At 67.4% G+C, this 42,227-nt stretch carries 33 protein-coding genes and 3 pseudogenes; 14 read left to right on the forward strand and 22 right to left on the reverse strand.

Annotation, left to right across the window (positions count from 1 at the left end; translation table 11 throughout):
* Positions 1 to 86: 86 nt before the first annotated feature.
* The 3 genes from IG65_RS0130930 to IG65_RS0130940 all read right to left on the reverse strand — a co-directional run bounded on the left by IG65_RS0130930 (position 87) and on the right by IG65_RS0130940 (position 9,604).
* Positions 87 to 6,203 (reverse strand): type I polyketide synthase, encoded by a 6,117-nt coding sequence (locus IG65_RS0130930; protein ID WP_051757247.1) that lies wholly within the window; start codon positions 6,201 to 6,203, stop codon positions 87 to 89.
* A 187-nt stretch (positions 6,204 to 6,390) separates the two neighbouring features.
* Positions 6,391 to 8,634 carry an MMPL family transporter gene (locus IG65_RS0130935; RefSeq protein WP_030518491.1) on the reverse strand — a complete coding sequence of 748 codons (2,244 nt, stop codon included), beginning with the start codon at positions 8,632 to 8,634 and terminating at the stop codon, positions 6,391 to 6,393.
* A 43-nt stretch (positions 8,635 to 8,677) separates the two neighbouring features.
* Entirely contained in the window at positions 8,678 to 9,604 is a 927-nt protein-coding gene (locus IG65_RS0130940) for a ParB N-terminal domain-containing protein (RefSeq protein WP_063833835.1), read from the reverse strand.
* A 162-nt stretch (positions 9,605 to 9,766) separates the two neighbouring features.
* Between IG65_RS0130940 and IG65_RS0130945 the strand changes: the two genes are divergently transcribed.
* The gene (locus IG65_RS0130945; RefSeq protein WP_030518493.1) at positions 9,767 to 10,318 is read left to right on the forward strand and encodes a TetR/AcrR family transcriptional regulator; all 552 of its coding nucleotides are present in this window, start codon (positions 9,767 to 9,769) and stop codon (positions 10,316 to 10,318) included.
* A gap of 8 nt (positions 10,319 to 10,326) precedes the next feature.
* Here IG65_RS0130945 and IG65_RS0130950 read toward each other — a convergent pair whose 3' ends face one another.
* The 4 genes from IG65_RS0130950 to IG65_RS0130965 form a co-directional block, all read right to left on the reverse strand.
* Positions 10,327 to 11,382 (reverse strand): DUF4185 domain-containing protein, encoded by a 1,056-nt coding sequence (locus IG65_RS0130950; protein ID WP_030518494.1) that lies wholly within the window; start codon positions 11,380 to 11,382, stop codon positions 10,327 to 10,329.
* A gap of 7 nt (positions 11,383 to 11,389) precedes the next feature.
* Positions 11,390 to 11,725 (reverse strand): PQQ-binding-like beta-propeller repeat protein, encoded by a 336-nt coding sequence (locus IG65_RS0130955; protein WP_030518495.1) that lies wholly within the window; start codon positions 11,723 to 11,725, stop codon positions 11,390 to 11,392.
* 21 nt (positions 11,726 to 11,746) lie between these two features.
* The gene (locus IG65_RS39415) at positions 11,747 to 12,697 is read right to left on the reverse strand and encodes a hypothetical protein (protein WP_231509543.1); all 951 of its coding nucleotides are present in this window, start codon (positions 12,695 to 12,697) and stop codon (positions 11,747 to 11,749) included.
* A gap of 157 nt (positions 12,698 to 12,854) precedes the next feature.
* Positions 12,855 to 13,457, reverse strand: a complete 603-nt coding sequence (locus IG65_RS0130965) for a DUF4232 domain-containing protein (protein WP_051757249.1) — start codon at positions 13,455 to 13,457, stop codon at positions 12,855 to 12,857.
* A gap of 89 nt (positions 13,458 to 13,546) precedes the next feature.
* Here IG65_RS0130965 and IG65_RS0130970 point away from each other — a divergent pair, with 89 nt between their 5' ends.
* Positions 13,547 to 14,344: a hypothetical protein gene (locus tag IG65_RS0130970; RefSeq protein ID WP_030518498.1), complete on the forward strand. Its 798-nt coding sequence runs from the start codon at positions 13,547 to 13,549 to the stop codon at positions 14,342 to 14,344.
* On the opposite strand, the gene IG65_RS0130975 is transcribed toward IG65_RS0130970, so the two are convergent.
* Together IG65_RS0130975 and IG65_RS0130980 are read right to left on the reverse strand one after the other, a co-directional pair.
* On the reverse strand, positions 14,320 to 14,802 hold the full coding sequence (locus IG65_RS0130975) for a hypothetical protein (RefSeq protein WP_030518499.1): 483 nt from the start codon (positions 14,800 to 14,802) through the stop codon (positions 14,320 to 14,322). The two genes, IG65_RS0130970 and IG65_RS0130975, sit on opposite strands and share 25 nt — an antisense overlap.
* Before the next feature lie 131 nt (positions 14,803 to 14,933).
* On the reverse strand, positions 14,934 to 15,785 hold the full coding sequence (locus tag IG65_RS0130980) for a SigB/SigF/SigG family RNA polymerase sigma factor (RefSeq protein ID WP_030518500.1): 852 nt from the start codon (positions 15,783 to 15,785) through the stop codon (positions 14,934 to 14,936).
* A 134-nt stretch (positions 15,786 to 15,919) separates the two neighbouring features.
* Here IG65_RS0130980 and IG65_RS0130985 point away from each other — a divergent pair, with 134 nt between their 5' ends.
* Positions 15,920 to 16,897, forward strand: coding sequence for an adenylate/guanylate cyclase domain-containing protein (locus tag IG65_RS0130985; RefSeq protein WP_030518501.1), 978 nt, complete (start codon positions 15,920 to 15,922; stop codon positions 16,895 to 16,897).
* Positions 16,898 to 16,914: 17 nt separating this feature from the next.
* Here the strand turns inward: IG65_RS0130985 and IG65_RS0130990 are convergent, their stop codons facing one another.
* Positions 16,915 to 17,727 (reverse strand): alpha/beta hydrolase, encoded by an 813-nt coding sequence (locus IG65_RS0130990; RefSeq protein WP_030518502.1) that lies wholly within the window; start codon positions 17,725 to 17,727, stop codon positions 16,915 to 16,917.
* Between the two features lie 264 nt (positions 17,728 to 17,991).
* Between IG65_RS0130990 and IG65_RS0130995 the strand changes: the two genes are divergently transcribed.
* Together IG65_RS0130995 and IG65_RS0131000 are read left to right on the forward strand one after the other, a co-directional pair.
* Positions 17,992 to 18,306 carry a cold shock domain-containing protein gene (locus IG65_RS0130995; protein WP_231509544.1) on the forward strand — a complete coding sequence of 105 codons (315 nt, stop codon included), beginning with the start codon at positions 17,992 to 17,994 and terminating at the stop codon, positions 18,304 to 18,306.
* Between the two features lie 91 nt (positions 18,307 to 18,397).
* The gene (locus IG65_RS0131000) at positions 18,398 to 19,069 is read left to right on the forward strand and encodes a hypothetical protein (RefSeq protein ID WP_030518504.1); all 672 of its coding nucleotides are present in this window, start codon (positions 18,398 to 18,400) and stop codon (positions 19,067 to 19,069) included.
* Between the two features lie 74 nt (positions 19,070 to 19,143).
* Here IG65_RS0131000 and IG65_RS38135 read toward each other — a convergent pair whose 3' ends face one another.
* The 3 genes from IG65_RS38135 to IG65_RS0131020 all read right to left on the reverse strand — a co-directional run bounded on the left by IG65_RS38135 (position 19,144) and on the right by IG65_RS0131020 (position 21,273).
* The gene (locus tag IG65_RS38135) at positions 19,144 to 19,305 is read right to left on the reverse strand and encodes a hypothetical protein (RefSeq protein ID WP_156055864.1); all 162 of its coding nucleotides are present in this window, start codon (positions 19,303 to 19,305) and stop codon (positions 19,144 to 19,146) included.
* A gap of 353 nt (positions 19,306 to 19,658) precedes the next feature.
* The gene (locus tag IG65_RS0131015; RefSeq protein ID WP_030518505.1) at positions 19,659 to 20,858 is read right to left on the reverse strand and encodes a lipid-transfer protein; all 1,200 of its coding nucleotides are present in this window, start codon (positions 20,856 to 20,858) and stop codon (positions 19,659 to 19,661) included.
* Positions 20,851 to 21,273, reverse strand: a complete 423-nt coding sequence (locus IG65_RS0131020; protein WP_030518506.1) for a Zn-ribbon domain-containing OB-fold protein — start codon at positions 21,271 to 21,273, stop codon at positions 20,851 to 20,853. Before IG65_RS0131020 ends, IG65_RS0131015 begins: the two co-directional genes overlap by 8 nt.
* A gap of 154 nt (positions 21,274 to 21,427) precedes the next feature.
* Here IG65_RS0131020 and IG65_RS0131025 point away from each other — a divergent pair, with 154 nt between their 5' ends.
* The 4 genes and pseudogenes from IG65_RS0131025 (at position 21,428) to IG65_RS0131045 (ending at position 24,778) form a co-directional block, all read left to right on the forward strand.
* Positions 21,428 to 22,216, forward strand: a complete 789-nt coding sequence (locus IG65_RS0131025; RefSeq protein ID WP_030518507.1) for a GTP-binding protein — start codon at positions 21,428 to 21,430, stop codon at positions 22,214 to 22,216.
* Positions 22,217 to 22,656: 440 nt separating this feature from the next.
* Positions 22,657 to 23,163 carry an SRPBCC family protein gene (locus tag IG65_RS0131035; RefSeq protein ID WP_030518508.1) on the forward strand — a complete coding sequence of 169 codons (507 nt, stop codon included), beginning with the start codon at positions 22,657 to 22,659 and terminating at the stop codon, positions 23,161 to 23,163.
* A gap of 9 nt (positions 23,164 to 23,172) precedes the next feature.
* Positions 23,173 to 24,342, forward strand: a pseudogene (locus IG65_RS35315) (zinc-dependent alcohol dehydrogenase).
* A 97-nt stretch (positions 24,343 to 24,439) separates the two neighbouring features.
* Positions 24,440 to 24,778: an Lsr2 family protein gene (locus IG65_RS0131045; RefSeq protein ID WP_030518509.1), complete on the forward strand. Its 339-nt coding sequence runs from the start codon at positions 24,440 to 24,442 to the stop codon at positions 24,776 to 24,778.
* 16 nt (positions 24,779 to 24,794) lie between these two features.
* Here IG65_RS0131045 and IG65_RS0131050 read toward each other — a convergent pair whose 3' ends face one another.
* Positions 24,795 to 25,829: a hypothetical protein gene (locus IG65_RS0131050; protein ID WP_030518510.1), complete on the reverse strand. Its 1,035-nt coding sequence runs from the start codon at positions 25,827 to 25,829 to the stop codon at positions 24,795 to 24,797.
* A 346-nt stretch (positions 25,830 to 26,175) separates the two neighbouring features.
* Here IG65_RS0131050 and IG65_RS0131055 point away from each other — a divergent pair, with 346 nt between their 5' ends.
* From IG65_RS0131055 to IG65_RS0131065, 3 genes are all read left to right on the forward strand, one after another.
* Positions 26,176 to 27,699, forward strand: a complete 1,524-nt coding sequence (locus IG65_RS0131055) for a wax ester/triacylglycerol synthase family O-acyltransferase (protein WP_081879885.1) — start codon at positions 26,176 to 26,178, stop codon at positions 27,697 to 27,699.
* A gap of 67 nt (positions 27,700 to 27,766) precedes the next feature.
* Positions 27,767 to 28,675, forward strand: a complete 909-nt coding sequence (locus IG65_RS0131060) for an acyl-CoA thioesterase II (protein WP_081879886.1) — start codon at positions 27,767 to 27,769, stop codon at positions 28,673 to 28,675.
* Positions 28,676 to 28,712: 37 nt separating this feature from the next.
* Positions 28,713 to 29,144, forward strand: coding sequence for a DUF427 domain-containing protein (locus IG65_RS0131065; RefSeq protein WP_051757251.1), 432 nt, complete (start codon positions 28,713 to 28,715; stop codon positions 29,142 to 29,144).
* Positions 29,145 to 29,147: 3 nt separating this feature from the next.
* Here the strand turns inward: IG65_RS0131065 and IG65_RS0131070 are convergent, their stop codons facing one another.
* The 8 genes and pseudogenes from IG65_RS0131070 to IG65_RS0131105 form a co-directional block, all read right to left on the reverse strand.
* Positions 29,148 to 29,354 carry a hypothetical protein gene (locus IG65_RS0131070; RefSeq protein ID WP_030518514.1) on the reverse strand — a complete coding sequence of 69 codons (207 nt, stop codon included), beginning with the start codon at positions 29,352 to 29,354 and terminating at the stop codon, positions 29,148 to 29,150.
* Between the two features lie 36 nt (positions 29,355 to 29,390).
* Entirely contained in the window at positions 29,391 to 30,059 is a 669-nt protein-coding gene (locus tag IG65_RS0131075) for a hypothetical protein (protein WP_156055865.1), read from the reverse strand.
* 85 nt (positions 30,060 to 30,144) lie between these two features.
* On the reverse strand, positions 30,145 to 30,636 hold the full coding sequence (locus IG65_RS0131080) for a carbonic anhydrase (protein ID WP_030518516.1): 492 nt from the start codon (positions 30,634 to 30,636) through the stop codon (positions 30,145 to 30,147).
* Positions 30,637 to 30,786: 150 nt separating this feature from the next.
* Positions 30,787 to 32,118, reverse strand: a complete 1,332-nt coding sequence (locus tag IG65_RS0131085; RefSeq protein WP_051757253.1) for an APC family permease — start codon at positions 32,116 to 32,118, stop codon at positions 30,787 to 30,789.
* A 91-nt stretch (positions 32,119 to 32,209) separates the two neighbouring features.
* Positions 32,210 to 32,629, reverse strand: a complete 420-nt coding sequence (locus tag IG65_RS0131090) for a DUF4186 domain-containing protein (RefSeq protein ID WP_231509546.1) — start codon at positions 32,627 to 32,629, stop codon at positions 32,210 to 32,212.
* Positions 32,630 to 32,723: 94 nt separating this feature from the next.
* Positions 32,724 to 33,215: pseudogene (locus IG65_RS39925) on the reverse strand (glycoside hydrolase family 15 protein); the annotation flags it as partial.
* Positions 33,216 to 34,131: 916 nt separating this feature from the next.
* Positions 34,132 to 39,336, reverse strand: a pseudogene (locus IG65_RS0131100) (MFS transporter); the annotation flags it as partial.
* A gap of 5 nt (positions 39,337 to 39,341) precedes the next feature.
* Positions 39,342 to 41,468: a DEAD/DEAH box helicase gene (locus IG65_RS0131105; protein ID WP_156055866.1), complete on the reverse strand. Its 2,127-nt coding sequence runs from the start codon at positions 41,466 to 41,468 to the stop codon at positions 39,342 to 39,344.
* Between the two features lie 24 nt (positions 41,469 to 41,492).
* On the opposite strand from IG65_RS0131105, the gene IG65_RS38140 reads away from it, so the two are divergent.
* Together IG65_RS38140 and IG65_RS39420 are read left to right on the forward strand one after the other, a co-directional pair.
* Positions 41,493 to 41,726 carry a hypothetical protein gene (locus IG65_RS38140; RefSeq protein ID WP_156055867.1) on the forward strand — a complete coding sequence of 78 codons (234 nt, stop codon included), beginning with the start codon at positions 41,493 to 41,495 and terminating at the stop codon, positions 41,724 to 41,726.
* Between the two features lie 241 nt (positions 41,727 to 41,967).
* Positions 41,968 to 42,227, forward strand: a 260-nt coding sequence (locus IG65_RS39420) for a hypothetical protein (protein WP_231509547.1), incomplete at its 3' end; no start/stop codon positions are given.

The raw sequence follows: 42,227 nt of genomic DNA on the forward strand, positions 1-42,227 counted from the left end.
GTGGATGTCTTGTGGGCCTTGCTGCGCGACGGCCGCGAATTCAGTGCCATCCGCCCGACATCGGTGGCAGCTGCGGCTTGACACAGTCATTGAGAGTCCATTCCCACATTGGTGACCGGTTCGTCGATATCGACCGTCTCGACGGCGACGCCGAGCACCACCGCCAACTGCTCGGCGAGCTGGCGGGCCGCGAAATCGGCGCGATGCTCGGGCGGCAATGCCATCACCTCGCCGCGCAGACTGCCCTGCCCTTCACCGCCGACGCCGGCATCGGCCAGCAGCTGCCGGAAGCGCCGGGTCTCGACCGAGGGCCGGGCGCCGCTCGCCCACACACCCCAGTCGATATCGGCGACCGCGACCTGCGCGGTATCCAGCGCGAGGCATTCCGCGAGCAACGCCGTCGCGCGATCCATATCGATCGGACGAAAGCCCAGCATCTTGACGTACCCGACGAGCGCCTCACTGCCGTCGGCCATACCGCCACCGGCCATGAAGCCCCAGTTCACCGACAGCGCCGCGGCACCACGTCCACGTCGGCTCGCGGCCAGACCGTCGAGTGCGGCATTGGCCGCCGCGTAGCCGACCTGCGGTGTGATGCAGCCCAGCGCGCTGATCGAGGAGTAGAGCACGAACATGTCGGGTTCGATCCCGGTCGCGGTGAGTGCGCGGTCGAGGTTGTAGGCGCCGCGCACCTTGGTGAACAATCCGCTCAGCGAGTCGCGCGTGATCTGCGGAATCGGCAGATTGTCCACGACACCGGCGGCGTGGAAGATGCCCCGCAGCGGCGCGGTGCTCCGAATCCGTTGCAGCAGTGCGACGGTCGCGGCGTAGTCGGCGATGTCCAGGCGTTCCTCGACGATCTCGATGCCCGCCTCGGTGAACGCCGCCACCTGGGCGACGGCCTGCGGCGTGACGGCGCCGTGCCGGCCGACCAGCACCAGCCGCCGCGCTCCCGAGCGGGCCAGCCAGCGAGCGGTGGCCAGACCGAATCCGCCGAATCCACCGGTGACCAGATACACCCCGTCCGGGTCGATCACCGGATGCCCGAGTGGTGGCCGCACCGCGGGCTCCTGCTCCCGCATATCGATCACCACGCGACCCACATGCTGTGAGCGCGCGACACTTTCGAACGCGGCCGGCAACTCCGACGCCGGATACGCCGTATAGGGCAGGTATCGGTAGGTGCCGTCCTGCAGCCGCTGCTGCGCGATCCGCAGCGGCGCCCGCAGAATTTCCGGATCGTGGGCCAGCGCCCGGTCCATATCCACCGCGAAGAAGGTCAGGTTGCGGTCGAACGGGGCCAGGTCGATCACACCGCCGCCGTAGATGTCGGCCTTGCCGATATCGACGATCCGGCCGAATTCCGCTGCGACCCGGAAGTTCTGGCGCAGAATCTCACCCGGCGCGGAGCTGTAGACCACATCGACGCCACGGCCACCGGTCAAGGCCGCGATTTCGTCGGCGAACCCCGCGGACCGCGAGTTCAGGACATCGTCGACGCCCAGCTGCCGCACCTGATCGCGTCGCGATTCCGTACTGGCGGTGCCGATGACGCGGGCGCCGATGTGCTGGGCGACCTGCACCGCGGCCATTCCCATGCCGCCGGCCGCACCGTGCACGAGCACGGTCTCACCGGGTTGCAGCCGCGCCAGCGTCCGCAGACCGAATTCCGCTGTCAGATAAGGCAATCCGGAACCACAGGTAAGCGGATCGTAGCTCTCGCCGGGATCGAGCCGATGTGGGAGCGAGGCGCCCGCGTCGACCGGCATCGTCACATAGCGGCGCAGGATGTCGCCCGCGCACACCATCATCCGGTCACCCAGGGCGACCTCGTCGACATCCGCGCCGACCCGGGTCACCACACCCGAGCCCTCCATACCGACGGTCATGCCGAAGTACGTGTCGCCGAGTTCCTTCTCGGTCAGCACGCCCAGGACCTTCATCGCGTCCTTGTAGTTGAGACCGACGGCGTCCATCCGCAGTTCGACCTCGCGCGGTCCGGGCGCGCGCCGGGCGGATTCGCGCAACGCGAGATCCGACAGCAGCCGCGAACGCGGAATCTCGGCCTCGAATCCGGCTTCCGGATCGGTGAGCGGCCGGGCAGAATCACGCTGCCGCAGATAATCGTCCAGATTCTGCGCGATCCGCACGGCCCAGGCGGTGCCCGCGCGCACCGCGATCTCGTCACCGATGTCGTCGGCGACAACCAGTGTGCGGCAGTCGTCCCAGCCCGCCTCGTCCAGGTCCAGCAGACGCCATCCGGCCGCCGGCTGCTCGTTGAGCAGCGCCCGTCGCGCCCCGACCAGCGCCCCGTGTTCGGGATGAGTGGCCGTGTCGGACGGCGTGCACAGGGCGTGCTCGGTGATCACCACGCACCGCAGATCGGTGGAATCATCCTCGGCGAGCAGCGCTTCCACTACCGCCGCGATCCGCGCGAGGGCGTAGACGGTGCCGTCGGCGGGCGCATCACCGCAGGCCACCACGGCGACGTGCCGGGGACCGGTTGCCGAGGTGAGCGCCGCACGCAGCCGCTCCTCGTCGATCTCGTCCACATCGGCGAGCACCACACTCGTCGCCGCGTCCGCGCCGGCCAGGGCGGCGACCCGTTCGGCGGTATCGGCGCCGATGCCGATGACGACCAATCCGGTTGTCGCCGAAGGCAACTCGCCGTAGTCGACCTCTTCCCACACCTGCTGGTAGAACACCCCACCCAGTTGATGGACCACATCGGGCCGCACCGACACGGGGCGGAACTCCACCCCGGTCATCCGCATCGACACCGCGCCGTCCTCGTCGAGGACGGCGATATCGGCGCGCAAGGGATCGGTGCCGCGCCGGGTGACGACCACCCGGGGCCGCTGCGGCAGCGGGGCCAGCAGGCGGACGCTGCCGATGGCTGCGGGGACGGTCGCGCCCGCGTCGGGACCGCTGTCGGCGGCCAGCGCGGCGACGCACTGCAACGCCGCGTCCACCACCGCGGGATGGGCCAGGTGCGGGTGGTCCGGATTCGCGGGCGCATCGCCGGTGACGCTCGCCAGCACGGTATCGCCGCCGATGACCGCGGAGACGATGCGCTGGAACGCCGGGCCGTAGTCGAGGCCGCGGGCGGCCAGGCCCGTGTACAGGTCGGCGCCGGCCACCACGGCCGCCCCCTCGGGCGCGCCGAACGGTTCGACCGCCGTGTCGAAATCGGTTTCGACGAGCCGTCCGACCGCGTTGCGGGTCCAGACCTCGGCCGAAGCCGGGCGGGAGTGGACGGCGAAACGCCGCGTGCTCTCCTCCACCGTGACGCGCAGCACGGGGACGTCGTGTTCGTCGATCACCAGCGGCGCGACGAATTCGATGTCCTCGAGCCCGATCCGGCTGCGGCCCGTCCGCTCGGCCGCCACGCTGAGGGCCGCGTCGAGGTAGGCCGCGCCGGGCAGCACCACATGGCCGTCGACGACATGATCCGGAAGCCACGGCAGTCGCGACACCGACAGCTGCACTTCCCATTCCGATCCGGCGCCGGCCGTGGTCTCGCCCAGCAGCGCGGGGCTGTTCGCGGCGCCGAGTTTGTCGCGCGTCGTGATCGGCTCGTCGTGCCACAGCCGCTTGCGCTGCCACGGGTAGCTAGGCAGGGCGACATACGGCGACCGCGCCGCCTCCGGGTGTCCGGGGATCCTGGTGCCGTCGAGGGAACCGGCGACATACAGGTCCGTCACCGCCTGCAGGATGTGGCGGCGGTCGTCGCGGTCGCGCGAGAGCGTGCTCACCGCCGCGCCGACCACACCGCGGTGGATCAGCAGCTCGCGGATATTGCCGCTGAGCACCGGATGCGGCCCGACCTCGACGAAGACCCGATGTCCGGCGTCGAGCAGGCTCGATATCGCGTCGGCGAAGCGCACGGGTTCGCGTACGTTGCGGCACCAGTAGGCCCCGGTCCAGGCGGTGCCGTCGAGCGCGTCGGCGGTGACCGTCGAATAGCTGGGCACGGTGGCCGCTCCCGGCGTCAGCTCCGCCAGCGCGTCGGCCAGATCCGCCAGGATCGGATCCATCAGATGGCTGTGATAGGGCACCTCCACTCGCAGCATGCGCGCGAAAGTCCCTGTCGCCGAGAGCATATCGCGCAGCATCTCCAGGTCGGCGCTGTCGCCGGCGAGAGTGACCGCGCTGGGGCTGTTCACCGCCGCGATCGAGATGCCGGGGCTGTCGGCCAGCAAGGTCCGGACATCCGCCTCGGGCATGCCGACCGCGAGCATGCCCCCGGTTCCGGCCGTGGTGGCCTGCAACCGGGACCGGTGATAGCTGACCAGGACCGCGTCGCGCAGCGACAGCGCGCCCGACACGTACGCCGCGGCGACTTCGCCGACGCTGTGGCCGACGACCACGGCCGGGCGCACGCCGTACTCGGCGAGCTCGGCGGTCAACGCCACCTGCAGCAGGAAGTTCGCCGGTTGCGCGACGGCGGTCTGCGCGACCTTCGAATCCTGCTCCCCGGCAAGCATCTCCGACAGAATCGACCAGCCCGCCACCGCAGTGAATTCCGCGTCGACCTCGCGGGCCACGCGGGCGAAAGTGGTGTCGGCGGTGAGCAGTTCGCGGCCCATCCCCCACCACTGCGGGCCCATACCGCTGTAGACGAACACCGGCTCGACCGAACCGTCACCGACCGCGCGGGCGGGCGCCTTACCCGCACCGGATGCGAAGTCGCGCAACTGGGTACGCAGATCATCGGCATCGCGGTAGACGAATCCGGTGCGCAGCGAATGGTGCGCGCGCCGGGTCCACAGCGCCGCCGTCACCGAGTCGACGGTGTCGTCGCGCAGGGTTCGGGCCAGTTCCGCCGCGGTCTCGCGCACCGCGGCCTCGGAGCGGCCCGACAGCGGCGCGATCCGCGGCACGTCGAGTCGTTCGGGGCTTGCGACCGGGGCCGGCGCCTCGGTCAGAATCACGTGGGCGTTGGTGCCGCCGTAGCCGAATCCGTTGACCGCGACCGCACGCTGCCCGGGGATGCCCGGCAGCGGCTCGCTGTCGAGCGGCACCCGCAGGCGCCATTCGTCGAACGCGATCTCCGGGTTGGGATTCGACAGCGAGAAGTGCGGCGCGACCGTGCCGTGGTGAAGGGTCAGCGCGGCCTTGATCAGGCTCGCCACCCCCGCCGCCGCCTCGGTGTGGCCGAAGTTGCCCTTCACCGATCCGACCGGCACCGCCGCGGTCCGGCCGTCGACGGCGCCGTAGACCTGACCGAGCGCCTTCATCTCGATCGGGTCGCCGACCGCGGTGCCGGTGCCGTGTGCCTCCAGATAGCCGATGTCGCGGGCCGCGATGCCGGACTCCTCGCGGACCTGCGCGGCGAGTTGTTGCTGGGCAACGGGATTCGGCACCGGAATCGCCATCGTCCGGCCGTCCTGATTGACGCCGGTCGCGCGGATCACCGCGTAGATCCGGTCCTTGTCGCGTACGGCGGCATCGACCGTCTTGAGCACCACCGCGCCGGCCCCTTCGGCCCGGCCGTAGCCGTCGGCGCCGGCCTCGAACGTCTTGCAGCGGCCGTCGACGGACAGGAACCGGCCCTTGCACATGGAGATGAAGGTTTCCGGCTGCAGCATCGCGTTGGCGCCGCCGACGATCGCGGTCTCGCACTCTCCGGCGATAATCGCCCGCACCGCCAGATGAGTGGCCACCAGCGACGACGAGCACGCGGTGTCGACGGTCAGGCTCGGCCCGTGCAGATCCAGCAGATAGGAGATCCGGTTGGACAGCAGCGTGTGCGAGGCGCTCATCGCGGTGTGGTTGTTGATCGCCGACCGCACCAGCGGCCCGCTGCGCCCGAGCGCGTTGTCGAGGATGAAGCCGCCGACATACACGCCCACCCGGCCGCCGGGCACCCGCCCGGCCATGCCGGCGTCGTCGAGCGCCTCCCAGGCGACCTCCAGCAGCAGCCGCTGCTGCGGATCGAGAATCGCCGCTTCGCGCTGGGCGATGCCGAAGAAGTCGGCGTCGAAGTCCCACAGCGGCTGGGTGAGGAAGCCGCCTCGGCGGGTGTACATTCGGCCCGGTGCGTCCGGATCCGGGTCGTAGTACTTGTCGATGCTCCATCGGTCCGGCGGAATATCCACGATTCCGTCGCCGCGCCCGAGCAGGAAATCCCAATAACCTTTCGGATCGGAAATGCCACCGGGAAAACGGCAGCCGATACCTACTATCGCAATGTCGACCATTGTCACTCCTGGCTGTGAACAGTGCCCGAATTCGTCGGGACGAACCGCGGCGTTGTCCAAATTCCGGACACCTGTACCGGATACGTGCAGCCTATGGTGTGCGATTCGGAGCGGTCAACGAATTCCGAACGCACACAAATGCGCGAGGCGCCGGTGCGTACCGGCGCCTCGCGCATTTTTCTGTCGGTCAATTCTGTACGGGAACGGGATCCGGCCCCGGCCGGGCCCGGGAATCCGGATCCGGCCCGCCCTCGAGTCCGGCCGGCAATCGCCGCAGCCATGCCGGCCCCCACCAGTTGGCCGCGCCCAGCAGGCGCATCAGGGCCGGAACGAGAATGCCGCGGATCAGGGTGGCATCGCTGAGCACCGCGAGCGCCAGTCCCAGGCCGAACAGCTGAATGAATGAAACTCGCGAGGTCACCATCCCCGCGAAGGCGATCGTCATGAGCAGTGCGGCGGCGGTGAAAATGCGCGCCGTGCGGGCCACGCCGATCGCGACCGATCGGGTGTTGTCTCCGGTCACAATCCATTCCTCACGAATTCGGGAGAGCAGGAATACTTCGTAATCCATCGAAACGCCGAAGGCGAGACAGAACATGAGAATGGGCATGGTCGGAACCAGAAATCCGGTAGGCGTGAAACCGAATATTGCCGACAGATGACCTTCTTGAAAAATCCACACCATCGCGCCGAATGTCGCCGACAGCGACAGGGTATTCAGCAGCAACGCCTTGACCGGAAGCCACACGCTGCCGGTGAAAGCCAGGAGTACGAGCAGGGTCGACACGGCGATCAGGCCCAGCGCGAGCGGCAACCGAGAGGTCAACGCGTGCACCGAATCCGCGTTCTCGGCCGCGGCGCCGCCGTAGAGTGCCGGGCTCGGCGGGGGCACGTCACGAATCCGGTGCAACAGATCGTTGCCCGCCGGCGACGACGGGTCGGCCTCGGTGCCGACGCGCAGATAGGTACCGGCCGGCGTGCTCATACCGTCCGGCGCCGCCGCGACCCGGGTTCCTTCGGCGAACACTCCCGAGGCGGACAACACCGAGGTCACGCCCTCGACCCGGGAGAGATTGGCGGCATAGTGCTCCAGCTCGGGTGAGACGAGGCCGTAGCCGGGCAGCGCCACGGTCACCGCCGCCATCGCATTCTCACGGAAGTCGCCGCGCAACGCGTCACCGACCTCGTGACTGGACGCACCGTGCAGGACACGGTCGTCGGCGGAGCCGAATCGCATCGAGAGGGCCGGCGTGCCCAGGACCAGCAACAGCGCCACCACCGCGACCGCGGACAGCACCGGCCGGCGCATCACCGCCCGCACCACCCGATACCAGCGGGTGTCGGCCGGCTGCGCGGGCACTCCGCTCGGTGCCGGCCGGTGAGCCCAGCGCCGCAACGGAACTCGCAGATCGAACCGGTGCAGGTGCGGCGCCGTCACCGCCAGCGCGGCCGGTACCAGCAGCAGGGTCGTGACGACGGCGGCGGCCAGTACCGAGAGCCCCGCGAAGGCCAGCGACCGCAGGAAATACAGCGGGAACACCAGCAGCGTGCACAGCGAAAGTCCCACGACCGCACCGGAGAACAGCACCGTGCGCCCCGCGGTCCGCGCGGTGCGCACGACCGCCGCACCGGTGTCGAGACCGGCCGCGCGTTCCTCGCGGAATCTGCTCACCAGGAACAGGCTCGAATCGATCGCCACGGCGAAACCGAGAGCGCTCATCATGTTCAGCGCGAAGATCGACACGTCGCCGAACTCGGCGAGGATGCGCAGCAGCGGCAGCGTGACCGCGATGGTGAACAGACCCACCGCCAGGGGTATCGCGGCGGCGATCACACTGCCGAAGACGATGATCAGCGCCAGCCCGGTCAACGGGACCGCGATCGCCTCGGTGACGATCAGATCCTTCACCACCTGCTCACTCATCTGATTCAGCGCCACGGCCTGACCGCCCGCGAGTACGGTGACACCGTCGTAGTCACCGCCGATCCGGTCGACGAGCGCGCCCGCGCGCTGCGGTGCGGTGGTGTCGTCCCCCGCGACGTGCGCGAGCACCAGCGCCTCCCGGCCGTCGCCGCTGCGCAGCGCCGAGCGCAGATCCGGCGCCAGTTGCCAATAGGACTGCACGGCGTCGACATGGTGGTCGGCGTGCAACTGCGCGACCACGCGTTCGCCGGCCGTCCGTGCCGCTGCGGACTCGACTCCCCCGGGGGCGCGCACCAGCAGAACCACGTTCGGCGCGGCCGAGGGGAATTCGTCGCCCAGGAAGGACGACACGCGTGCCGATTCGGTATCGGGCGGCGAGAACCCACCCGTCTTCAGATGCGTCGGCGCGGTGGCGCCGAAGGCGATGCTGACGATGCCCACCAGCAGACATGCCGCGAGGACCGCGCGGGCGTGTCGGGTGGCGAAAGCGGCGACGGTGGACAGCATGTGCCGAACCTCTCGGGAGTGCGACGAAACGGATGCGCGGCGTTCAGATGGCGGTGTCGGAGGACTGGATCCGGTCCGCGAACGCACGCCACTCCCGCGCATTGCGGCTGGCCAGCTCCGCGACGGTCGCGGCCAGATGCGGCGGCACCGCTTCGGCCACCCGCGGCCACATCTTGCGGTTCATGGAATGGGAATGCAACCAGCGCAACAGATCTCGCCCCTGCTGACTCGCCCGCATGGCCGGGTCGCGGGTAAGTTTCTGCAGCAGTAGGGCATTCGTATCGGGCCCTTCGGCGGTATCGCCGTCCGAGCACAGACGCTCGCGCATCTTCTTCCGGATCGCGTGCGCGGTGCTGACCGATACATCGGCGGCCGCCGCCAGTGCGCGCAGCGGCATATCCGGTGAGGCCGTGAGCAATTCGATCACCTGCTGGCGCCGCCGGGAGGAATCCAGCGGCCGGGAACGGCCGTCGGCGCCGATCCGGATGTTCGACTGCGGAGTTTCCCCGGTCGAACGCAATCTGATGCGCGCCACCGTCTTCGACGACAATCCGGTACTGGTGGCGATTGTACGATCGGACAATTCGGGCATCGATTCCAGGATGCGCTCCGCGGCCGCCTTCCGGTCGGGCAGCGTCAGCGGAAGCCCGTGCACCACATTGGATTCGACGCCGCGCAGGAATGCCTCCGCGGCGCTGCCGTCGAAGAACAACACCTCGATATCGGTCATGCCCTTCATCCGCGCCGCATGCACGCGGTGCATCCCGTCGATCACCCGCATGGTCGCGCGGTGGACCAGGATCGGCGGCCACTGCGACTCGCTTTCGGCCAGCCGCACGATGTGGCGGCGATCCTCCCCGGTGGAACGCGGCGAATCCGCCGGCAGCAGCCGCTGCAGTTCGACTCGATAACACGCATCGGATGTCAGCGGCACCACTGCGCCGACGTTCGCTTTACGCTGAGCGGACATTCCAGCCCCCAAAAGAAGTTCGTCCGGAACGGGACCGGTCACCGATGACCGCAACCGGCCGTTCGAAACCCGGTGCCGGGCCGACCGATCGGTCACAGCGTAGGCGCGCCGGATGATCACGACTAGACTTTCCGAACAGAACGCTCCAGGAGTGCCCTCGCCATGACAGTCGTCGCCGAATCCGGCCGCGCCACCCTGCTCACCGCCGGCATGGTCGTAGCCGAACGCGAAGGACTACAGCGCCTTTCGATCAATGCCGTGGTCGAAGAGGCGGGCATGGCCAAGGGCACCTTCTATCGGCACTTCCCCAACCGCCACACCTACCTGGTGGCGCTGTATCGCCAGTTCTTCACACTCATCAGCGCGCGAGTGGCGGAGGCGATCCGGGGGATGGCGCCGGGTCCGGACCGGCTCGCGGTCAGCGTCGACGCCTTCCTCGACGCCTGCCTGCACAGCTGCGGCACCGAGGCCTTCATGCTCCAAGCCCAGTCGGATCCCGGCCTGCGCACCGAGATCGCCCAGCGGCGCGAGGGTTTCCTCGCCGCCAGCCGGCCCGATATGGTCGCGGTCGGCTGGTCCGATCCGGATGCCGCGTCGATGTTGAAGGTCGCGATGGTGCGCGAGATCTGCATCGCCGAACTCGACACCCGCGCCCCGCGCGCCGACCTGCGCGCCGCGGCGAAGGCGATGCTCGCCGGTCGCCCGCCGCGCTGACCCGGTGGCTACGGTGTGATGCCGTCGAACTGCATTACCCAATACGGATTGTTCGTGGTGGTGTTCCATTGCGAGACATACAGAGTGATGTCCGTGAGTGAGCTCGACCGCGGGTGGATGTAGCCGCCGTAGAGTTGCGGGAACGTACGAACCCAGAACTGCCACCACGGTGCGGAGGCGACGATCTGTCGTTTCGGCGAGGTCCAGACGCGATCGTTGGCCGGTGCGGTGCGGGTCGAGATGCAGGCGCCTGCGACGTCGAAGTAGGACATGACCCACGTCCCGGCGATGTTCTTCACACTCACCTCGCCGATCGGGCCCATACCGCCGAACAGCGGAGTGGGAGTGGGATTGTCCCACTGCCAGGACGAACCGTTGTAGCCCCAGTATTCGTAATCGGCGCGGACGGCGATCTGCTGCCACGGCACGCGCATCAGGATCGGGCCGTTGCGATTGTGGCTGCGGCCCCACTCCTTCGAGACGATGTACAGATAGCCGTCGCCGTTGTTGTTCCCGATGCCGGCGAACGACTGCATCATGAACGGACTCCAGCCGGCGTAGCCGTCACTGCCGTCGTTGGGCCAGACGGTCGCGTAATCGGTCCAGGTCGCGCCGTCGTCGTCGGAGTAGGCCAGGCCACAGAACAGCGCGCCGTATCGATCGTCGGCGATGCTCCAGTCGTGAACGCTGGTGTAGGTCAGCCACGTCCGCCCGTTCGGATCGACGAAGGCGTCGTTGGGAATGCGGCTGACCTCCACCCCGTAGCCGTTGTCGGCGTTGTGGGCGTAGGTGAGAGCCTGGCGCGCCTGCGCGCCACCGGGGGTCGCGGAAAAGGTGGTGGTGGCGTCCGGGAGGTCCGAGCTGAACAGCAACACCGGCGACCCGAGCCAGGTGCCGGACCCCTGACTGTCACCGGTGAACGTGTCGCCGAAGACGAATCCCGACGCGCGCGGCGCGAAATGATCTCGGTCGTACGGGATTCCGAGGTCGGTGCCACCTACACCGAATTGCCTGGCCGTGCTTCCGGCGTACCCGGTGAGCGGAGTCCCCCAGTGCGTCGCCATCGCCGGCTCATGCCGGGGCGGCGAGCACGAACCGCGTCCATGCCGCGGCTCGGTTGGCGTTCTCGGTACACACCTGCCCGGTGGTCAGGTCGATGGCATAGACACAGCCGTCGGGGACCCCGCCGTTGAAGGTGGCGAACCAGGCCGTCGGCCCGGCCTGCGGTCCGGCACAGGATGCGACGTCGGCGAAAGCCCCTTCCGGAAACGAGATCTCGGCGGCCGTGGCGGTGGTGAGGGCGGCGAGGGTGCCGCCCGCGGCGGCCGCTGTCGCCGCCGCCCGGACCTGGGGCACGCAGTCGGTGATCACGAAGAAGCGGCCGTTCGTACTGGCGATTGTCGGCATGCGAATACTCCGTCGGGGGCTTTACGGATGGGGAGGCTGGAAGCCGGGGATGTCGAGTTTCTGCCCGATGGCCGCGATGGCGTCGACCAGGGACCAGCCGCCCAGTTGCGGCCAGCCGGTGCCCTGCAGGCCGCGCATCTGGATCCACTCGTCGCGGATGCGTCCGTCGGAGTCACGCGGCAGCGGCACCTGGGTGGGACCCGGCGGCGCCGCGAAGCCCGGCAGGCCGAGGGTCTGGCCCACGCTGGCGACACCGTCGACCAGCGTATGGCCGGCCAGTTGCGGCCAGCCGTTGCCGCCGATCCCCATGAACTGAATCCACATGTCGGTCACCGGATCCGGCGCCACCGTGCCGACCCCGACCAGATTGGCGAAATCCTCCGGGGAGAAGCCGTCGGCGGAGTTCATATCGCAGTTGCCGAAGGGCGGGGCACCCTCGGGCAGGCCGCCGCCGTAGCCCTGACCGTCGGTGTACTGGTGCGCGATCTGGCCGGGCAGGTTCGGATTGCTGCCGTAACCCGCACCGATCATGTTGAGGCCGTCCGGGCGCACCGGCCACATGCTGTCGAAATCCGGGCGGTTGGCGTAGCCGATGACCCGGCGGGTCGAGCCCAGCCAATCGGCCAGCCGCCAATAGGCGCGGTTGATTCCGTCCGACTGATCCCCGCCGGGATTGCCGCCCGATTCCACATCGATCATCGCGATCATCTTCGGATGCGGGCCACCCGCCTGACCGACCATGCCCCGGTGGGTGTCGACGGTATCGAGCCAGTTCGGCCGCCAATAGAAGTAGACGATGAAGCAGGCGATGCGTCCGGAATCGGCGGCCCGGGCCGCCCAGGCATAGTTCTGATAGAAGTTGTGGTCCTGGTAGGTCCCGTCGTTGGAACGGAAGGAGAAGAGCTGATACGGGTAAGAGTCGTCGACCGGCACTTGGAACTCGGACACGTCGGCGAAAAGGGAATCGACCATATTCCCCTCCAAGAGTCGACCGGTCCTCGGCAGGACCGGGTTTCGAGTGGGTGGCTATCTCATTGTCCGAGGCTACGCCTGTCCCGTCATCGATAGTGCGGTTCTCGTGACCGCGTCGTAATCGACGGTCTCCCAACGAAACCCGTCGAAGATCGAATTACCGTCCCTCGGCGCCCGGTACGAGGGCGCGCACCCGCAGCTGGTGTGCAGTCATTTGTCCGTTACCGCACGCTGTCGCCGCATGGTCGAGATACAGCGATGCGGTGTTGTCGGGCGGGTAGATTCGCAGACCCGGCACGTCGACGGGCCCGCACTGCTCGGCCGGAATGTTGTGCACGTCGACCGCGAACACCAGCGCCGACGCCTGGCCGCCGGGCGCCAGCGAGACCGGACCGGACGCGGTTCCCTCGCGGGCCGCCGGAGTGCCGACGGGTGCGCTGTCGGGGCCGGTGGCGTAGGAGACGCCCGGGAAACCTTCGAGGACACACGGGCCGGACCCGTTGTTGGTGAACACGATCGGAAACGCGACAGTTCCGGCGGCGGCGTTCGCGGGACCGAGCGCGGCCGCGAGATCGGATGTCCGACATTGTGCCGCAACGGCATTCGCGGCGCGGGTGGGCGGGGTACCATCGTCGGAAGGTACCGAACCCATGTGTAAGGCCGGGGCCGCGCTCGTATTCGGAGTGTCCGGCGCCGACTGGTCCGACCCGCAGCCGGCAACGATCACAGCCACGGCCGCGGTGAGCGACCACCACGCCATCCGCCTTCTTTTCACAACACCCGACCGTACTCGGTTCGGGGCCTACCGTGGAAGATCCGTCGAAGTTCGTCGCGGGCAAGGAGAACCCGATGATCGACATCATCACGTTGCGAGGAACCGGAGAGCCCCGGAACGCGGACGGCAGCCCCGCGGGCATGCTGGCCGCGGTCACCGATCTGCTCTCGACCGACAGCTTCAGCTTCTTCGAACCCGACTGGCCCGCCTCGGTCGGGCCCGATCCGAATCTGTGGGGGCCGTCGCTGGACACCTCGGTCCGGCTGGGTATCGCCGCGGGGGTCGAGGCCATTCAGCAGTCGCCGAATGTCTGTGCGCTGCTGAGCTATTCGCTCGGCGGCATCTGCGCGAGCCGGATACTCGAAGGGGTGGCCTCGGGTGAGTACACCAACACCGACGGCAGCCCGCTCGAGATCGCCTTCGCCGTCTTCATCGCCAACCCCCTGCGTAAGGCCGGCGATTCGGTGAACAACCTGTGCCCGCCCACGACGTACGGCCTGCACGGTCAGCACGGCACCTGGCCCGCGGCGGTCGCCACCCGCGAGTACGCGAACCCGGGCGACATCATCACCGCGTCTCCGGCCGACTCGCCGCTTCGCGTCATCGACGTGGGCATCTCGCCGTTCTCGTTCGTCGAGGGCGCGCGCTTCGGCAACGCGAGTTATCTCATCTTCGCGCAGCTGCTGGAGTTCCTGATGTCGAATCCGGTGGCCAACCTGCAACGATTCGCCACCACCGTCAACGGCGTGATCGGTTATCTCACTCCGTATCCCGACGGCCAGCACGTGTTGTATCCGGCACACGACATGCCGGGCACCGATGTGACCTGGACGACCGCGGCGGCGAACTACATCACGGAGAACTTCGCGTAGGGCCGATCACCGCGCCGGCGTGCCGGACCGGCGGGCACACGTGCGTGGATGTCGGCCGGAGGCAGGGGAACCGACCAGACGAGGCGAGCACCCCGATCGACAGCGCAGTGCCCGCCCAGCAGCCGCGCCCGTGCGCTCGAGGCGAGCAGCGGAGGCAGGAGGATTCCGACCGGGCCGGTGGCTTCGACGACCACCGTCACCATCGTCGTGACCGATGCCGTGACGACGACGGTGTCGGCGCCGGGGTGGGCGACGATGTGCCGCACGGCCTCGTCGACCACCGCTTCGGCGTGCAGGGTCAGATAATCCGGGACCGCGTGCGCCGGGCCGGTGACCGCGGTGACGATGCGGAGCAGGGTGTGACCGGCGTGGCGGCGCATCACCTCATCGATGCGCATCAACAGTCCGGGAGCGCCGAATGCGCACGGGGCGGTGGTGACCGCTGGAGTCTCAGCCATCGATCGGCCCGACCTCTCTCGCCGAGAAAACGAACCGACCCTGCGGTCTAGAGTCGGCACGCCCTACCGATCATGGCCGCAGTTCCGGACATTCGGGTACGGAACCGGCAAATTCGATGCCGGCGCGCAGGTCACGCCACCGCGCGCAGGTGCCGGCGCCGCGTGGGTTCGGCGAGCGCCTGGTCGCGCAGACCGCTGAGAACCCGGCTGAGGATCCGCGAGACCTGCATCTGCGAGATACCGTGCAGCGCAGCGATCTCGGACTGGGTCTTGTTCTCGTAGAAACGCTGGATCAAGATCTTGCGCTCCTGCTCGGGCAGCGCCTCGATCAGCGGTTTCACCGTGATGGCGTCCTCGGTGAACTCGTAGCGCGGTTCGTCGACCGCCAGCCGGGCGCCCAGCGGCGTGGGGCTGTCGCTCTCGGCGGACTGGGTTTCGTCGAGCGAGTCGCACAGATAGCTGTTGGCCGCGACGGTGGCCTGCACGACCTCCTCGACCGGGACGTCGAGGGCGCGGGCGAGTTCATGGCTGCTGGGCTCGCGGCCGAGTTGCTGTGACAGCACCAGGCTGTGCTGAGAGATGCGGGCGCGCAGTTCCTTCATCCGGCGCGGCACCTTCACCGCCCACCCGCTGTCGCGGAAGTAACGCCGCACCTCCCCCATGATCGTCGGCACGGCGAAGCCCAGGAACGGTGCGCCCCGGGAAACGTCGTAACGGTCCACCGACAGCACCAGTGCGAGATTGGCGACCTGTTGCAGGTCCTCCCGCGACTGGCCGCGGCCCTCGTACCGGCGGGCGATATGCGCGGCCAGCGGCATGCAGTCCGCGATGATCTGCTCCCGCAGCCGGGCCCGGCGCGGGTCGGCGGCATCGAGTTCGGCCAGCGCACGGAAGGAATCTTCGATTCCGTCATAGGAATTGCGGCCACCGTCGTCGCGAGCGGTCGCGGAACGGGGCGAGGCAGCAGTGGTATCGGTGCTCATGATCGTCTCCGCAGCTTCCGTATGAACCATGCCGCCCTGGGTATCCGCGGCTCGGACGCTCAAACAAGATTTTTCGGTCGAATCCGTCCGAACGACGGCGGCGCCATCCCCGCCACGTGTGCTGTACTTGCCGGGTGAGCGAGTCTGGTGAGCCGGCCGACGTGGTCGACGCGGTGGTCGAAAAAACTCTTCTCGGTGGTCCCCGCCGCTACACCCGCGCTCAGGTCGCCGAGCTGTCCGGGGTCTCGGTCGACAGCGCCCGCAAACTGTGGATCGCCTTGGGCTTTCCGGCCGCGGCCAGTGACGACGAGGAGGCGTTCACCGACGCCGACGTCGCGGCGGTACGCACCTTCTGCGCGTTGGGCCCGGCCTCGAATGTCAACGAGCAGAACCAGATTGCCGCGGCCCGTACCCTCGGGCAGTCGATGGCGCGATTGGCCGAATGGCAGGCGGACCTGATCACCCGCGAACTCGGCGCCGGCACCGATGCCGAGGCCACCACCCACGCCATCGAGGTGCTCACCGACCTGCAGCAGTACGCCTGGCGGCGCCATCTGGCCGCGGCGCTGAGCCGGTCGCTCGAATCCGACGGCGCCGCACGGCAATTGCTCGTCGGCTTCGCCGATATGGCCGGCTACACCCGGCTCTCGCGCCACCTCGACCCCGACGAGCTGACCGATCTGCTGGAAGCGTTCGAAACCGCTACCACCGAGGCGATCACCGCCCACGGCGGCTGGGTGATCAAGAACGTCGGCGACGAGGTGATGTTCGCCGTCGACGATCCGCACCGGGGCGCGCGCATCGCGCTGGCCCTGCACGTGGCGATCGGCCGGGCGGCCCAGAAGATTTCGGAGATGCCCCAGATCCGGGTGGGCCTGGCCTACGGTCCCGTGCTGACCCGCTTCGGCGATCTCTACGGCACGGTGGTCAACACCGCCGCCCGGCTGACCGGTGTCGCCCGTCCCGGCACGGTTCTCGTGGACGACGGCGCGGCCGCGGCCCTGGCCGGCGACACCGAGTTCTCCCTCCGTCACCTACGCAGCGTGCGCGTCAAGGGATTCTCCCGCCTGCGTTCCCATGTGCTCCGGGAGCGTCAGCGCAAACAGCGCTGACGATCATGCTGCCGCGACTATGTCGTCGCCGCGGCCGCCGATGCGATCACATCGGCCACCACGGCCGGCTGGGAAACGAGCGCGACGTGTGACGCCTGCACCTCACTGGTGTGCGCGCCGATCCGGCCCGCCATCCACCGTTGCGCGGCGGGCGGAATCACGGTGTCGTTCGCCGAGACCAGGTACCAGCTGGGCGTGTTCGACCACGCGGGCGATCCGGACGGCTCGACATTCGCCGCCACCGCGAGCGATTTCTGGTGGGCGAGCATGGTCGCGGCCGTGGCGTCGCTGACATCGGGCGCGAACACCTGATGGAACGAGGCGTCGGCGATGTAGGCGTCGAGGTTGCGGCCGAGGGCGTTGCTCGAATCGTCGACGACCTTCATCTGCAGTGCGGGCGGCAATAGTTGGCTACCGGGGAAACGGATCGGATCGAGCGCCAGGGCCACCGGCTCGCCCTGCGCCGGCGCGAATGCCGCCACGAACACCAGCGCCTTCACGTTCGGATTGTGGATGTTCGTGATCACCGCACCGCCGTAGGAATGGCCGACCAGGACCACCGGACCGGAGATTCCGGCGACGGTCTTCTCGACCGCCGCGGCGTCGTAGGCCGGTCCGCGCAGCGGATTCTCGGGCACCACCACCTGGTACCCCCGCCCGCGCAAATCGCCGGCGACGGCGTCCCAACTGGTGGTGTCGGCGAACGCGCCGTGAACCAGCACGATCGTCGGCATGGTCTGAGCGTTCGCGGGTCCGAGTGCCGCCACGACGAAACCGGCGATCAGCGCGAACACGATCGAAACGGCTTTCGCGAAACGGGTGATCCTCATGGCTGTCCCTTCATCGCTGCGCCGGCGGGCATGCACGCACGGCCGGCAACCAATGGGCAAAGGCGACCTGGCAGCGACGATAGCGCTCTCGGGAGTGGACCGGCAGCCGATCCGGAAGATCCGTTCACCCGGCCCGCAAGCGGAGTCGACGGGAACAGCAGGGCTTGTTTGGTCGCGGTACGACCGGGTATCTCGGGCGTCGGCGCCGGGCAAACCGGCGACCGGCCAGCAGTTTTCCCCACCGCGACCGGAATGAGTTTGCGCATGACCGTGACCTGGACACCCGCCGTTGTTCCCGCCGAGCACCGGACCCACCCGGATCCGCACCTCATGCCGGTCGACGACAAGCTGCCGGGCTGGCAGCGGGGGCAGGTGACGTGGTTCAACGCCGAGAAGGGGTTCGGCTACCTCACCAGCGCCTCCGGTGACGCGGTCTTCGTCGACTACCGCACGATCGACATGCCCGGCTATAAAACTCTCAGCCCCGGGCAGACGGTGGTCTTCACCGTGACCCACACCAGCGGCGGGCCCGAGGCCACACAGGTGCTCCCCTACCCGCGCGCCGGCGACGAATCCTGACTGCGGAGGCGAATACCTCGGCCGTGACGGGGTACCGGCCAGATGTCGGCTGCCGCCGATCCGACCCGACCGTCACGACGAAAGCAGAGATGTGAAAGCCGAACGCCTGGTCGAGGAATCGTTCGAGCTGGTCGCCCGCGTCCGGCGTGCCCGCGTCTTCCATCCGCGCGGCCTCTGGTTCAGTGCGCGCCTGCACTCCGCGCCGGCCTTCGAGAGGTATTTCGGGGACGGAGAACGCGACGTCGAGGTTCGCCTGTCCAAGGCCCTCGGCATGCCGGGACGGCTGCCCGACGCCGTGGGAATCGGACTGCGCGTGCAGACCCCCGGCGGGCGCTGGGACCTCGCGCTGGCATCGACACCCACCGGCACGCTGACCCGATTTTTCGCGATACCTGTCCCGTCGTGGCGCCACGCGACCTACGGGACTCTCATGGCCTATCGGTTCGACGGCGGCGCACCCCAGTGGATATTCGCCCGGCCGGACGCCGATCAACCTGCGGACGCCTCCCTGGCGACGCTGCGCGAATACACGACCACTCACGGCCTCGGTTTCACACTGACGGCCGCGCGACTGCACGGACCCGAAGAACCGTTCGCGAATCTGCGGCTCACCGCCGAAACCGTCGCTCCTCCGCCCGAGGACGCCGTCGACCCGACCCTGCACCACCCGCCCGGCGTCGCGCTGGCCCCGGGGTTCATCACTCGCATCCGGCGCAGCGCCTACCGGGGCAGCCGCGAAGGACGCGGCGCCGAACAACCGTAGCAGCCGATCGAAACCACTGCGGCACTGAGGATTTGGGCGCTGAGGATTGCGGCGCTGAGGATTTCGCCCTTCCGTCAGGCGGCGGGACGGGGCGGGTCGGCCGACAGGCCCATGATGTCGTTCCACCACGAATCGAGGGGGCTGGGGTCCGGCCAGCTCACCGCGCCCGGCTGTTCGGCGGGCATCGAGGCCACGGCTTCATCGTCGACGAATACGGAATCTCTGTTACTCGGCATGCGGCTCACTCCTCGTTCCCCCAAGATCACTGCTGACTACCGAAAACCCCGATCCCGGCCTGCCAAACCACTTTTTCGTCACACGCCCCGGACGTAGGGTTGCCGACACAGGCCAGTGAACTCTTCTCCGCCCAGCAAGGAGCGGAATTGCCGATTTTCACCTTCCGCCGTGTCCTCACCGCCTCGATCTCGGGCGCCGGACTCGCCGTGATCTTCCCATCCGCCGTTCCGGACCAGGCCACTCGGGGCTGAGCGAACCGGACCGGTGCACCCTGCCACGCCGGCGACCACGCACCGGCCCGGATACGCGAAAACCCGGGATGCGACCCGGGTTTTCGTGAGCGGAGCGGGGTTCAGCGGGTGGCGATGATCGCCGAACCGTGGCCGAACAAGCCTTGGTTCACGGCGATACCGGCGCGGGCGTTCTCCACCTGACGACCGTCGGCCCGGCCGCGCAACTGCCAGGTGAGTTCGCAGATCTGAGCGATCGCCTGCGCCGGGATGGCTTCACCGAAGCAGGCCAGGCCACCGCTGGGGTTGACCGGCACGCGACCGCCCAAAGTGGTTGCGCCGCTGCGCAACAGCTCCTCGGCACCGCCGATCTCGCACAGCCCGATGTCTTCGTACCAGTCCAGTTCCAGCGCGGTGGACAGGTCGTAGACCTCCGCGAAGGACAGGTCGGCGGGGCCGAGCCCGGCCTCCTCGTAGGCGGCGTCCGCGATCGCGGACCGGAACGAACGCGAGGGCGCATCGAAGGCCACCGCCGAGTCGGTGGCGAAATCCGGCAGATCGAGCACGGTCTTCGGGAAGGTGGGCGTGACCGTCGACAGCGCCCGGATGCGGACCGGGTCTGCGATGCCGTGGCGGCGGGCGTAGTCCATCGACGTCAGCACCAGCGCGGCGCCGCCGTCGCTGGTCGCGCAGATGTCGAGCAGCCGCAACGGATCCGACACGATCGCCGACGCGGCGACCTCCTCGGCCGCGACCTCCTTGCGGTAGCGGGCATAGGGATTGTTCAGGCCGTGCTTGGCGTTCTTGACCTTGACGGCGGCGAAATCGTCGAGCGTGGCCCCGTGCAGCGCCATCCGCCGGCGCGCGTACAGCGCGAAGTAGATGGGGTTGGTGGCGCCGAGCAGGTGGAAGCGCAACCAGTCCGGATCGTCGCGGCGTTCACCGCCGACCGGCTGGAAGAAACCCTTCGGCGCGGCATCGGCACCGACCACGAGCGCCACATCGGTCAACCCGGCCAGAATCTGGGCCCGCGCGTTGGCGATGGCCTGAGCGCCGGAGGCACAGGCGGCGTAGCTGCTCGAGATGCGGGCGCCGGACCAGCCGAGCGCCTGGGCGAACGTCGCACCCGACACGAATCCCGGGTAGCCGTTGCGGATCGTGTCCGCGCCGGCGATGTAGCCGACGTCGCGGTGGTCCACGCCGGCATCGGCCAGCGCCGCCCGCGCGGCCACCAGGCCGTATTCGACGAAATTGCGTCCCCATTTGCCCCACTGGTGCATTCCCGCACCGAGGACGGCGATATCGCGATCGTTGTCAGGCATCGACCGGCCTCCACATCCACACCGTGTGTTCCGCTTCCTCGTCCTCGTACAGCACGCCCAGGGCCAGTTCGACCGGCATGCCGACGGCCAGGTCGTCCACGGTGAGGCCGCGCACGACCTGCCCGAGAATCACCATCTGTTCTTCCTCGAGCTCCACCGCCGCGACGACGTAGGGCTCGAACGGATCCGGCGAGACATAGGGCGCGGGCGGTTTGTAGCGGGCGTCCGCGTACGACCAGATCCGGCCTCGCGTGGAGAACAGGTACTCGACCAGCTCGGATCCGTCCTTGGGACTCGCACACTGCGGGTTGCGGCAGGCCAGGGTGTTCCGAGGGAAATACGGTGTGCCGCACACATCGCAGCGACTTCCCTGGATACGTACCGTGCCGTCGTCCGCAGTGAACCAACCTTCCACGGCGGGGCGTTGTTCTTTCTGCACAGCGCCGACGATATAGGAACACGTTCTACTTTGGCGAGGAAATCCGCTCCGCCGATGCGTCCCCGCGGGTACGGTGAGACCTCGTCGAGGACGGTCCCCACCCGCGAGCCGATCGGGAGTACGCAACGCGATGGGCGTGAAAATCATTGACCCGCAGTCGATTCGCAACGTCACGATCGTGGGCGAGCCCGAAGAGACGACGGCGCTCATCGGCCGGCTGCGCCGCCGGCCCACCGCACACGGGTCCCGCTCAGCGGTCACCGTCGAGTGGGTGACCGACCGCGCCGAGCACACGGTTCGTATCACCGAACTGTCGAGCCACGCGCCCATCGCGGAACTCGAACGGGCCATCCGGACGGCCGACGGAATGGTCGTGCCGATGAACGCGGCCGCGACGAGCGCTCCGCGACTCGAGGCGATACTGCGGGTGGCCGACGACCACCAGGTCGCACGCCTGTGCCTGGTGCGCGGACTCGACCGGCACGCCGCGGACTTCGGCCACTGCGTGCGCACGGTCGCCGCCACCCGCGGAGCGGTGCCGGTGACGCTGCAGATGCCGCTCGGCATCGGCCCCGAATTCGAGGGCCTCATCGATCTGGTACCGATGTGGGAACTCGAACCGATGGCCACCGAATTCTTCGGCAATCACTGGCCGGGCGCCGTACAGCGGTATCACGAACTCGTGGACACGGTGCTGGCGCAGGACACCGCGCGGTCCCGCCTGCCGGGCACCGGAAAGATGCCGCCGCGACAGTTGCACGACCGGATCCGCCACCTCACCCGGATCGGCGATGTCGTGCCCGTCCTGTGCGATGCGTCGCCGCACAGCGACGACATCACCGCACTGCTGGACGCGATGGTCCGGTACCTGCCGTCGCCGATGCATGTCTGCCAGCCGGAGCATGCCCTCGACCAGTGAAGGACCCGGCGACACCGCCCACCCGCGTGACGGATTCGGCTCACCGGTAGCGAGCCGAATCCGTCACGTTCACCAACCGGAGCCGGAGCCACCCGAACCGGTGTTGGCGAGGATGGTGCCGATCACCATCTGCAGGATGCCAGCGACTGAGCCAAGAAATTCCACGGTGTCCTCCGACTTACTCATCGCCGAGTGTCCGGCGTAGCCGTGAACCTAGCTCAGCAATCTTATGAAAGAAGGACGTTTCAGAAAATTCGCCGCACTCGACGAGTCGGCGCACGCCTCGCTTCCCACGTGAGGACACCGAGGACCGACACTCTACCGGTCGGGAAAGTCTCATCCGAAACGATCACTGCCGGTCCGCGACCTTGCGGCAATCGGCGTTTACCACCTTCGGTCCCGGGTAGCTCGCCAGCGAAGCGACCGGCGAGGAGGACCGGATGAATGTCACCGATGCGGTCAAGGATCGACTGGGCACGGTGGTCACGAAAGTGGTGGGCGCGGCCTCCGGGTACGGCCATCCGCAGTCGGTGACGATCGCCCGCCCGCGCGAGGATGTGGAGCGGCTCTGGCGCGATCCCCACCAGCTGTCCCGGGTGTTCGGGGATGTGGCCTCGGTGAGCAGCGAGGACGGTCACCGGTTCGAGTGGCGGCTGGGTTCGCACGGCAACGAAACCGGCACGTGGACAACCACACTGACCGAAGGTCCGGGAACACTGCGGTTCACCGGCACCGAGGCCGCCGGTGCCGCCCTGCAACTGAACTTCCGCGACGCGCCCCGCGGACTGGGCACCGAAGTGACCCTGTCGGTGCTGGCGCCGATTGCCGATGTCCTCACCGATACCGCCGCATTCGCAGTCCTCTACCGTGCGCGGGCGCTGCTGCAGACCGGCGAGATACCGACCCTCGCCGGTAATCCGAGCGCGCGTGCCTCCTCGGACGAATAGGAACGATTCATGCGCGCACTGTGCTGGAACGGGGTCAACGACCTCGCCGTCGAAACCGTGCCCGACCCCTCGGTGGTCAACCCGCACGACGCGATCGTCGCAGTCCATCTGACCACCACGTGTGGTTCGGATCTGCATTTCATCGACGGCTACCTGCCCGGGATGCGGCACGGCGACGTCTTCGGACACGAATTCGTCGGCGAAGTCGTCGATGTCGGGCCGGAGGTGAACCACCGCACGGTGGGTGAGCGCGTCGTCGTCCCCTCGTTCATCGGCTGCGGCTCCTGCTGGTTCTGCGAACACGAACTGTGGGCGGCATGCGACACCACCAACCCGAACGCACACCTGCAGCGCCCCGCGCTCGGCTATCCGACCGCCGGCATCTACGGCTACACCCATCCCTTCGGCGGATATCAGGGTTCGCACGCCCACTACGTGCGGGTGCCCTTCGCCGACGTCAACTGCTTCCCCGTCCCCGCGGAGATCACCGACGAATAGGCCCTGTTCGTCTCCGACGCCGTGCCGACCGGTCTGATGGGCGCCGAATTCTGTGACATCTCCCCCGGCGATACGGTCGCGATCTGGGGCAGCGGCGGGGTCGGCCTGATGGCCGGGCACTCGGCGCGGCTGCTCGGCGCGGATCGCGTGATCGTCATCGACCGCTATCGGGAACGATTGGCACTGGCGCGCAAGCATTTCGACGCCGAAACCATCGACTACACCGCGGTGGACAGCGTGCAGAACACCATCGCCGAGATGACCGGCGGCCGCGGCCCGGACGCGTGCGTCGACGCGGTCGGCATGGAAGGGCACGGCACCGGACTGCAGAACGCCTACGACCGCGCCAAACAACTTCTGCGTCTCGAAACCGACCGCGCGACACCTCTGCGCGAGGCGCTGCTGACGTGCCGCAAGGGCGGTGTGGTGTCGGTGCTCGGCGTCTACGGCCTGACCGACAAATTCCCGATGGGCATCGTCACCAACAAAAGCCTCACGATCCGCAGCGCGCAACAGCACGGCCAGCGCTACGTGCGGCGCATCTTCGACTACATCCAGCAGGGCGACCTCGACCCGTCCTACCTGATCACCCACGACCTGCCCCTCGAGGACTCCGTGCGCGGATACGACATGTTCAAGAACAAACGGGAAGGCTGCGTGCGCGCGATCTTCCGCCCGTGACCGTAGCCGCGGTCCTCACCCTGCTCAACGACGCTCTCGCGAACTCGATTAGCATTTTCGCCGCGTCACATACGAGCTGAGTGGAGGGTGGGTTTTCATGGCCAAGAAGGTCATCGTCGAGCTGGTGGACGACTACGACGGCAAGTCCGATGCCGACCAGACGGTGCACTTCGGCATCGACGGAGTCGAATACGAAATCGACCTGTCGACCAAGAACGCCGAGAAGCTGCGCAAGATCTTCGAGCAGTGGACCGAGTCCGCCCGCAAGGTCGGCCGAAACCGCAAGGGCGCCGTCAAATCCGGTACCGCCCGCACGACACCGGACCGGGAGCAGACGGCCGCCATCCGGGAGTGGGCCCGCAACAACGGCTACGAGATCTCCAGCCGCGGCCGCATCCACAAGGACATCGTCGAGGCGTACAACAAAGCCGGCTAGACCACGGTCCGCCCGGTCACGAACCCGCCAACGTCACGGCGCGCGCCATGAGCGCGTCCGCGACGGCGCGGGGGCGACGGCCCAGACCGCATGCGCAGGCGACGCCGTCGACGCGGCGGCCGAGCGCGTTCTCGATGGTGTGCAGCGTCTTTCGCTGCTCGTCCGCGGTGGGTACGTCGTGGACGACACCCGCGTAGAAGCGGGTGCCCGCGGGCAGGGAAAGATCGGCGAGGGGCGCGTAGAACCGGGCCCCGGCCGCCGGCGGTCGGTCGCCCGCGGCGAACGGGACATGAACGTATTCCAGGGTGCGTCCGGCAGGCCAGTGCCGCGCAACGGAATTGGCCAGGTCGACGAAGGGCCGTGCGGTGCGCAGCGGCGCACCCTTGTTGTGCAGGCTGCCCAGGCACAGGTGCACGCCGATGCGGGTGCCCTGCGGGGCCGCGGCGGCGAGTGCGGCGATGCCACGGCCCGAGCCCAGCACGCGTTCCACCATGCGATGCGCGGGCTGGGTCAGCGCCATCGCCACCAGCTCCGCGGTCGCCTCCAGCTGGATCACGACATCGTCGCCGCCCGTCCGCGCGATGGTGGCGATCTCGCGTGCCGTGGCTTCCGTGAACGGCGCGCGCCCGGATCGAATCCCCTTGGGCCCCAAGGCGACGAACGCCAGGGTGAGGTCGGTCGGCATGCCGATCTGCAACGCTAGTTCGGGCCGGCCGAGGTCGGCACGCACGGCGGAGAGGATCGGCAGCGCCTCGGCGGCTTCCCCGGCATATCCGAGGTCCATCCCGGCCCCGGTCGGCGTGCGGTCCTGCGGCAGGCGGTACCGAGGTCGATCGCGCCGAGTCCGCCACTCCCCCGCCCGGGCGACCTCGAGCGCGCCCTGAGCGACCAGGTCTTCCAGGATCGGCCGGACGTAGTACTCGTAGCGGCGGGTCTCGCCGGTGGGCAGGGTGTGTAACAGCGGACCGGCACTGTCGGCCATTGCCCGCATCGCCTCATCCGTAGTCGTGGCGGGGAAGCTACCCACGAAATGCACGCTCCGCGAACGCATTACCACATCGTACAAGTCGCGGGACACATGTTCTGCCGAACGCGGAACCGGGCCGAGACGCTCGCCGGTGCTGCCGGGCGCGCCGCAGGAGCCGGCCGGCGCGGACCGGCGCGCATCGGGTGTTTGCACACAATTTACGGGCACGAATTCTCCGCGAAGCCCAGCCGGCCACGATCGGCCCTAGACTCGCAGCCACGTTTCGGATATCGAGACGACTCGTCGTTCGACCAGTGCCGCGCGAACTCCGTCCGCGCGCCTCACCGAGGCGCCACCCAGCTGTCCGGGCTCGATTCGGTGCACCTGTGCTGCCGCTGAACCTTCCCGGACCGTCTCCCGGGAGGTAACGATGACCGGCTCGTCCAGCACTGTCTCGCACGCACGGGAGACCCACGCACGAGAGACCACCGTCCACCTGCGCACCCCCGGCGAGTCGTTGACCAGCGGTGCGCAGCGCGCGGGCGCGCCGGCGTCCACGACGATCCCGGCCGCGGCGGAAATCGGACCGCCACGGCAGTTGAGCGCCCTGGATCTGCATCTGCTGGACAGCGAAACCGCAGCGGCGCCCATGCATATCGGCGCCGTCATGCTGCTCGATTCGGGCCGCGGCCCGCGCGGCCCGCTGGATGCCGGCACACTGCGGCGGCTGTTCGCCGCCCGGCTGCACCTCGTGGCGCCGCTGCGCCGCCGGGTACGCACCGTGCCGCTGGGCCTCGACGAGCCGTACTGGGAAGATTGCGCCGCCGTCGATCTCGGTTTCCACGTGCGGCACGTGCGATTGCCCGACGGTGCGACCGACGCCGACCTCGCCGACTACGTCGCCCGCCGCCACGCCCAGCCGCTCGACCGATCCCGTCCGCTGTGGGAATGCCATCTCGTCTCCGGACTCTCGGGCGGCCGTCAGGCGGTCTACACGAAGGTGCACCACGCGGTGATCGACGGCGTGTCCGCGGCGGAGATCATGGGCGCGATCCTCGACATCTCCGAAACCCCCACGGCCACACCGCTACCCGAGGCCGGTATGCGCCGCGATCGCACGCCCTCGATCGTCGAGATGCTGGCCCGCAGCGCTCCCAAGGCGGTGACCCGCCAGTCGGCCCGCACGCGCGCGGCCCTCGACGCGGTGCCGACACTGCTGCGCACCCGGGACGCATTCCGCGCCAAGCACGACGATGTCCCGTTCAACCAGCCGCTCACCACGAGCCGCAGCGTCGCCTACACCTCACTGCCCCTCGCGGCGGTCAAGGCGATCAAGAAATCGATCGACGGCACCGTCAACGATGTCGTGATGGCTCTGTGCACGTCGGCGTTGCGCAACTGGATGCTCGACCGCGAACTTCCCATCGACCGGCCCCTGCTGGCCGCGATCCCGGTCTCGGTGCGCACACCCGAGCAGTTCGGTAGTGCGGGAAATCAGTTCTCGCTCATGCTGTCTCAACTGCCGATCGGGGAGAACGATCCACACGCCCGGCTGAAACTGCTGCACAACAATCTGCTCGTGGCCAAAGACCGGTTCGGCAAACAGCCACCGACCCTGCTGCACGAACTGACCACATTGCTCACACCGGCCCTGCACGGGCTGCCGACGCGTGCGCTGCTGCGCGCCGCGGCCCCCACCCTTCCCCTGGTCAACCTGATCGTCTCGAACGTCCCCGGACCACAGCTCCCGCTGTATCTCGACGGAATCCGCGTACTGGCCAGCTATCCGGTCTCGGTGCTCACCGAGTTGTCCGGCAGCCTGAACATCACGGTGATGTCCTACGACGGTCACCTCGATTTCGGCATCGTCGCCTGCCCGGAAGCCGTTCCCGACGTCTGGGACATCACCACCCACCTCGCCGATGCGCTGTCCGAGTTGCAGCGGAGCTCGTGACGCGGCGCGCGATTTTGGTAATATGACTCTCGGATACTGAGAACGTCATATACGCACGAGGGGTCCGATGGTCGACGATCCGCACGCCGGAGCGGGCCCGGGCGGGCCACCGTGGAGCCAGGCCGAGCTGTCGCGTCTCATGGACGTACACCCTTGTGGCGCAGGACATTACGTAGCGCCCGCGCACGGTCCGACCGTCCGCAACGTCGTCGAGGCCGGTCAGATGCTCGGCGACGCGATCGTGGCGGCCGCCAAGGAGGTGCCACGGCAGCGCGTGGTGTCGGCGTCGATGATCTTCTCGCGGGTCGCCGCCCACGACGCGCCGCTGGACGTCGACGTCGAGGTCCTGCACTCGGGTCGCACCTACAGCACGGCGCAGGTCCGGGTGCGCCAGGACGACACACTGCGGTGTGCGGGCACCGTGCTCCTCGACGCCGGCGCACCCGACCTGATCCGTTCGGCCGCGCCGATGCCGGTCGTCGATCCACCGGACGAGTCGGCGCCGCTGGATATTCCGGGAACGGAGGTCGACGGCCGCGACATGCGTATGGTCGGCGGCGCGTACAGTCCCGATCCCGGACATGTGGGTCCGCCGGAACTGTTCGTGTGGACGCGGTACCGCGACGCGCCGGATACCTACTACCTGCACGCGGCATTGCTGGCGCAGTCGTGCGCGCACTGGACGGTGGCCGCGGCGCTGCGGCCGCATCCCGACTACGGTGAATCGATGGCACATTCCGCGATCTCGACCGGAATCACCATGGCCACCATCACCTTTCACGACGAACCGGATGTGACGCAGTGGCTGCTGTACAGCACCCGCGTCGTCTACGCCGGACGCGGCCATGCCCAGAGCGAAGGACGGGTACACGCCGCCGACGGACGACTGACGGCCACCTACAGCGTGCACGCGATGGTGCGCGCGTTCCGGCCGGCCGATACCGCCGTCCGCACCCGAGCCGGCACCGTACTCTGACCATCCGTATTCCGGGGCGACACATTCGGAGGAACACATGCAAGCGTCCGGCTTCGCCGAGTGGCCCGACTATCGCATCGACGTGCGGCGCATTCGCAATCTGGTCCGCGTCTCGCACGACGACCGGCACCTGGCCGAGACCACCGCGAGTCTGCTCGTGGCCGAACAGGATCACGGGATCGTGTTCTACATTCCGGTCGCCGATGTGCGCTTCGACCTGCTCACCCTGGACGAACAGCTCACCTCGCGCTGCCCCTTCAAGGGCCGGGCCCGGTATTGGCGCCCGCACGACAGCGCGGAGCCGATCGCGTGGGAGTACACCGATCCCTATCCGGAGGTGGCGTTGATCCGCGACCACATCGGCTTCTATCAGGATCGGGTCCGTCTCGAGGTCGGCGTGGCGACTCCGGCCGTGTCGGGTGTGCGGCAGCGGGCGGAGGCCGGGAGCACACCGGACGCCGTCGAATAGTCCTCAGCACCCCCCGTCGGCGGTGAAGGGAAGGCGCAGCTGAGCCGGATAGGCGGTGGGATAGTTCGGTTTCGCCGCACCCGACCATCGTTCCGGATCCGGAACATCCGGTACCGCAACAACTTTCGATCGATCGACCGTCGCACCGACACACTCGCACCGCGTTTCGCGCAGGAACGGGCCGTCGGCGTCGGAGAAGTCGCTCGGCATGTGCCGAACCATCGGGCGGGAAGCGGGGACCCGCCCTCAGCCCCATCCCCCGATCGGATGGTCCGGCACTATGGTTTTCTTGCCGGCGCTGTCGAAGCAGAACCAATACCAATCACCGTTGAGGTGACGGAGATTGCCATCTGCGGGAGCGCCGGTGATCTGGGCGAACCCGGCTCCGCTCGAGCAGTAGCCCACTGCGGGGCTGGTCGCGAAGTAGATACCCGAGGCATCGCGGCGGACGCTCGAGGTCGGGTGGTCCGAATCGTCGATGCGGTAGAGGCCGAGCCGGTGACCCTCGAACGTGTGCGGATCGGCACCGTCGCGCAGCTGCCGTGCGGCATCCTCGAAGCTGTGCTCGGACAACTGCCAACGCACAACGATCGGTAGGTCCGCGCTCCACGCGGCCACGGTGAACGCAACCACCAGCGCGGGCGCAAACAACGGACCGAGCTCCCTCACCCGGAGCCGGCGGGATGCGACCACCCGGGTCAGGTAGCTGATGATCACGCAGCACAATCCGAACGACGCAATGATCACGACCATGCGCACCAACACCGACTCGGCGCCGGCGGGGTCGCTGGCATGCGCGAGCAAGCCCGAGCAAGACAGAACCGTGCAGGCCAGAAACACATGCCACGCGAGCCGTGGCCGAAGCCGTCGCCTGTCTCGTCGACCGGGAAGAGTGTCGGACTGCGCCGTGCTCATCCCGGAAGCCTAGCCTCGATAGGCACGGGCCCGGACATTCCTGAGCCGACGGCACGGGGCAGCGGCTATCCGCACTGCCTCGGACTCAGGCGATGACCTCCTGGAGTTTGCCGGTGCCGACGTCGAAGACGAAGCCGCGCAGCGAGGTCGTCTTCGTCACGAACGGGCTGGCCTCGATTCGCCGAATCGACTGGCGCACATCCACACCCAGATCGTCGAAAGCCTCCGCCGCCCATTCGGGTTCGATGCCCACCTCGTCCTGGATTCCGCGTTTGAACTCGTCGTCGGTGAAGGTCAGCATGCCGCAGTCGGTGTGATGGATCAGGATGATCTCGGTGGTGCCCAGCAACCGCTGACTGATTGCCAGCGAACGGATCTCGTCGTCGGTCACCACCCCGCCCGCATTGCGGATGACGTGCGCCTCCCCCTCCTCGAGGCCGAGAACGCGGTAGACGTCCAGCCGCGCGTCCATGCACGCCACCACGGCGACGTGCTTGCTCGGCGGCAGCGGAAGCGGTCCGCTGAACTGTGCTGCGTATTCGGCGTTGTTGGCCAGAAGCTCGTCGGTCACGGTCATGATCGCGCCCTTCGTCGGGTAGCTGCGGACATTCACATGTACGCGTGGATCGTGACTCGCGACCGCCGCGAACACCAGGTATTCGCTCAGCGTGAAGTCAACGGTTGCCGATCGAGTGACACGACCGCCGCGCGTCGGCCGGGCGCGGATTCACGGACGCATCGCCTTCACCGCGTGCGCGATGCGCGATTCCGGGTGGGCGCGACGAGTGCGCACGCTGTTGACCAGCGCGAGTATTGCGCCCAGGCCGACCAGGACCAGCCCGCGCGCCCAGATGTCGGCATCGATGCGGGTGAACAGGTAGAGGCAGGAGGCCAGTGCCAGCCACGGAACGATCGTCGGGACGCGGAAGTGATCGGTGTCGACGGGATGGCGGCGCTCGAGCAGAACCGAACAATTCACCGCCGCGAAGACGACGAGCAGAAGCAGAACCAGAGTTTCGGCCAGCACGGCGACCTCGCCGGTGAGCGCGAGGGCGACGGATACTCCCGAGGTCGCCACCACTGCGACCCACGGAGTGCGGCGGCCGGGAAGCAGGCGGGTCAGCACCGCCGGCAGCAGTCCGTCGCGTGCCATGCCGTAGGCCAGCCGCGAGGCCATGATGCCGGTCAGCAATGCGCCATTCGCGACGGCGACCAGGGCGATCACACTGAACAACCGGTCGGGCACCCCGCCGGCCCGGCGCACCACCTCGAGCAGCGGACCGCTCGAGCGCGCCAGTTCGTCGGTGGGCACGGCGGCACTGGCGACCACACCCACCAGCACGTACACCACTCCGGCGGTGAGCAGCGCGCCGAACAGCGCGAACGGGTACGAGCGGCGCGGATCGCGCACCTCCTCCGCCAGATTCACCGAGGTCTCGAAACCGACGAAGGAGTAGAAGGCCAGTACCGTCCCCGCAAGCACTGCCGGAACCGGACCGTGTTCCGCGGTTCCGATCTCGGTGAGCCTGCCGGGATCGGCGTCACCGCGAACCAGGATCCACGCACCCAATCCGATGATCAGCACCAGCCCACTGAGCTCGATCAGACTCGCCGCCACATTGGCGCGCAGCGATTCCTTGATCCCCCGGATGTTGAGCAACGCCAGCGCCACCAGGAAGACGACGACGACCAGCGCGGTCGGTGCGGACACGAGCGCTTGGAGATAGTCACCGGCGAATGCCCGCGCCAGCGCCCCCACCGACACCACACCCGCGGCGAGCATGCAGAAGCCGACCAGCGAACCGGCGGCGGGTCCCAGTGCGCGGGTCCCGTAGTGCGCCGAACCACCGGCCCGTGGGTACTTCGTCGCCAACTCGGCATATGACGCCGCGGTGAGTGTGGCCAGTCCGAGGGCGACGGCCAGCGGTAACCACACCGCACCGCCCGACACCTGCGCCACGGAACCGATCAGCACGTACACGCCGGCCCCGAGCACGTCACCCAGGATGAAGAAGTACAGCAGAGGCGTACCGACGGCGCGCTTCAAGGAACGGGGCATATCGGCCACGTACCCGCCCGGCGCGCATCGAACCGAAAATGCCGGTGACCGTACGCCGACATGCGGGCGCCGGACGGCCGCGTTCGCAGCCCTATCCGTCGCCGCGGCGGTCCGAGTCCTCGTCGCCCGGTACCGGCACCGTCCGGCGAGCGCACTCGTTTTCGACCCAGCGGCAGATGATGTCCACGACGTATTCACGCTCGGGCGTGGTCAGTTCGCGGCCCTTGCCGATGCCGTGCGTTCGCTGCAGACAGCCGCGACAGCAGGTGCCGGTGGCGTGCTGAGCGCGAAAGACCGGATGACCGCCCCAGGGAGTCTGCTTCCCGTCCTTCGCGGGATGAGCCGGCGCGAGCCGCTTGCCGATGAGATCGGCCGCGTGCTCGCGCACCACCGTCATGCCGCGCAGCGCGACGAACTCCATCTCGGGTTCACGCAGGTGGAACTTCGCCCGGAACGGCTGCCGCGCGATGGCAGCGAGGCGAGCGTCGAGAGTTGCGTGGTCCAGCCGCACCACACCAGCCTAGAACGACCGGCCGACACGACCGTTCGCCCGGACGAGCGGCTACGACAGCTCCGCATCCGGCCACGGCCAGGCATCGGGACGCTCAGATGTGGATGTATCCGCCGGTGAGCATGCCGTCGTCGAGGCGGGGGGCGATGGACTCTCCCCCGAGTGCCGTGCGCAATTCGATCTGCTCGTCCCGGACGACGTGCATGACGGCATTGATCAACGCCAGGTGCGTGAACGCCTGAGGGTAATTGCCCCAGTGTCGTCCGGTCACGGGATCGATCTCCTCGGCGTAGAGGCCCAGCGGGCTGGCATAGCCGAGCAACTTCTCACACAACTGTTTGGCACGGTGCTTCTCGCCGATTTCCGACAGCGCCGACACCAGCCAGAACGAGCAGATCGTGAAAGTGCCTTCGGCCCCGGAGAATCCGTCGTCGGTTTCGTCGGTGCGGTAGCGCAGGACGAGGCCGTCGCTGGTGAGTTCGTCGGCGATGGCGAGCACCGTCTTGCGGACGCGTTCGTCGTCGGGAGGCAGGAACCGGACCAGCGGGATGAGCAGGGTCGAGGCGTCCAGTGCCGTGCTGCCGTGCAACCGAGACCTTATCCAGGCCGAGCACTTCGATACCGAACGTATCGAAGATCGCTCGAGCGATCGCCCGGGTGATGCCGCGGGTGGTCGCGGCATCGTATGCCGGGGCGCCAGCTGATTTCGACGACTCAGCCGAGTTGCGCAGCCGCCTGCGCTGCCCGCGTAGGCGCTGCGCCGGTTGCTCGGCCCGGGCTCGTGGCGATGCAGTCGCAGTACCGGCATGCGCCGCGGCGATCCCGTTGGGCAAGGCGCCGGAGGCGTCAACGCGCATTGAGCCCAAGACTTTTCCGTCCTTGCGGGGTGCTTTCAGGTTGGGGTTGTGTGGACGGAGGTTGGTGAGATTGTCTTCCTGATCGGTGGTGAGGTAAGCGACGAATGCCTCTTCGATGTCCGGGTAGAACTGTTTGTATTCGTCGATCGCGCGGACGCGGGGGATGCGGTCGGGGTCGCTCGGATCGAAGTGAGGGTCCTCGGGATTGGTGATGTTGGTGTCGAATATGATGACGTTGCCGCCTGGCTTGTTGTCGGTATTGGCGACGGTCAATGACTGCATTTTCTTGCCGTCATCGAGCAGAACGACTGCGGTATCCGCACCGCCTTCGAGATTCCGGATATTCTCGATGACCTGACCGACGGGCTCGATGCCAGGCTCGATCTCGACGAGTTGGGTGGCGATGGCTCGACGGAGGTGCTCGGGGCTCTTCTGCCATTTCCTGGGTTTGATGCCACTTTTGAGGCCGAGCGCCCAGGTGGCTTCAGAGGTTTGATTGATGCAGTCCAGGAGCCTCCGGGCTTTGAACAGCCGCCGGTACAGCGACCAGCTGGCGAGGGTGCCGAACGCCACCGCGGTCGAGATGCCGGCAGTCTGGTTCCCGAACAGCCCTATCGTGCCTCCGGCAACGAGCGGCCCCAACGCGACCGCGCCTCGGTTGACAACGGTGCCAATGGATCTCACTCGCGCACGTACTTCCGGTGGCGTCGCGTTGTTCATGTAGGTCCGTATGGGTGGTCCGGCCATGCCCAGGGCTGCCCACGTGGCGGAGAGTCCTGCCGACGCCACCCAGGGGCTCATAGTGGATGCCGCGAGAATCGCGGGACCGCCGAGCCCTGCCAAATTGATCGTCAGCAATGTCTCGATATTAGTCTTCTCCACCCACCGCTTGGGTATCAGGTTCCCGATCACACCACCGAGCGGCGTGATCAACAGTGCGACTCCCTGCTGCCAATGCGGCAGCCCGGAGTCAGTGAGTAATGACGTGAGTTGCAACCCCTGCAGTCCCAGATACGCATTGGTGGCACCAAAGTTGGCCATCGTACGTATTTGATTGGGTGAATCCTTCGCGGATCGCGCCCCCTCGACGATGGATTCCAATATGCCTTGCTTTTTGTTCGACTTCGGCTTGTTGTCGAAGTCCGGCAGTTGCCTTACTGTCATCAGATTCACAACGTTGGCGCCAAGACTCAAGAGGGGAGCCGACCAGGCACCGGTGCCCAATGCCGAGGGCGCCAGCAGGTTCCCCAGCACTCGGGTGGTGTGAACCTTCAGGTTGTTTAGGCGGTTCCACCCGAGCTGAGCGTTGCCGACCATCCCGATGAGCAGGTTGTCCGCAACAATCGTGTAAAGGACCGCGGCGCCCGCATTGACGAGTGTGGTTCCGATGAGAACCGGGACGGTGTAGGCCGATCCGGACGCCAAGTCGATTGTTGCGGTGATGTCCGACGCCGCTGCGAAGGCCAAGGTGCCGGTCATCAGACCTTTGGGCGCGACGTGGTCCCCAAGGTGCCCGCCTATCAACGCGCCAGCGGTATACACCAGGTTGGTGGCCGCCGCGACCAGACCCGCCATTTCTGCCCCGCCGTTCTCCATGTAGTACAGCGACGTCATCGTCGCTAGGAGTTCGGAGCTCGTATTGGTCAGGAATTCGGCGCCGATACGTACACCCACGTAGGGCTCGAGGCGAATGAGACGCACCAGCGAATCGTTCCTCTCGCCGCCGTTTGATTCGTCCGGATCGGTGCCCGCAGCATCCTCGGATTCTGCCGGTTCTTCAGCGGGTATCGACGGACGAGCATACGGTGAACGCTCGCTCGTGTTGCTCTCCTGCTCGGAATTCGCAGCTTTCTGCGAGGCTTGCCCAAAATCCGCAGTGGAGTTTTGCAATGGTGCTGTGGGTTGATGCGCGGCGGACACTACCTCCTTGCGTCCTCTGCCCTGCGTCTGCGGATTCGGCTCAGGCTCCGGAGTTTCGGCGTCCGGTGTCGGTGGGCCGGTGATGTCGGAGTCGAAAGTGCGGGCGAGTTCGGATTGCTCCGGGGTGGTGTCAGCGGTGAGAGTGCCGTCTTCGGTGGGTTCGAAGTAGGCGATGTAAGCGTGTTCGGGGTTGACATAAGCGGCTTTCCAGTCGAAGTAGGGCCGGGCTTCGTCGCCGGTGAGTTGGTCGTGGATGTAGGTGTTGGTAAGCCCTGTCTCGAGGTTCGCCCTACGAATGATGATGTAGGCGTGGGCGCGCTCGCCCTTGCCGACGATCGCGACGGCGTAGGTGCCGACCGGTTTGGCGCGGAGGTCGTCGACGGCCTGTCTCATAGGATCGTCGGATCTGGTCGGCATAGTAAGTGGTAGGTGTTGCAGTCCGGCGCTGGTGGCGCTTTGGAAGTGGGCGGCTTTACGTCCGGTGAGTGGCCGGGTGGGCAGGCCGTTCTGGTGAAGAATGTCGACGATCCAGCGCAGACAACCGCGGACCTCTTCGGGAAGCTCTACCGGATCGAGCTGCGTTTCGGGTCGCGCGTTGCCAGGATGATTGCTGTCCACGGTATGCGAATCGACTCCCGAACGTACGGGGCGGTTTCGGTTGTCGCGATCGACAGCGGATTCGTCTGCCAAGAAGTCGGTGATGTCTCGATTTGCGTGAGGGGTGAGGTCCTCGCTGTCCACGGCCGGTCTCGCTTCCGAGCCCGGCTGTTGGGAACCGACTGCCGTGATGGCGGAGGGTGTGATCGACCGCCGCTCGTTCGGCAATCTGCGCCGGCGAACCTTCCGAACGATCTGTCGTACGAGAGCGCCGCCCGCGAGGCCACCAAACGCAGCCGTCATGATCGCCCCTGTGGCATCCATGCCCAGGCGGGAAAGCAGAACACCGCCCAGCAACCCACCAATCGCAAACCCGCTTTTACCGATCATCGGGTTGACCACCGCGACACGGCCCCGTACTTCTTGGGGAACTGTTTTGTATCTGTAGGCCCCGATGCGGGTTGCCGCAGCACCGATCAGTATCTGGGTACCAGCGAGGCCAAGACCGACAGCAGCGGGCTGGCTGGTAGCGGGGAGAAGCACCGCGGCACCCGCGACTCCCAGAAGCCGCCCGGTCAGCACCGTGTCAATCGAAAACTTTTCCAGCCATTTTCGGCCACCGAGCCAGGAGCCGAAAATCCCGCCTATCGGTGTAGCAAGGAGTATCGCCGCAGCCTGTATGCCGGTCGCCTGACCGTCGATGATCATCGAGGAGATCTCTAGTTTTTGGAAGCCGAAGAATACGTTGACCAGCCCCAATGTGATGCCGTCCTCGAGCAATATGCGGTCTTTGCGCACCGTGTGAACGCCGGCCGCGATGTCGTGTAGCCGCTGCCGCAACGACTTGATCTTCGCGGTCTTGGGGGTCACCGGGATGTCGGGTTTCCGCAATCTCGACAGCGTTGCGAGGTTCCAGGAGTACGACGCTGCGTTGGCTCCGGCGGGAAGGGACCTGGCGATTCCCAGCATGGCAGGCCCGATGGCGAAACTCGCGAGCCGGGGAAAGCGCTGCATCATATTGGTCAGAGCGCTGTTCGCGAGGGCTCGCTCGGGGCCCGCCAGCTCGATCCTCATACGCTCGGCACTGGCGCCGTACACTGCCGCTGCCACGGCCTCCAGCGCGGAGGTGGCGATGAGGACCGTCGGGCGTTGCGGTGCACCGATTCCGATCCATATCGTGGCTGCGGTCGCACCCCCCAAGCCCAACAACTGGCTGACACGCATCATCTTCCACGGGTCGCGCTCGGCCAGATATCCGGCGACAGGTTGGGCTGCGATGTGTGGCAGCTGACTGGCGAATCCCACAGCACCCGCCCACGTCGTCCCGTATTCGGGTGCTATCAGGAGCGGCATCATTTGCTGCATGAGTTCGTCGCCGAAATCGGTTGTGAAGCTGTTGAACGTGACCAGCCGGTACAACCGGTTGTCACGCAGCAACTTTCGAATCGACCGCCCGTGTTGGTCGTCCTGCGCTGCGACCTGTGCGGATCTCCGGCCCGGGCCGGGGAATCGCCCGGATCGTTTGAAACGACCGAATCGGGCGGAACCGGACGCGGTTTGAACGGGCGGGTTCTGCGATTCGGTGCGTTCCAACCCTAGGAAGGAGTGGGCCCATTTATCTCGGAGCCGGTCGAACGGTCCGGTGATCTGCTGGTTGGCGTGTTCGATCGCGACTTGGGTGCGGTCGGGTGTGGTGTCGGCGACTAGTCGGCCGCCGACATTGTGGAAGGTAGCGTGGTAGGCGTAATCGGGGTCGGGGTAGCCAGGTTTCCACGTGTCAGAGTCGAATACGCGCATGCGGTGACGGCCGCCGGCGATCAAGGTGTCGTAGATGTAGACGGTGCCGTTGACGTCGGTGAGCACGTAGGCGTGTGCCCTGGTTCTTTTGCCGACCACGATTACGGCTGTGTCGGCGGTGGGGTCTCGAACCAGGTTTTCGGCTGCTCGGCGGACAGGGTCGCCTGCTCGCAGGTTCTCGTCCCGTTGCAGTCCGGCTCTGATGTTCTTCTCGAGGTCGCCCGGAAGGCGTTTGGTGGGGTCGGGCTCTGCGGTGGCGTCGTCGTTTCCGAGTGCCCTGATGATGCGGGAAACCCATGGGACACAGTAGAGTACCTCTGTCGGGTACCCCTTGCGGGTGCTCGGCGACGGCGGATTCGCTGCGTTCTCCGATGGTCTGGCTCCGACCGGTTCGCGTTCCTCTCGGTGTGGGTCGTTGGACCCGGCGGTACCCGATCGAACCGTCATTGCCCCGCCCAGTTCTGGTAGGCTGGCGAATACCGCGTCGATTCCGTCCACCGTGGCGTTGGGTGCGACGACTTGCTGGGAGGGCGGCAAACTCTCGGCCGTCGGAGCGCCCGTGCGCGAACGGGTGACGAGGTTGCCGTCGCGGTCGAACTCGATGGTTTCGAAGAGCCGCTTTTCCACCGGCATCCGATCGATGAACTTCTTCTGCTCGCGGCGCCATTCGTCGAATCCGACAGCTTTGTTCAGCAACGCGCGGCGGTTTCGCAGGTCCTTGGGACCGTAGTCGTTCGCGGTGTCACCGTCCCGCGAGACCGCCAGGTCGACGACGACCAGGTTCGGTTCGTCGATCGAGTCGCTGTCGTTGACCAGCAGGACCATATGGTCGTCGGCGTCGGCGCTGCCGGACGCCCGGGTGTCCTTCCATTTGTAGACCAGGACGCTGATCCCACCCGGCCGGAACTTCAACGATTCCGCGACCTGCTCCAGCGATTCGGCCTTCTCAAGGCCGGCGCCGAACACCCTTCGCACCACATCACGGCCGTGGCCCCCCAGCCTCGTGGCGGGCATCTCGAAACGGCGGGCGTTGTCGGGGCACAGCACTCGCATGCCGGTCACGGTGTTGTTGACGCGACTGTTGGGGCTGCGGCGGTGAATCTGTACGACCAGATCGAGCAGGGCCGCGGTGGCCAGGTACTGTGACGCCGCAGCAATGATGCCGGCGTCCGCTCCGTCGGTGGCATCCCCGGTGTCCGCGTTCTGGGCGTCGGCATCCCGGGCGGCCGCCGCTTGGCGGTCCGGATCCCGGGCGGCCAGGCTCGCCGGTCCGGAAACTGCCGCAGCGGAACCGGTATTGTTTCCGATGCCGAATTGCCCGGTGTTCGTGGCGTTCAGGTGATCGCCGACCGCTTCGCCCAGGATGTCGCGGGCGATGACGGGGGTGATGCCGGCGGTCGGATAGCCCAGCGCTGCCGCGAGGGCGTCTCTCGCCTCGGTCAGCAGCGGATCGAGCCTTCGCATGCCCTCGGCCCCACTGATATCCGCGATCGGCACACCGAGTTCGGCGGCGAGCCGGTTCCGTAACGGCATCATCTCGATCAGTGCGTCCACATCGCTGAGTCCTGCACGCTCGCGCGCCTTCGCGGGGGCGGTGGCCTCGACATGTTGCCGCAGCGCCTCGGCCGTGGCGGGCGCGATACCGCCCCACGCAGGTGCATGGCATTGCGAATCAGCGCGTCCTGTGCCGACATCACCACCTGCGCGCTACCCCGCTGCCCGTTTCGTGCGGTGCGGTTCTTGGCTTGTTCGTGGATGTAGGACTGTTCCGGCGCCTCGGTCATCCAGACGTGCATGCCGCCCTTGGCCTTCACCGCCTCGGATACCGAGATGTCGACCCCGCGCTGGCCCTGCCGGTTGATCACCAGGATCTTGCCCTGCTCACCGGCGTCGTCGAAAACCTTCTGCAACTGGGCTTCCCAGTCGGCGCCCCAGCCGATGATCCGTTTGGCGTCCACCGCTTCGATCGCATCTCTCGGCACACCCGCGCGCACCAGCGCCTCGACCTGACGGGCGACCAAATCATTGCGGTGACAGAGGATCTCCTGAAACCGGCCCTTGCCGTCGGCCCGCATCTCGTTCGCGTATTCGGCGATCGTGCGCAGTTTGGCGTGTGTGCTCTCGACCACATCGTGCTGGCCCTCCACCAGCCGATGGGTCTGCGACCGCCCGACCTCGTGCGCCGGCTCCAGGTTGTAGATCTTCTGCAGCACCGGGTTCAGGTCGGTGATAGTGCCGGACGCACCTGTCACTTCATCGAAGAAGGATCCGCGTCCGACACGGTAGATTTCGACCGAATCGATACGCTTGGCGGACTCCGCATCCGCGCGCACCACGATCCGATGCTCCCCGGTGTTCTCGCCACGAGCCTTGGCCGCGCGGATCTCCTTCGCTTCGATGGCCTGCGCAAGGCTCGCTTTGCCCGGCTCCGCGCTCCATCGGGATTCGCTCGTCGTTTTCAGGTTGCGTTGCAGACCGTGTTCGGCCTGTTCGATGATGACGATCTTGCCCGCATCCACTTCGTAATGGACACCATTGCGAACAAGAAACTCCGCCTGCGCAGCGACCTCGAGCCGCGAGGCTCCCATCCCCCCGAGCCATTTCGTCCCGCCGCGCAGCGCCTCGACCTTCGCCCAGCCCTCGGGTGTGAGTTCGGGTTGACCATCGTACCAGAACATGTATTCCGGCGTGCCGTCGGGATGTACGTCGATTTCCTCGGTGATTCGTACGAGGCCGAAGTCCTCGTGGGACAGCGTTCCATTGGCGAGCGCCGTGGCGAGAAAGTCGCGGGCATCGAGTACCTGTTTGGTGGTTTTCTTCGGCGCTGCCCGTTCCACACCTTCCGACCGGAGGAACTGCCGCTCGCCGCGGTCGATGATTCCGTCCATCTCGTCGATCAGCACGTGCCGCGGTGGCTTGATACCGGCATTGCACAGATGCCCGACCGTCTCGCCGGTCGCGACCACGATCGCCGGCCGCCCCTCGGTGATCGGTCCGAAGCCGTTCTGCTGATCGGCGCGGAACACGTCGATCCCGAAGTTGCTCAACAACTTCCGGACTTCGGCGACTTCTCGATCGTCGGTCAGCAACTTCCGATACGTGTCGACTTCGCGGTTGGCCAGCCCATCGGTCGTGGTGACGAGCAGAACCGAGCCGTTGTGCACCGCACGTTGTATTGCGGCGGCCATGAAAACCAGCGATTTGCCTTCACCGGGTTTCATTTCCACCGGACGCGATTTCATCGCGTAGACGGCTTCCGCCTGTTCGACCCGCAGCACCATTCCGCCGGGCACTTTCTCGCTGATCGTGCCGCGCCGGATGATCTCCGTCGTCGCCAGCAACGACTGGTGCTCATCGCCGCTGTGCAGTCCGGCCATCAGCACGTCGTCCGGAAGATTGGACAGGCATTGACCTTCCGGAACATGCTCGGCGGAGGCCTGGTGGAAGTCGATCAGCAGATCGACCGCCTTGTCGCGGTCGCCGCGCGGCATACCGGCGGCGTCGGCGAGACCGTCGTGATCAGCGGACGGAACACTCTGCTCGTCGTGCACCGACGACTGATGTTCCTCCGCGGCAAGTGTTTCGGTACCGTCCGCCTCGGTCCGGCCCGAGCTTTCGGAGCTTTCCGGACCGGACTGCTCGGCGGTCGCATCCCGCTGGGGGGCCACATGCTCCTCGGAATTTGACGACCCATGTTCGTCGCGAGCGCCCGACGGTCCGTGTTCGTCGCGAAGGCCCGGCGATCCCGCCTCGACCTGGGCGACCGGATGGGGCCGTGCGGGCGTCTGGTTGCCGGCACCGTCGACGATTGTGGCGTGCTCACCGGGCGGAATCTGCTCCGTCTTCGGCTGCGGCCGGTGTTCACCTGGAGCACTGGCCTTTTCGTGAACCTCGCCGACGGGGCGTGGCGGGAGCTGCGGCAGTGAGGTTTCGCCCACCGCCTCGACCGACCGGGGCGCGGTCGCCTTCCCGGCGGCGACCGGTTTCTCGGCCGGTGGCCGCTCGCTCGGAGCAGCTGTCTCGGAATGCGTGCCCGACCGTGCCGCGGCGGCGTCGGACGATAGGGGACGGACCTGTTGCCCGGGTCGGCGGCCACCGGCTTCGTCGGCTGCGATCGATGCACCCTGTTCGCTGCGTGAGTGTGGTTCCGCGGCCGGGGTCTCCCCTTTGACCTCGGCGCGAAGCCTGCCGCTCTCACCTGCGTTCTTCGTGGCCTCCGCGGTCGGACCCCATGCCTTCTGCGCGTCCGCCCACGCCCGTTTCGATTCCGCCGACACCTCGATCGGCCGCCGAGGCGTCGCGGCGTTCCCGTCGTGCCCGGCCGAGAACGCGTCGGGCGGTGTGAATGTCGCGCCGCCGTCGATCGCCGGCGGATGGGCTCCGCTGCGGGAATACACGCCCCCGGCGAATGCGCCGTTGAGCAGCGG

Source organism: Nocardia sp. NRRL WC-3656, assembly GCF_000720265.1.
Lineage (GTDB): Bacteria > Actinomycetota > Actinomycetes > Mycobacteriales > Mycobacteriaceae > Nocardia > Nocardia nova.

What these genes read in the sequence shown, in the direction of transcription:
- IG65_RS0131085 (WP_051757253.1), bottom strand. Translation starts at nt 32,118, where the DNA reads ATGCCCCGTTCCTTGAAGCGCGCCGTCGGTACGCCTCTGCTGTACTTC.
- IG65_RS0131060 (WP_081879886.1), top strand. Translation starts at nt 27,767, where the DNA reads ATGGTCGACGATCCGCACGCCGGAGCGGGCCCGGGCGGGCCACCGTGG.
- IG65_RS0131050 (WP_030518510.1), bottom strand. Translation starts at nt 25,829, where the DNA reads ATGCGTTCGCGGAGCGTGCATTTCGTGGGTAGCTTCCCCGCCACGACT.
- IG65_RS0130945 (WP_030518493.1), top strand. Translation starts at nt 9,767, where the DNA reads ATGACAGTCGTCGCCGAATCCGGCCGCGCCACCCTGCTCACCGCCGGC.
- IG65_RS0130975 (WP_030518499.1), bottom strand. Translation starts at nt 14,802, where the DNA reads ATGGCTGAGACTCCAGCGGTCACCACCGCCCCGTGCGCATTCGGCGCT.
- IG65_RS0130930 (WP_051757247.1), bottom strand. Translation starts at nt 6,203, where the DNA reads ATGGTCGACATTGCGATAGTAGGTATCGGCTGCCGTTTTCCCGGTGGC.
- IG65_RS0131065 (WP_051757251.1), top strand. Translation starts at nt 28,713, where the DNA reads ATGCAAGCGTCCGGCTTCGCCGAGTGGCCCGACTATCGCATCGACGTG.
- IG65_RS0131055 (WP_081879885.1), top strand. Translation starts at nt 26,176, where the DNA reads ATGACCGGCTCGTCCAGCACTGTCTCGCACGCACGGGAGACCCACGCA.
- IG65_RS0130990 (WP_030518502.1), bottom strand. Translation starts at nt 17,727, where the DNA reads ATGAGGATCACCCGTTTCGCGAAAGCCGTTTCGATCGTGTTCGCGCTG.
- IG65_RS38135 (WP_156055864.1), bottom strand. Translation starts at nt 19,305, where the DNA reads ATGCCGAGTAACAGAGATTCCGTATTCGTCGACGATGAAGCCGTGGCC.
- IG65_RS0131035 (WP_030518508.1), top strand. Translation starts at nt 22,657, where the DNA reads ATGAATGTCACCGATGCGGTCAAGGATCGACTGGGCACGGTGGTCACG.
- IG65_RS0130995 (WP_231509544.1), top strand. Translation starts at nt 17,992, where the DNA reads ATGACCGTGACCTGGACACCCGCCGTTGTTCCCGCCGAGCACCGGACC.
- IG65_RS0131075 (WP_156055865.1), bottom strand. Translation starts at nt 30,059, where the DNA reads ATGAGCACGGCGCAGTCCGACACTCTTCCCGGTCGACGAGACAGGCGA.
- IG65_RS39415 (WP_231509543.1), bottom strand. Translation starts at nt 12,697, where the DNA reads ATGGTCGATTCCCTTTTCGCCGACGTGTCCGAGTTCCAAGTGCCGGTC.
- IG65_RS0131070 (WP_030518514.1), bottom strand. Translation starts at nt 29,354, where the DNA reads ATGCCGAGCGACTTCTCCGACGCCGACGGCCCGTTCCTGCGCGAAACG.
- IG65_RS38140 (WP_156055867.1), top strand. Translation starts at nt 41,493, where the DNA reads ATGTTCGTCGCGAGCGCCCGACGGTCCGTGTTCGTCGCGAAGGCCCGG.
- IG65_RS0130980 (WP_030518500.1), bottom strand. Translation starts at nt 15,785, where the DNA reads ATGAGCACCGATACCACTGCTGCCTCGCCCCGTTCCGCGACCGCTCGC.
- IG65_RS0130955 (WP_030518495.1), bottom strand. Translation starts at nt 11,725, where the DNA reads ATGCCGACAATCGCCAGTACGAACGGCCGCTTCTTCGTGATCACCGAC.
- IG65_RS0130950 (WP_030518494.1), bottom strand. Translation starts at nt 11,382, where the DNA reads ATGGCGACGCACTGGGGGACTCCGCTCACCGGGTACGCCGGAAGCACG.
- IG65_RS0131045 (WP_030518509.1), top strand. Translation starts at nt 24,440, where the DNA reads ATGGCCAAGAAGGTCATCGTCGAGCTGGTGGACGACTACGACGGCAAG.
- IG65_RS0130935 (WP_030518491.1), bottom strand. Translation starts at nt 8,634, where the DNA reads ATGCTGTCCACCGTCGCCGCTTTCGCCACCCGACACGCCCGCGCGGTC.
- IG65_RS0130965 (WP_051757249.1), bottom strand. Translation starts at nt 13,457, where the DNA reads ATGGCGTGGTGGTCGCTCACCGCGGCCGTGGCTGTGATCGTTGCCGGC.
- IG65_RS0131080 (WP_030518516.1), bottom strand. Translation starts at nt 30,636, where the DNA reads ATGACCGTGACCGACGAGCTTCTGGCCAACAACGCCGAATACGCAGCA.
- IG65_RS0130940 (WP_063833835.1), bottom strand. Translation starts at nt 9,604, where the DNA reads ATGTCCGCTCAGCGTAAAGCGAACGTCGGCGCAGTGGTGCCGCTGACA.
- IG65_RS0130970 (WP_030518498.1), top strand. Translation starts at nt 13,547, where the DNA reads ATGATCGACATCATCACGTTGCGAGGAACCGGAGAGCCCCGGAACGCG.
- IG65_RS0131025 (WP_030518507.1), top strand. Translation starts at nt 21,428, where the DNA reads ATGGGCGTGAAAATCATTGACCCGCAGTCGATTCGCAACGTCACGATC.
- IG65_RS0131015 (WP_030518505.1), bottom strand. Translation starts at nt 20,858, where the DNA reads ATGCCTGACAACGATCGCGATATCGCCGTCCTCGGTGCGGGAATGCAC.